At 63.8% G+C, this 55,945-nt stretch carries 53 protein-coding genes and 2 tRNA genes (1 of these 55 cut by a window edge); 33 read left to right on the top strand and 22 right to left on the bottom strand.

Features of this window, described 5'->3' with window-relative positions; translation table 11 throughout:
* Positions 1–456: 456 nt before the first annotated feature.
* From ACE3TY_RS19690 to ACE3TY_RS19705, 4 genes are all read right to left on the bottom strand, one after another.
* Positions 457–1,056 (bottom strand): thiamine phosphate synthase, encoded by a 600-nt coding sequence (locus tag ACE3TY_RS19690; protein WP_374656302.1) that lies wholly within the window; start codon positions 1,054–1,056, stop codon positions 457–459.
* A gap of 4 nt (positions 1,057–1,060) precedes the next feature.
* A complete protein-coding gene (locus ACE3TY_RS19695; protein WP_374656187.1) occupies positions 1,061–1,981 on the bottom strand; it encodes a class I fructose-bisphosphate aldolase in 921 nt (306 codons plus the stop codon).
* Between the two features lie 140 nt (positions 1,982–2,121).
* Positions 2,122–2,448, bottom strand: a complete 327-nt coding sequence (locus tag ACE3TY_RS19700) for a hypothetical protein (protein WP_374656189.1) — start codon at positions 2,446–2,448, stop codon at positions 2,122–2,124.
* Positions 2,445–2,885 (bottom strand): group III truncated hemoglobin, encoded by a 441-nt coding sequence (locus ACE3TY_RS19705; protein WP_374656191.1) that lies wholly within the window; start codon positions 2,883–2,885, stop codon positions 2,445–2,447. Before ACE3TY_RS19705 ends, ACE3TY_RS19700 begins: the two co-directional genes overlap by 4 nt.
* Before the next feature lie 283 nt (positions 2,886–3,168).
* Between ACE3TY_RS19705 and ACE3TY_RS19710 the strand changes: the two genes are divergently transcribed.
* The 9 genes from ACE3TY_RS19710 to ACE3TY_RS19750 all read left to right on the top strand — a co-directional run bounded on the left by ACE3TY_RS19710 (position 3,169) and on the right by ACE3TY_RS19750 (position 11,764).
* Entirely contained in the window at positions 3,169–4,893 is a 1,725-nt protein-coding gene (locus ACE3TY_RS19710) for an ABC transporter permease (RefSeq protein WP_374656193.1), read from the top strand.
* Positions 4,893–5,969 (top strand): ABC transporter ATP-binding protein, encoded by a 1,077-nt coding sequence (locus ACE3TY_RS19715; RefSeq protein ID WP_374656195.1) that lies wholly within the window; start codon positions 4,893–4,895, stop codon positions 5,967–5,969. The genes ACE3TY_RS19710 and ACE3TY_RS19715 overlap by 1 nt, the downstream gene beginning before the upstream one ends.
* A 175-nt stretch (positions 5,970–6,144) precedes the next feature.
* The gene (gene tatA, locus ACE3TY_RS19720; protein ID WP_374656197.1) at positions 6,145–6,357 is read left to right on the top strand and encodes a twin-arginine translocase TatA/TatE family subunit; all 213 of its coding nucleotides are present in this window, start codon (positions 6,145–6,147) and stop codon (positions 6,355–6,357) included.
* Between the two features lie 68 nt (positions 6,358–6,425).
* Positions 6,426–6,923, top strand: coding sequence for a Sec-independent protein translocase protein TatB (gene tatB, locus ACE3TY_RS19725; protein ID WP_374656199.1), 498 nt, complete (start codon positions 6,426–6,428; stop codon positions 6,921–6,923).
* Positions 6,920–7,726 (top strand): twin-arginine translocase subunit TatC, encoded by an 807-nt coding sequence (tatC, locus tag ACE3TY_RS19730; protein ID WP_374656201.1) that lies wholly within the window; start codon positions 6,920–6,922, stop codon positions 7,724–7,726. Before tatB ends, tatC begins: the two co-directional genes overlap by 4 nt.
* Positions 7,727–7,820: 94 nt before the next feature.
* Positions 7,821–9,098 (top strand): serine--tRNA ligase, encoded by a 1,278-nt coding sequence (gene serS / locus ACE3TY_RS19735; protein WP_374656203.1) that lies wholly within the window; start codon positions 7,821–7,823, stop codon positions 9,096–9,098.
* A complete protein-coding gene (gene surE / locus ACE3TY_RS19740; RefSeq protein ID WP_374656304.1) occupies positions 9,091–9,927 on the top strand; it encodes a 5'/3'-nucleotidase SurE in 837 nt (278 codons plus the stop codon). The genes serS and surE overlap by 8 nt, the downstream gene beginning before the upstream one ends.
* Complete coding sequence (locus tag ACE3TY_RS19745; RefSeq protein WP_374656205.1) at positions 9,924–10,601, top strand: protein-L-isoaspartate(D-aspartate) O-methyltransferase; 678 nt, start codon at positions 9,924–9,926, stop codon at positions 10,599–10,601. The genes surE and ACE3TY_RS19745 overlap by 4 nt, the downstream gene beginning before the upstream one ends.
* A 2-nt stretch (positions 10,602–10,603) precedes the next feature.
* Complete coding sequence (locus ACE3TY_RS19750) at positions 10,604–11,764, top strand: peptidoglycan DD-metalloendopeptidase family protein (protein WP_374656207.1); 1,161 nt, start codon at positions 10,604–10,606, stop codon at positions 11,762–11,764.
* On the opposite strand, the gene ACE3TY_RS19755 is transcribed toward ACE3TY_RS19750, so the two are convergent.
* The 3 genes from ACE3TY_RS19755 to choX are packed head-to-tail and all read right to left on the bottom strand — an operon-like array spanning position 11,765 to position 14,528.
* Entirely contained in the window at positions 11,765–12,622 is an 858-nt protein-coding gene (locus tag ACE3TY_RS19755; protein WP_374656209.1) for an ATP-binding protein, read from the bottom strand.
* A gap of 58 nt (positions 12,623–12,680) precedes the next feature.
* Positions 12,681–13,574 (bottom strand): alpha/beta fold hydrolase, encoded by an 894-nt coding sequence (locus tag ACE3TY_RS19760; RefSeq protein WP_374656211.1) that lies wholly within the window; start codon positions 13,572–13,574, stop codon positions 12,681–12,683.
* Between the two features lie 18 nt (positions 13,575–13,592).
* Positions 13,593–14,528: a choline ABC transporter substrate-binding protein gene (gene choX, locus ACE3TY_RS19765; RefSeq protein WP_374656213.1), complete on the bottom strand. Its 936-nt coding sequence runs from the start codon at positions 14,526–14,528 to the stop codon at positions 13,593–13,595.
* A gap of 143 nt (positions 14,529–14,671) precedes the next feature.
* Between choX and betI the strand changes: the two genes are divergently transcribed.
* Entirely contained in the window at positions 14,672–15,280 is a 609-nt protein-coding gene (gene betI, locus ACE3TY_RS19770; protein ID WP_374656215.1) for a transcriptional regulator BetI, read from the top strand.
* Between the two features lie 4 nt (positions 15,281–15,284).
* The gene (locus ACE3TY_RS19775; protein WP_374656217.1) at positions 15,285–15,956 is read left to right on the top strand and encodes a hypothetical protein; all 672 of its coding nucleotides are present in this window, start codon (positions 15,285–15,287) and stop codon (positions 15,954–15,956) included.
* A gap of 181 nt (positions 15,957–16,137) precedes the next feature.
* Here the strand turns inward: ACE3TY_RS19775 and ACE3TY_RS19780 are convergent, their stop codons facing one another.
* Both ACE3TY_RS19780 and ACE3TY_RS19785 read right to left on the bottom strand, forming a co-directional pair.
* On the bottom strand, positions 16,138–16,581 hold the full coding sequence (locus ACE3TY_RS19780) for a helix-turn-helix domain-containing protein (RefSeq protein WP_374656219.1): 444 nt from the start codon (positions 16,579–16,581) through the stop codon (positions 16,138–16,140).
* Positions 16,582–16,838: 257 nt separating this feature from the next.
* Positions 16,839–16,913, bottom strand: a tRNA-Thr gene (locus tag ACE3TY_RS19785).
* A 207-nt stretch (positions 16,914–17,120) separates the two neighbouring features.
* Between ACE3TY_RS19785 and ACE3TY_RS19790 the strand changes: the two genes are divergently transcribed.
* From ACE3TY_RS19790 to ACE3TY_RS19840, 11 genes are all read left to right on the top strand, one after another.
* On the top strand, positions 17,121–17,297 hold the full coding sequence (locus ACE3TY_RS19790; protein WP_374656221.1) for a hypothetical protein: 177 nt from the start codon (positions 17,121–17,123) through the stop codon (positions 17,295–17,297).
* A 131-nt stretch (positions 17,298–17,428) separates the two neighbouring features.
* Positions 17,429–17,983, top strand: a complete 555-nt coding sequence (gene dcd, locus ACE3TY_RS19795; protein WP_374656223.1) for a dCTP deaminase — start codon at positions 17,429–17,431, stop codon at positions 17,981–17,983.
* Positions 17,984–18,005: 22 nt separating this feature from the next.
* The gene (murA, locus tag ACE3TY_RS19800; protein WP_374656225.1) at positions 18,006–19,289 is read left to right on the top strand and encodes a UDP-N-acetylglucosamine 1-carboxyvinyltransferase; all 1,284 of its coding nucleotides are present in this window, start codon (positions 18,006–18,008) and stop codon (positions 19,287–19,289) included.
* Positions 19,290–19,293: 4 nt separating this feature from the next.
* Entirely contained in the window at positions 19,294–19,815 is a 522-nt protein-coding gene (locus tag ACE3TY_RS19805; RefSeq protein ID WP_374656227.1) for a DUF2948 family protein, read from the top strand.
* Positions 19,812–20,462, top strand: coding sequence for an ATP phosphoribosyltransferase (gene hisG, locus ACE3TY_RS19810; protein WP_374656229.1), 651 nt, complete (start codon positions 19,812–19,814; stop codon positions 20,460–20,462). The genes ACE3TY_RS19805 and hisG overlap by 4 nt, the downstream gene beginning before the upstream one ends.
* 11 nt (positions 20,463–20,473) lie before the next feature.
* Positions 20,474–20,944 carry a UPF0262 family protein gene (locus ACE3TY_RS19815; protein ID WP_374656231.1) on the top strand — a complete coding sequence of 157 codons (471 nt, stop codon included), beginning with the start codon at positions 20,474–20,476 and terminating at the stop codon, positions 20,942–20,944.
* A 6-nt stretch (positions 20,945–20,950) separates the two neighbouring features.
* Entirely contained in the window at positions 20,951–21,397 is a 447-nt protein-coding gene (locus ACE3TY_RS19820) for an arsenate reductase ArsC (protein ID WP_374656233.1), read from the top strand.
* Positions 21,398–21,455: 58 nt separating this feature from the next.
* Positions 21,456–22,025, top strand: a complete 570-nt coding sequence (locus ACE3TY_RS19825; RefSeq protein WP_374656236.1) for a nucleoside triphosphate pyrophosphatase — start codon at positions 21,456–21,458, stop codon at positions 22,023–22,025.
* Positions 22,026–22,027: 2 nt separating this feature from the next.
* Positions 22,028–22,966, top strand: coding sequence for a ribonuclease E/G (locus ACE3TY_RS19830; protein WP_374656238.1), 939 nt, complete (start codon positions 22,028–22,030; stop codon positions 22,964–22,966).
* Positions 22,959–23,120 (top strand): DNA gyrase inhibitor YacG, encoded by a 162-nt coding sequence (gene yacG / locus ACE3TY_RS19835; RefSeq protein ID WP_374656240.1) that lies wholly within the window; start codon positions 22,959–22,961, stop codon positions 23,118–23,120. The genes ACE3TY_RS19830 and yacG overlap by 8 nt, the downstream gene beginning before the upstream one ends.
* 79 nt (positions 23,121–23,199) lie before the next feature.
* Positions 23,200–23,275 (top strand) — tRNA-Phe (locus ACE3TY_RS19840).
* 38 nt (positions 23,276–23,313) lie between these two features.
* Here ACE3TY_RS19840 and ACE3TY_RS19845 read toward each other — a convergent pair.
* From ACE3TY_RS19845 to ACE3TY_RS19865, 5 genes are all read right to left on the bottom strand, one after another.
* The gene (locus ACE3TY_RS19845; RefSeq protein WP_374656242.1) at positions 23,314–24,468 is read right to left on the bottom strand and encodes an NAD(P)/FAD-dependent oxidoreductase; all 1,155 of its coding nucleotides are present in this window, start codon (positions 24,466–24,468) and stop codon (positions 23,314–23,316) included.
* Positions 24,469–24,684: 216 nt separating this feature from the next.
* Complete coding sequence (locus ACE3TY_RS19850) at positions 24,685–25,029, bottom strand: hypothetical protein (RefSeq protein WP_374656244.1); 345 nt, start codon at positions 25,027–25,029, stop codon at positions 24,685–24,687.
* A 133-nt stretch (positions 25,030–25,162) separates the two neighbouring features.
* Positions 25,163–27,640 carry a mechanosensitive ion channel domain-containing protein gene (locus ACE3TY_RS19855; protein ID WP_374656246.1) on the bottom strand — a complete coding sequence of 826 codons (2,478 nt, stop codon included), beginning with the start codon at positions 27,638–27,640 and terminating at the stop codon, positions 25,163–25,165.
* A gap of 139 nt (positions 27,641–27,779) precedes the next feature.
* Positions 27,780–28,475, bottom strand: coding sequence for a ChrR family anti-sigma-E factor (locus tag ACE3TY_RS19860; RefSeq protein WP_374656248.1), 696 nt, complete (start codon positions 28,473–28,475; stop codon positions 27,780–27,782).
* On the bottom strand, positions 28,472–29,215 hold the full coding sequence (locus ACE3TY_RS19865) for a sigma-70 family RNA polymerase sigma factor (protein WP_374656250.1): 744 nt from the start codon (positions 29,213–29,215) through the stop codon (positions 28,472–28,474). The genes ACE3TY_RS19860 and ACE3TY_RS19865 overlap by 4 nt, the downstream gene beginning before the upstream one ends.
* Before the next feature lie 161 nt (positions 29,216–29,376).
* Between ACE3TY_RS19865 and ACE3TY_RS19870 the strand changes: the two genes are divergently transcribed.
* Complete coding sequence (locus ACE3TY_RS19870) at positions 29,377–30,612, top strand: class I SAM-dependent methyltransferase (protein WP_374656252.1); 1,236 nt, start codon at positions 29,377–29,379, stop codon at positions 30,610–30,612.
* A 17-nt stretch (positions 30,613–30,629) separates the two neighbouring features.
* On the opposite strand, the gene ACE3TY_RS19875 is transcribed toward ACE3TY_RS19870, so the two are convergent.
* A complete protein-coding gene (locus ACE3TY_RS19875; protein WP_374656254.1) occupies positions 30,630–32,681 on the bottom strand; it encodes an ATP-binding protein in 2,052 nt (683 codons plus the stop codon).
* A 238-nt stretch (positions 32,682–32,919) separates the two neighbouring features.
* On the opposite strand from ACE3TY_RS19875, the gene shc reads away from it, so the two are divergent.
* Entirely contained in the window at positions 32,920–34,875 is a 1,956-nt protein-coding gene (gene shc / locus ACE3TY_RS19880) for a squalene--hopene cyclase (RefSeq protein WP_374656256.1), read from the top strand.
* Complete coding sequence (locus ACE3TY_RS19885; protein WP_374656258.1) at positions 34,875–35,516, top strand: nucleoside phosphorylase; 642 nt, start codon at positions 34,875–34,877, stop codon at positions 35,514–35,516. Before shc ends, ACE3TY_RS19885 begins: the two co-directional genes overlap by 1 nt.
* Here ACE3TY_RS19885 and hpnH read toward each other — a convergent pair.
* Entirely contained in the window at positions 35,487–36,641 is a 1,155-nt protein-coding gene (gene hpnH, locus ACE3TY_RS19890) for an adenosyl-hopene transferase HpnH (RefSeq protein ID WP_374656260.1), read from the bottom strand. The two genes, ACE3TY_RS19885 and hpnH, sit on opposite strands and share 30 nt — an antisense overlap.
* A 24-nt stretch (positions 36,642–36,665) precedes the next feature.
* On the bottom strand, positions 36,666–37,622 hold the full coding sequence (gene ispH / locus ACE3TY_RS19895) for a 4-hydroxy-3-methylbut-2-enyl diphosphate reductase (protein ID WP_374656262.1): 957 nt from the start codon (positions 37,620–37,622) through the stop codon (positions 36,666–36,668).
* 417 nt (positions 37,623–38,039) lie between these two features.
* Here ispH and dxs point away from each other — a divergent pair, with 417 nt between their 5' ends.
* Together dxs and ACE3TY_RS19905 are read left to right on the top strand one after the other, a co-directional pair.
* Positions 38,040–39,953: a 1-deoxy-D-xylulose-5-phosphate synthase gene (gene dxs, locus ACE3TY_RS19900; protein WP_374656264.1), complete on the top strand. Its 1,914-nt coding sequence runs from the start codon at positions 38,040–38,042 to the stop codon at positions 39,951–39,953.
* Positions 39,950–40,579, top strand: a complete 630-nt coding sequence (locus tag ACE3TY_RS19905) for an ABC transporter substrate-binding protein (RefSeq protein ID WP_374656266.1) — start codon at positions 39,950–39,952, stop codon at positions 40,577–40,579. The genes dxs and ACE3TY_RS19905 overlap by 4 nt, the downstream gene beginning before the upstream one ends.
* 75 nt (positions 40,580–40,654) lie before the next feature.
* On the opposite strand, the gene ACE3TY_RS19910 is transcribed toward ACE3TY_RS19905, so the two are convergent.
* The 4 genes from ACE3TY_RS19910 to ACE3TY_RS19925 all read right to left on the bottom strand — a co-directional run bounded on the left by ACE3TY_RS19910 (position 40,655) and on the right by ACE3TY_RS19925 (position 45,971).
* Positions 40,655–43,228, bottom strand: coding sequence for an MMPL family transporter (locus ACE3TY_RS19910; RefSeq protein WP_374656268.1), 2,574 nt, complete (start codon positions 43,226–43,228; stop codon positions 40,655–40,657).
* A 4-nt stretch (positions 43,229–43,232) separates the two neighbouring features.
* Entirely contained in the window at positions 43,233–44,873 is a 1,641-nt protein-coding gene (locus ACE3TY_RS19915; protein WP_374656270.1) for a copper resistance D family protein, read from the bottom strand.
* A gap of 34 nt (positions 44,874–44,907) precedes the next feature.
* The gene (locus ACE3TY_RS19920; RefSeq protein WP_374656272.1) at positions 44,908–45,291 is read right to left on the bottom strand and encodes a copper resistance CopC family protein; all 384 of its coding nucleotides are present in this window, start codon (positions 45,289–45,291) and stop codon (positions 44,908–44,910) included.
* Positions 45,292–45,359: 68 nt separating this feature from the next.
* A complete protein-coding gene (locus ACE3TY_RS19925) occupies positions 45,360–45,971 on the bottom strand; it encodes an ABC transporter substrate-binding protein (RefSeq protein WP_374656274.1) in 612 nt (203 codons plus the stop codon).
* Positions 45,972–45,986: 15 nt separating this feature from the next.
* Here ACE3TY_RS19925 and ACE3TY_RS19930 point away from each other — a divergent pair, with 15 nt between their 5' ends.
* Positions 45,987–47,045: an NAD-dependent epimerase/dehydratase family protein gene (locus ACE3TY_RS19930; RefSeq protein ID WP_374656276.1), complete on the top strand. Its 1,059-nt coding sequence runs from the start codon at positions 45,987–45,989 to the stop codon at positions 47,043–47,045.
* Here ACE3TY_RS19930 and ACE3TY_RS19935 read toward each other — a convergent pair.
* Positions 47,010–47,570 (bottom strand): CHAP domain-containing protein, encoded by a 561-nt coding sequence (locus ACE3TY_RS19935; protein ID WP_374656278.1) that lies wholly within the window; start codon positions 47,568–47,570, stop codon positions 47,010–47,012. The genes ACE3TY_RS19930 and ACE3TY_RS19935 overlap by 36 nt on opposite strands.
* Positions 47,571–47,947: 377 nt before the next feature.
* Here ACE3TY_RS19935 and sucC point away from each other — a divergent pair, with 377 nt between their 5' ends.
* The 5 genes from sucC to ACE3TY_RS19960 form a co-directional block, all read left to right on the top strand.
* Complete coding sequence (gene sucC, locus ACE3TY_RS19940; RefSeq protein WP_374656280.1) at positions 47,948–49,135, top strand: ADP-forming succinate--CoA ligase subunit beta; 1,188 nt, start codon at positions 47,948–47,950, stop codon at positions 49,133–49,135.
* A 3-nt stretch (positions 49,136–49,138) separates the two neighbouring features.
* The gene (sucD, locus tag ACE3TY_RS19945; RefSeq protein WP_374656282.1) at positions 49,139–50,014 is read left to right on the top strand and encodes a succinate--CoA ligase subunit alpha; all 876 of its coding nucleotides are present in this window, start codon (positions 49,139–49,141) and stop codon (positions 50,012–50,014) included.
* A 97-nt stretch (positions 50,015–50,111) separates the two neighbouring features.
* Positions 50,112–53,210 (top strand): phosphoenolpyruvate carboxylase, encoded by a 3,099-nt coding sequence (locus ACE3TY_RS19950; RefSeq protein ID WP_374656284.1) that lies wholly within the window; start codon positions 50,112–50,114, stop codon positions 53,208–53,210.
* Between the two features lie 123 nt (positions 53,211–53,333).
* A complete protein-coding gene (locus tag ACE3TY_RS19955; RefSeq protein ID WP_374656286.1) occupies positions 53,334–54,839 on the top strand; it encodes a leucyl aminopeptidase in 1,506 nt (501 codons plus the stop codon).
* Positions 54,840–55,029: 190 nt separating this feature from the next.
* Positions 55,030–55,945: the 5' portion of a putative 2-aminoethylphosphonate ABC transporter substrate-binding protein gene (locus ACE3TY_RS19960; protein ID WP_374656288.1), read on the top strand. The gene runs 146 nt beyond the window's last position; only the first 916 of its 1,062 coding nucleotides appear in the window; it begins with the start codon at positions 55,030–55,032; its stop codon lies beyond the right edge, outside the window.

Genomic DNA, 55,945 nt, shown 5'->3' on the forward strand with positions numbered 1-55,945 from the left:
GCGCAGGCCGACCCCATCGCTCCTTGATTCGGAGCAACCCCGGGCCGGGGGTCAAACCGGCCTCCCGGATCGGATGGATGAGCGATCCCCCGCGAGTCCCGGGTCACAGGACGCTCCCTTCGGGCCCCATTGGATAACGGGCTCCCGCCGGACCCGACGCGGTGACCGGGTTCCCCTTCGGTGCTGCAGGCAGCAGCACCCGTCACGGCCGAAACGAACGGCCGGCACGACTGCCCGAGCGGTTCCGGATGGGGAGAAGAGAGGGAAGAGATTGAAGAAGATAGAGTTTTCAGTCGCAGCCCCCCTCCCGCCGGCGCATGTCGGCATTCGCCGACGGCCCTCCCCCCTGAAGGTGGGAGGAGGAGAGAGAAAGCCCTCCCACCTTCAGGGGGGAGGGTTGGGAGGGGGGCCGCCAAGTGACGGGTGTGGGGCCGCCAACTGACGAAAGACGACGTATTAATCGAGCAAAGCCGCGATCGCGGCGACGGGGTCCGTCTCCGCCCAGATCGTCGGTGCTGGCGCCAGGAAATCGGCGCCGGCGCCGATGAAGGCTTTGGCGCTTTCCGGCGTGAACCTGCCGGCGACGACGCTGGGGACCGTCATCATTTCGGTCCACCAGGCAATCAGTTCGATGTCTTCCGGCGCGCTGCTGGGTTGGAACTGGATGTAATCGGCGCCAGCCTCGCCGACTTCCATCGCCGTATGCCGTTCCAAGGGACAGGCAACGCCGACAATGCCGTCCGTGCCGATGGCGCGGCGTGCCCTGGCATAAAGCGCCGGATCGGTGAGATGAACACCATCGCCGCGCAGCTTCTGGGCAAGGTCCGCGTCATCGAAGAGGACAGCGACGCCCAGATCTTGCGCGAGCGGCAGCAGCGGCTCTGCAATCGTCGCCATGCGTGCCGCGTCACTGCCGGTGATGCGCAGGCAGGCGATATCGGTGGCAGCGATTGCCTTGGCCAGCAGGTCGGCAAAGGCACCGACGGCAACGCCGCCCGAGACAAGCTCGGGCGGCGTGGTGAGATAGAGCCGGGAGGTTGGGGCTTCGGCGGAGATCGCCTTATTCCTTGCCCTGGTAGATCTTGATGATGGTGTCGAGCATCTTCAGCGCTTCCTCGCGCGGGCGCTGGAAGGTGTTGCGGCCGATGATCGAACCGTTGCCGCCGCCGTCGCGGATGCCGCGGACTTCGTCGTAGAGCCCGTCGAGGCCCTTTGAAGCGCCGCCCGAGAAGACGACGATGCGCTTGCCGTTGAAGCAGGCCTGCGTCACGTGGCGGATGCGTGCCGCCATGGTACCGATGTCGATCTTTTCTTTCTCGTAGACCTTTTTGGCTTCGCCCTGTTCGAGGAACGCGGTCGGCGGCTTCACCTTGATGATGTGGGCGCCGAGGAGAGCTGCCATATGCGCGGCATAGGCGCAGATGTCCATCGCTGTCTCGCCGTCCTTGCTGATGGCATCGCCGCGCGGATACGACCAGACCACGACCGCAAGGCCCGCGGCCTTGGCTTCTTCCGCCATCTCGCGGATCTCTTCCATCATCTCGAAGGCATAGTCCGAGCCCGGATAGATGGTGAAGCCGATTGCCGAGCAGCCCAGGCGCAGCGCGTCATTGACCGTGCCGGTGATGGCCTGGTCCTTGAGGGTGGCGAGGCTGTTCGACGAATTGACCTTGAGGATGGTCGGGATCTGGCCGGCAAAGGTGTCGGCGCCCGCTTCGATGAAGCCCAGCGGCGCCGCATAGGCCGAAAGCCCGGCCTCGATCGCGAGGTCGAAATGATAGTGCGGGTCGTAGGCGGCCGGATTGGCGGCGAAGCTGCGCGCTGGGCCATGCTCGAAACCCTGGTCGACCGGCAGGATCACCAGCCGGCCCGAACCGCCCAGGCGGCCGTTCATCAGGATACGGGCCAGATTGCCCTTGGTGCCGGGATTGTCCGATTCGTAATGGGACAGGATCTTGCGAACTTTTTGTGTTGTTTTCATGCATTTAGCTCCCGAATGCGGGTCGCGGTTCGTGCAGCCGCGAGAGAATGAAGGTCGGGGCTGGTTCATAGCCAGATTCCGCCGGCAGTTCAATCCGCCGGCGGCCTGATAACGCTTACGTCACGGAAATATAGGTATGCCTAAAAACGGTCCGTGATGACGCGGCCACCGTTCCGGGCGGCGATATCCGCCACCTTGGCGGTAACCTCGGCCGGTGCCCTGAGGGCGATATTGCGTAAACCCAGGCGGATGGCCTCAATGGCGAGATCGCCGCGCGCGCCGCAATCGAGTACCAGATTGGGTTCGCGGTCGGGACACGCGGCGCGCAGGGCCCGCTGAAGCATGGCGAACCACATGACACCCTGGGTCTCGGCGGCATTCTCCGGCGACCAGAGTTCCAGATCGTCGGTTGGGTGTTTCTGCAGCGCCGCTTGCGCTTGCGGCAGCGTGGCAACCCGCTCGATCAAGACTGCACCAGCGGCGGCATGTTGGGAACCCAAAGGCTCGGATCCTTGGCGTGGAAGGCGAAGGCCAGTTTGAAGCTCTCGGCGATGCGCCGGGCGCGCTCGATGAAAGCGTCTGCCAGCGGTGCCTCGAACAGCTCGTGCGCGGTGGCGGAGAACAAGGCCAGCCAATGCGCGAAGTGCTGCGGCGCGATGTCACCGATCTTGATATGGGCCGGGATCGGCCGGCCCTTGTAGCGGCCGGAAGTCAGCATGACCGAGGACCAGAAATTGCACATGGTCTTCAGATGCGGCGTCCAATCCTCGCCGATGACGCGGGCGAAGATCGGGCCCAGTTCCGGATCCTTGCGGATGCGCGCATAAAAGGTCGCCACCAGATCCTCGATCTGGGCTTCCGTGGGCACGGCCGGGCGACCGGATGAACCTGCGCTGAGCGACATTGGAATGCCTATAAAGATGAATGCAGGGTACATAATTTAAGCCGTCCCACACAACAAGCCGCGTCTCCACCCTGCGACAAGAGGTGCATGACAGGCGGTCTGGGGGAGTTATCCATATATTTAGTGTGGGGATTTGTCGCAGTGATTGTTAATGGCTTTTCTTGCTATTCAGAATAACTCGCAATATCGTTTTCTTTCATATTCATGCGACGCTGCCAGCCTTGTTTCGTGGCCCCATGGGGTCAAGAGGGGCGAGGCGCCGCGCAGTTGCGAGAGTTGGTCCTTGGCTTCCATTGATACCACTGCCGATGCGCCGGGGCGCTTTTCACCGGCCCGTTTCAGCCGGCCGCGGATCTGGAACGTCGTCACTTGGGCCATCGCGCTCGCCGTGGCGTTCCCGATTCTCGCCGTCTTCTCCAGCGTCTTTGCCGCCAAGGGCGAAATCTGGAGCCATCTCGTGGGGACAGTGTTGCCGAGTTATGTCGGCAATTCGCTGCTCCTGGTCCTGGGCGTCGGCATCGGCGTCCTGCTGATAGGGGTGCCCGCGGCCTGGATGGTGACGCTGTGCCGTTTCCCCGGCCGGCGGCTGTTCGACTGGGCACTGCTGCTGCCCATGGCGATGCCGGCCTACGTCATCGCCTACACCTATACGGGCCTCCTGGATTATGCCGGTCCCGCCCAGACCGCGCTGCGCGCGTTGCTCGGGCTGGAGGGGGGCTTGCGCTGGATCCCCGACATCCGCTCATTGCCCGGCGCCATCGTCATGCTGGTGCTGGTGCTTTACCCCTACGTCTATCTGCTGGCGCGCGCGGCTTTTCTCGAACAATCCGCCTGCGTGCTGGAAGTGAGCCGCACGCTCGGCTGTTCGCCCTGGCGCGGTTTCTTCCGCGTGGCGCTTCCCCTGGCGCGGCCGGCGCTGGTGGCTGGCGTTGCGCTGGCCCTGATGGAAGCGCTCAACGATTACGGCACGGTGCAGTATTTCGGCGTCGACACGCTGGCTACCGGAATCTATCGCGTCTGGCGCGGCATGGGCGATGCGACCGCCGGCGCGCAGCTGGCGGCACTTCTGCTGCTCATCGTGTTTCTGCTCCTGGCGCTGGAGCGCTGGTCGCGCGGCCGCCGCTCCTTTGCGCATTCGACCACGCGCTATCGGCCGCTGCCGCGCTACCGGCTGCGCGGCGCCCGGGCGGCGGGGGCGATCATCGGCTGCACCCTGCCGGTCGCGTTCGGCTTCCTGCTGCCGGCCGCCGTGCTGCTGTTCTGGGCGGTCACCAATCTCGACGCCTGGGCCGGCGCCAAGTTTCTGACCCTCATGCGCAACAGCTTCTTCATGGCTGGCTTTGCCGCCATCCTGGCGGTTTGCCTCGCCTCGATCCTGGCATATGCGATGCGCCTCCATCCCACGCGCCTCACGCAATGGGCGGTGCGGGTGGCAAGCCTCGGCTATGCCATTCCCGGCCCGGTGCTGGCCATCGGCATCCTGCTGCCTTTCGCCGCGATCGACCATGCCGTCAACGCCTGGGCCAAGGCGGCCTTCGGTGTCTCGTTCGGCCTCATCCTCAGCGGCACCTTGGTTGCCATCATCTTTGCCTATCTGGTCCGCTTCCTGACCGTCAGCCTCAATGTCGTCGAAGCCAGCCTCGGCAAGGTCACGCGCTCGATGGATTTTGCGGCGCGGTCCCTGGGGCGCACGCCCCTGAGAACGCTCACCGACGTGCATCTGCCGATCATGCGCAGCTCCCTGCTGACCGCGGCGATCGTGGTCTTCGTCGATGTGCTCAAGGAATTGCCGGCGACCCTGGTGTTGCGACCCTTCAATTTCGACACGCTCGCCACCATGACCTACAACCTCGCCAGCGATGAGCGCCTGGCCGAGGCGGCCGGTCCGGCGCTGGCCATTGTTGCGGTCGGTATCGTCCCGGTCTATCTGATGGCCCGCGCCAGCGCCCATTCCCGACCCGGGGCTGGTCCCGGGACCGACGTGCCGGCCGCCAAGAAACGCAACTGATGAAACCTTCCTCCGCCCGCGCCCTCGAATTGCACGATGTCAGCCACCTCTATGGCGAGGTGAGGGCGGTCGATCGCGTCTCGCTCCATGTTGATGAAGGCGAAGTGGTCTGCCTGCTCGGTCCCTCCGGCTGCGGCAAATCGACGATCCTGCGCCTGGCCGCCGGGCTCGAGCAACTGCAGCAGGGCAGGGTGCTGATGCAGGACCGTGCCGTCGCCGACGGCGCTGCGCACCGGAGCGTGCCGCCGGAGCGGCGCGGCGTGGGTCTCGTCTTTCAGGATTTCGCGCTCTTTCCGCATCTTTCCGTCGCGCGCAATGTGGGCTTCGGCCTCACGGAAGCCGCCGCCGACACGCGCGAAAAGCGGATCGCCGAGGTGCTGGGCCAGGTCGACATGACCGGGTTCGCCGGCGCTTTCCCGCACGCTCTGTCCGGCGGCCAGCAGCAGCGCATCGCGCTGGCGCGCGCCTTGGCGCCGCAGCCGGCGATCCTGCTGCTCGACGAACCCTTTTCGGGCTTGGATGCGCGCCTGCGCGAGCAGATCCGCGACGACACGCTGCATGTGCTGAAGCAGAGCCGGACGGCGACACTCATGGTTACGCACGATCCCGAAGAAGCCATGTTCATGGCCGATCGCATCTATCTGATGCAGGCCGGGCGCGTCGTGCAAAGCGGTTCGCCGGACATGCTCTATCACCGGCCCGTGACCCCCTTCGTCGCCCGCTTCTTCAGCAACACCAATGAGTTCGGCGGGACCGTGCGGGCGGGGGGCGTGGCGACGCCGCTGGGTTTCCTGCCGGCACCGGGGCTCGCCGAGGGAACGCGGGTCCAGATTCTCATCCGTCCGGAAAGCCTGCAGGTGGTGGCGCCCGGCGAAAGCGGACAGGCGCCGCAATCCGCGTTGGTCGAGGAAGTGCGGTTCCTGGGCGGCAGCAAACTATTGGTGGTTCGCGTCCCTGCAGGCGACGGCGGCAGCATCTCGCTCCGCGTCCGTCATGCCGGCCGGCACCTGCCTGAACCGGGCAGCCGGATTTTGCTCCAGCTCGAAGAGGCGGATGCGCTGATCTTCCCGGAATAACCCCGCGTCGCTCGCTCCGCCACGCCGGAGCCTGCTGAAATTCGGGTCTTGTCAGGCACTTAGTACCGACTAAATGATAGTGACTGGCTATTGTAGCGAGGCGGCGGATTTGCCATAGTCCGCCCGGGTCCGGCGCCCATCGCCGGAGGGAATAAGATTTTGAGGAGAGGCCCAGATGGGTAGCTTCAGCATTTGGCATCTTCTGATCGTTTTGGTCGTTGTGCTCGTTCTTTTTGGCGGCGGCGGCAAACTGTCGAAGATCATGGGCGACCTTGGGTCCGGCATTAAGGACTTCAAGAAGAACATCAAGGACGGCAGCAAGGACGAGGCGAACATCAACGCCAAGGCCGAGGAAAAGCCGCGCGACACAATCGTCGACCGCAGCTGATCTTGCCGCGCGTCGGCCTGTTCATCGGACCGCGCGCCAACCAATAAGGGCTAAAAGGGTAAGGCTGGATGTTCGACATCGGCTGGAGCGAGATGGCGATCATCGCCGTCGTGATATTGGTTGTGCTCGGGCCGAAAGAACTGCCGCACGCCCTCAAGACCTTCTCACACTGGATGCGCGCCGCACGCAAACTCGGCAGCGAGTTTCAAAGCGGCGTGAATGAGATCGTCCGCGATGCCGAACTCGAAGACGCCAAGCGCGAACTGCAGAAGATCAGCAAGCAGCCCATCAGCGATAAGATCGAAAAGGCGATCGATCCCGCTGGCGACCTGAAGAAGGCCATCAACGAGCCGATCGCCGAAACCAAGGCGGCACTGTCCGAGCCAGCCTCCGACGCAACGGTCACGGCTGATGCCGCGCCGGAAAAGCCAAGCATCGCGGACATGACGGCGACGATGCCGTCCCTGGCCGTGACAACGGAGGCACCGCCGCCTGCCGCGTCGCCCGCTTCCGAACCGGCTCTTGCCGCGACCGAACCCAAGACCGACAAGAGCCTATCCGCATGAGTGGCGCCGAAGAAGACAAGAAGATGCCGTTGCTCGAGCATTTGGTCGAGCTGCGCACGCGCCTGCTTTATGCCGCTCTCGGTTTCTTCATCGCCTTTATTGCCTGCTTCTTCGTGGCACAGCATATCCTCGACTTTCTGCAGAGGCCGCTGGCCGAACTGCTGCCCGAAGGACGGCGCATGATCTTCACGGATCTCACCGAGCCCTTCTTCACCCAGCTTAAGGTAGCGGCTTTCGGCGCCCTGTGCCTGTCCTTCCCCATCATTGCTTCGCAGATCTGGGCGTTCATTGCACCGGGGCTCTACAAGCACGAAAAGAAGGCGTTTCTTCCCTTCCTCGTGGCGACCCCGGTGATGTTCGCCATCGGCATGGCCTTTGTCTATTACGTCCTGATGCCCATGGCCTGGCGCTTCTTTCTAGGCTTCGAGACCCAGGGCGGCGATGGCACTTTGGCGCTGCAGCTCGACGCCAAGATCGGCGAATATGTCAATCTGGTGATGAAGCTGGTTTTCGCCTTCGGCTTCTGCTTCGAACTGCCCGTTCTGCTGACCCTGCTTGCCAAGGTTGGCATCGTCGGCTCGCAGGGCCTAAAGGATAAGCGCCGCTACGCCATTGTCGGCATCGTCATTGTAGCGGCAATCGTGACTCCGCCGGATGCGCTCAGCATGATGTCGCTGGCCCTGCCGATGATCCTCCTCTACGAGGTTTCGATCATCATGGCGCGCCTTGTCGAAAAGAAGCGCGCCGAAGAGGAATCCGAACCCGAGGAGAGCGAATCCCGGACGGACGTCAAGCCGGCCTGAGGCTGCTCGAAACCAACCCCAACCCAGCTTTGACCGCCCGCGGGTTCCGTCTTATAAGTTGAGCCGAATCGAGGATCTGGAGCTCGGCGGCTAAATGTTTGACCCCAAATGGATTCGTGACAACGCGGACGCTTTCGACGCGGGCCGGGCGCGGCGTGGCTTGGCTCCTCTCGCCGCGACTGTGATCGAACTCGACACCAAACGTCGCGCCACGCAGACCGCCTGGCAGGAAATGCAGGCCAAGCGCAACGACCTCTCCAAGCAGGTCGGGCAGTTGAAGGCCAAGGGTGGCGACGCGAGCACCGCGATGGCCGAGGTGGCGAGCCTCAAGGACCGCATGGCGGCGGCCGAGGTTGAGGAGCAGAAGGCTGCGGCCGAACTCGACGCTTTGCTGGCGCAGCAGCCGAACCTCCCCGTGGCGGACGTGCCGGACGGTGCCGACGAAAAATCGAACCGCGTCGAGCGCGAGGTCGGCCATCGCCGCAATTTTGCTTTCGCGCCCAAACAGCATTTCGAACTCGGCGAAGCTTTGGGTCTCATGGACTTCGCGGCGGCCGCCAAGATCTCCGGCGCGCGTTTCGTCGTCCTCAAGGGCGCCCTGGCGCGGCTTGAGCGCGCGCTGGGCCAGTTCATGCTCGACATGCATACTGGCGAACACGGTTATACCGAGGTCAACCCGCCTTTCCTGGTACGCGACGTGGCACTCTATGGCACCGGCAACCTGCCGAAATTCGCCGAGGATCTGTTCAAGACGGAACAGGGGCATTATCTCATTCCGACCTCCGAGGTGCCGCTGACCAATCTGGTGGCCGGCGAGATCGTCGATGAGGCCAGATTGCCTCTGCGCTTCACCGCGCTGACACCTTGCTTCCGCTCGGAAGCGGGCGCCGCCGGGCGCGACACGCGCGGCATGATCCGCCAGCATCAGTTCCTGAAGGTCGAGATGGTATCGATCGCGCATCCAGATGAGTCGGATGCCGAACATCAACGCATGACCAAGTGTGCCGAAAACGTGCTCTCGAAGCTCGGCCTTCCTTATCGCGTCATGACACTCTCGACCGGCGATATGGGCTTCTCCTCGCAGAAGACCCATGACATCGAAGTCTGGCTCCCCGGTCAGGGCATGTACCGCGAGATTTCCAGCTGCTCGAACTGCGGCGAGTTCCAGGCGCGACGCATGAAGGCACGCTGCCGCAGGGCCGGCGAGAAGGGCACGCGTTTCGTGCACACGCTCAACGGCTCCGGCGTCGCCGTGGGCCGCGCGCTCATCGCGGTCGTGGAAAATTATCAGCAGGAAGACGGATCGATCCTGGTTCCCGACGCCCTGCGTCCCTATATGAACGGTATCGAGGTCATTCGTGCAAATGCTTAAGCCGCCCTTCGATCTGAAGAAAGCCCGCATTCTCGTCACCAATGACGACGGCATTCACGCGCCCGGCCTCAAGATCCTCGAAAAGATCGCCAAGAGCCTGTCGCCCGATGTCTGGGTGGTGGCGCCGGAAAGCGAACATAGCGGTGCCTCGCATTCGCTGACCCTGCGCCGGCCGCTGCAGGTCAACCGGATCAGTACCCGGAAGTTCGCCGTCTCCGGCACGCCCAGCGACTGCACGCTCATCGCCGTCAACCACATCATCAACGGCCGCCGCCCCGACATCGTCCTTTCCGGCGTCAATCGCGGCGCCAATCTTGGCGAGGATGTGCTCTATTCCGGGACCGTCGCGGCGGCCATGGAAGGCGCCATGCTCGGCATTCCAGCGATCGCCTTCAGCCAGGTTCGTATCAAGGACAAGCTGCATTGGGAAACCGCCGCCGCTTTCGCGCCGCAGGTGATCAGGAAGCTCGTCTCGCTGCCCTGGCCCAAGGACATGCTGATGAGCGTCAACTTCCCGCCGGTGCCGCCCAAGGATGTGACCGGGATCGAGGTCGGCCGCCAGGGCAGGCGCGTCAACCATGTCGAAGTCGTGCATGCGCGCGACCCGTTCGAACGCGAGGTGATCTGGATCGGTGACTTCCCGACCGACGAGCCGGAACATCCGGAAACCGATCTCGGTATCGTGCTGACGCGCGCCGTCTCGGTGACGCCGCTGCATTTCGACCTCACGCATAACGCGATGCTCAAGCGCATGGAAGGGCTGTTTCCGGCGCCCAGGGCTGGGAAGGCCGGGAAGAAGCCACGCAAGACGGACGGCCTGCCTAAATGAGCCTTCACGCGCGCAAGATCCGCATGATCATGAATCTGCGGCGGGCGGGCTTGACCGATACCAATGTCCTTAACGCGATCGAACGGATTCCGCGCGAACTCTTCGTGCTCGACAGCTTTCACGACCAGGCCTACGAGGACCAGGCCTTGCCCATCAGCCACGGCCAGACCATCAGCCAGCCGCAGATCGTGGCCCAGATGACCGAGGCGCTGGATGTCAAGAAGAGCCATAAGGTGCTGGAGATCGGCACCGGCTCCGGCTACCAGGCCGCCGTCCTCTCCAAGCTGTGCCGCCGCCTCTATACGATCGAACGCTACAAATCCCTCCTGGCCGAGGCCGAGCAGCGCTTTCATCATCTGCGCCTCCATAACATCACCAGCCGCTGCAGCGATGGCTCGCGCGGCTGGCGCGAGCAGGCGCCGTTCGATCGCATCATCGTCACGGCGGCGGCGGCGGAAGTGCCGGAGGCGCTGGTCGAACAGCTGGCCGTCGGCGGCATTCTGGTCATTCCCGTCGGCCCCGAGCGCGGCGATCAGGTCCTGGTCAAGCTCACCAAGGAAGCGGATGGCAGCTTGACGCCCAAGATCATCACCGAAGTGCGCTTCGTGCCTCTGGTCGGGGGCGCCTTGCCGGAAGGCGAGGGGCGGCCCCAGCCGCGGCGAATGGAGAATTGATCATGTTGCGGCCGATTGCAGCCCTTGCGCTCGCTCTTTTCGTTTCTGCTTGCGGCAACATGGTGGCGCCAAGCCTCAGCTCGACCTATTCCTCGGCGCCGAAGAATCCGAACATGGGTCAGGTTGTGAACGGCGCCTACATTGTGGCGCCGGGCGATACGCTGGCGATCGTCTCCAACCGCACCAATACGCCGATCCGCGCCCTCATCGACAATAACGGCCTGCAGCCGCCCTATAACATCCGTCCGGGCCAGGAACTGCGCATTGCCGAGCGGCAGAACTATGTCGTGAAGAGCGGCGATACGCTGAGTGGCCTCGCCAAGCGTTTGCGCGTGCAGCAGAGCGCCCTGGTCGAGCTCAACGATCTGAAACCGCCCTATGCCTTGCGCGTCGGCCAGTCGCTGGTGCTGCCCAGCGCCGTCGAAGCGACGCAGACGGCGGCGACACCCCTGCCGGCCTCGACCCCCACGACACCGCCGGCGCCCAAGGTCGATGTCGTGCCAGCGGCATCCAATGCCGGGACGGTCGCGGCCACGGCCCTGCCGCCGCCGCCCGGTGCCAAGGCAACCGCGACCAGCCCGGCGGCCCTGCCGCCACCGCCGGCCAAGTCGGTGCCAACCTCCGCGCCAGCCGAGCCGGATCTCAGTGCGGCGGAAGAGGCTGCTGAAGCTGCTTACGAGCAGCAGCAAAGGAAGACGGTGGCCCAGCCCGCGGCGCCCAAACCCACCGCCGCGACGCCGGCCGAACCGGTGGAGCAGGCTGCGATATTGCCGCCCAGCGCCTCGGGTTTCTCCTGGCCGGTGCAGGGCAAGGTGATCCTGAAATTCGGCGCGACCTCCGACGGTTTGCGCAATGACGGCATCAATATCGCGGCCCCCGCGGGCGCCCCGGTGATGGCGGCTTCGGACGGCACCGTCGCCTATGCCGGCAACCAGCTGCGGGGCTTCGGCAATCTCGTCCTCATCCGCCATGCGGGTGGCTTGATCACCGCCTACGCCCATAACCAGTCGCTGCTGGTCGCCAAGGGTGACAAGGTCAAGCGCGGCGCTGTCATCGCGCGCGTCGGCGCCACCGGCAATGTGGCCAAGCCCCAGCTCCATTTCGAGATCCGCAAGGGCGAGGATCCGGTCGATCCGATGAAATACCTGGATGGCGGCGCGTAACTAAAGCACGATCTTCTTGCCCAGCCGCCCGGCCAGATCCTGGATGAACTGCCAGGCGACGCGGCCCGAGCGGGCGCCGCGCGTCACCGACCATTCGATCGCCTGCGCATGGACTTCCTCGCGCGGCAGGTCGAGTCCGAAACTGTCGCAATAGCCGTCGATGATGGCGAAGAAGGTTTCCTGGTCGCAATTGTGGAAGCCCAGCCACAGGCCGAAACGGTCGGAGAGCGAGACCTTTTCCTCGACCGCTTCCGAGGGGTTGATCGCCGTCGAGCGCTCGTTCTCGATCATGTCGCGCGGCATCAGGTGCCGCCGGTTCGAGGTGGCATAGAACAGCACGTTGCCCGGCCGCCCCTCGAGCCCGCCTTCCAGCACGGCCTTCAAGGATTTGTAGCTGGCATCGTTCGTGTCGAAGGAAAGATCGTCGCAGAAGATGAGGCTGCGCTCCGGCCGGTCGCGCAGTTGGGCGAGGAGGCGCGGCAGGGTCACCAGATCCTCGCGGTGGATTTCGATGAGCTTCAGCGGCGTCTGCTTGTCGAGATTGACCGCCGCATGCACGGCCTTCACCAGCGAGCTCTTGCCGGTGCCGCGGGCGCCCCAGAGCAGCGCGTTGTTGGCCGGCAGGCCCCGTGCGAAGCGGCGCGTATTGTCGAGCAGGATGTCCTTGTTGCGCTCGATCCCCTGCAGCAGGTTGATATGGACGCGGCTGACGGAAGGCACCGGCTCCAGCCAGCCGGTCTCCGATTGCCAGACGAAGGCGTCGGCCGCGTTGAAATCGAGCGGTCTCGCCGCTGCCGGCGCCAGGCGCTCCAGGGCGTCGGAAATACGCTGCAGGAGGGGAAGAAGGTCGTTGCTCATCTGCTCTGGTTCCTCACGCGGGATCGGCAGATGTCATAGCGAGTTTACCGCGCCCGCGCTAGACCGTGGCGCGCCGCCAGAAATCCCCGATACGGGCCCCGATCTCTCCCGCATTGCCCTCGGTCAGGATGTGTCCGGTCCTTGCCAGCTCGATGAACGCGGCCCCGGGCAGGATGTGCTTGATCTCGGCCGCTTGGGAAAGCGCTATGACCGGATCCTCGGCGCCGTGCAGCAGCAGCGTCGGAGCCGCGATACCAGCCAGCATGCCGCGCCTCTCGCCGGCATCGCGCATGGCGCGCGCCTGGCGCCAGATGCCGGCTGGATGATGCCCGCGCACCAGCGCCTGGCGGATGGCGCCGCGCCGCGTGCCTTCCGCCGGCAGCGGCACCGGTCCCGCATAAACCGCCTCCGCCGCCAGCATGAAATCGATGAGCCGGCCGCGCTTGCCCTCATGCAGGATCGAGCGGCGCATCATTGCATCGGCTTCCGGTGCGCTCTCGATCCAGGGCTGTCCCGCGCTGGTCATCAGCCCCGCAAGGCTCGCCGTGCGTTCCGGCCGCATCGCCGCCATTACTTGCGCGATCATCCCGCCCATGGAGAAGCCCACGAGATGCACCCGCGCCAGGCCCAGCGCATCGGCCAGCCGCCAGGCATCCGCCGCCATGTCGGAAAGACCGTAGGCAACCGGCCCGCAAAGAGGCGCGGCGCCCGGGAAATCCTCCATTGTCAGGGTCTCGACACTGGCCCGGCCGAAGAGCTGCGACAGCCCGCTGTCGCGATTGTCGAACACCAGCACCGGCCTCTCGGCGGCAAGGCCCGCCACCAGCGCCGCCGGCCAGTCGGTCGCCTGCATGCCCAGCCCCTGGATCAGCAGCGCTGGCTCCGCCGCCGGCCGCGCGCCGGGTGTCAGCTGATACCAGAGCGACAGGCTGTCGAGATTGACGATCGGCACGACCCGTCGCCGCGATCTTCAGAGGCCGAGCGACTTCTTCACCGCCGCCAGTCCCTCGCCGCCGTCGATGGTGGTGACGCCGGCCAGCCACGCATCGAGATAGGCGGGATGCGCTTTGAGCGCCTTCGCCGCCGCATCGGTGGCACCGAGGCTTTCGCGGATGAGATAGCCCATGCCCTCATTCTCCAGCGGAATGTCGAAGGTGATGTTCTTGAGCAGCATCGCCACGTTCGGGCATTCCGCCATGTAACCCTTGCGCACCTGTGTGTGCACGGTGGCCGCACCCAGATCGGGTCCGTAATAGGCATCGCCGCCGGTGAGGTAAGCGAGTGGGAAATCATTGTTCATCGGATGCGGCGCCCAGCCCTGGAACAGGATCCAATCCTTGCGCCGCACCGCCTTGTCGACCTGCGTCAGCATGCCTTGCTCGCTCGATTCAACCACTTCCCAGCCGTCGAGCTTGAACTTCGCATCGGCGACGATATCGAACATCAGCTGGTTCGAGCCGGGCTCGATGCCGTACATCTTAGCCTCGAACTTGTCGGCATGGGCGGCGAGGTCGGCGATGTCGTGCACGCCCGCGTCGTAGACATATTGCGGAACGGCGAAGGTGTATTTGGCGCCTTCCAGATTCCGGTGCACCGTCTCGACCGACCCGTCATCCTTATAGGCTTGGTAATAGCTCACCATCGCCGGGTCCCAATAACCCATGAACACGTCGAGATCCTTGTTCTTGAGGCTCTGATAGATGATGTCGAGCCCCAGCAGATTGCTCTCCGCCTTGTAGCCCAGCGCATTGAGGATGGTCGTCGTGACGCCGGTGGTGAAGGTGAGGTCGTTCCAGCCGGGCTCCGCCAGACGCACATTCCGGCAACTCTCCGGCTCGGCTGCCAGAGCGAGGCTCGGAGCAACGATGAGGACGCAGGCACTCAGCAACAGCGGCGACGCACGCATGAAAACCTCCCTGGCGTGAAGCTGGATTTGAAAATTGACCGTTCGGTTTGTTTATTGACCCATGGGTCAATTTATAGACCAGGTGGACAGCCCGCGCAAGGCCGGAGACAATGGACGCCGCTATAGCCCATCGGAGATTCGCCTTGGCCCGACTGAGTATCGAGCAGCTGCGCCGCCAGGAACTGGCCGCCGCCGCCTATGAAATCCTGCAGGAGGAAGGCATCGCCGGCACCACGCTGGCCAAAGTGGCCGAGCGCGCCGGCATGTCCAAGGGCATCGTGCTGCATTACTTCCGGGGCAAGGACGAGCTCCTCGAAGTCGTCATGCGCCATGCCAATTCCCTGCTGCGCGACGAAGTGGTGGCGCTGATGGCCCATGCAAGCACGCCGCGCGAGCGGGTCGAGGCGATTGTGGCCGGCAATTTCTCGCCCAAATTCTTCAAGCCGGAAATCTGCAACGCCTGGCTCTCGCTTTGCGCCGAGGTGCCGCGCAACGCCAACTTCGCCCGGATCCAGCGCGCCATCCACGCACGCATGCGCTCCAACCTCATGTCGGCGCTGCGCCATCTGTTGCCCAAGGCCCGGGCCGAGGCGGCCATCATCGGCATCACCGCCATGATCGACGGGCTCTGGCTGCGTTTCGGCCTCAGCCAGCAGGGCTTGAGCCTCGCCGAGGCCAAGGTGCAGATGGATGCGGTCCTCGATTTCCATCTGGGGCCGAAGGCGAAAATGCCCAAGCGAAAGTCGGCCTGACGTCATGGCCTGGGACCTCATCGACACGGCAGCGGTGGAGGAGGGCGAGCTTGCCCTCTATCGCCAGAATGACATTTTCATGATCCGCGTGAACGGGCTCGAACTCATGAACGGGTTCGGCCACCAATCGGAAACGGTCCTGGGGCGGATGGCGGTGGAAGTGGCCAAGGTGCCGGCCCCGCATATCCTCATCGGCGGCCTCGGCCTTGGCTACACGCTGGCCGCGACCGCCGCGGCACTCAAAGGGGCAGGGCGCATCACGGTCGCGGAACTCTCAGGGAAAGTGATCGACTGGTTCGACCGCCATGTCGCGCCAACCGTCCTTCCCGAACGTCCCGCCAACCTCACCATCGTCCCCGGCGACATCGGCGCCTTCATCCGGCGTCCCGATGTCGGCCCGTTCGACGTCACCGTGCTCGACGTCGATAACGGCCCCGAAGCCCTGGTCTCGCCGCGGAACGCCGATCTCTATTCGTCGGTGGGCCTCCAGGCCTTCGCCAGCAAGCTCACGCCCAATGGCGTGATCCTGTTGTGGTCCGCCTTCGAAGCCCCGGACTTCGTCACGCGCGCGGAAGGCGCCGGCTTCACCGTTACCTGCACCGCACTCGCCGCCGTGCGCCGCCCGGACCTTCTGCACTATGCCTATGTGCTGGAGCCGAACAGACAGCGAGCGTGAAGCGCCCCTCACCCCAACCCCTCTCCCCAAAGGGGCGAGGGGCTTGAAGTTAGTAGTTCGCTGGTCAGAAACCCCCTCGCCCCGCCGTGCGGGGAGAGGGTCGGGGTGAGGGGTATTCGCTCGCTCCATCACTCAACCAACTCCGTCATGGTCCGCGAAGGCGGACCACCCGCGCTTTTCTTCAGCGCGCAGTCTTCGCAGACCCCGGCACTAACTCATCCAGGCTTACTTCGAGTGCCGCGGCGATCTTCACCATGACGGGAAACATCGGTTCCCGCTTGCCGGTTTCGATCTGCGTCAGATAGGGGCGCGAAATGCCGGCCTTGGCCGCCAGTTCCTCTCCGGTCATCCTCCGGAACTTGCGGAACACGCGCACCGGGTTCTCGCCATCAATCAGTTGAGCAACGATCCTCGAAGGGTAGGTAGCAACTTCGCCGCTTCGAATGCCTTGGAGAATGTCCTGGATCTCGCGCGCTTCGCCGGACGTGTCGACCTGCGCAAGCATCCGGTTCGTCGACTTGGCTAGACTGTCGATCTGTCGGGCCAGAGCCTCAATCGCCTCGGACTGCGCCTTGAGCTCCACCGCGAGCCCACCTGCGGCATGCGCTGCCTTTGTCTTTGCCATATCGCGTCGATCCCCTGAAGCTTCTTTACCTGGTTCGCGAGCGCCGCCTGAATGATTGCGAGCAGATCGACATTTGCCCAAATGCGCTTGGCATCGGCGGTCGGCAGCTTGCGCAGTTGCTTCAACGCCGGCGCGGCGTAGCGAACTTCTTTCAGGTCATAATGTAGCTAATGGATACAATATTGCAATGAGCATGGAAATATGTAGCTGACTACTCAGCGTGAAAGCAGCATATAGACTGATCAATTCGGAAAAACTGGTGCCGTCGAGAGGAATCGAACCTCCGACCCCGTCCTTACCAAGGACGTGCTCTACCCCTGAGCTACGACGGCGCCGTTTAGAGCTTCTAGAAGAGGGGCTTGGGTGAGGCCCGGTGAAGCGGCGCGGAACATGCCAGAAGGCGTTTATGATAGCAAGCGCCGTGACGTGGCGCAAAATGAGCTGGCAAAACCCCGCAAACGGCCTTGGCGGGGCCGCATTTTGGCCCTAATTAAATGACATGGATTCAGTAGCTTGAAGCAGAGCGGGGTAGTCGGAGCATGAGCGAGGGGGAGAAGGATCGGCAGGCCGGGGGAAAAGCCGGGCCGGTCACTGATGCCAAGGCGGAGCGTCTGGCGGCGGCCTTGCGCGCGAATCTGAAGCGGCGCAAAGCCCAGGCCCGCGACCGCGCGGCTACCGGTCCGGAGCCCAGAGAAACCGGCCCGAAATCACGCTAAACCTTGAGGCTCACGAGCCCTTCCGATACAAACGGCGCGATTGGGACAACCGCCGCGAGTCATCGGCGGAACCCGCCAAAACCGTAACCCAAGCCCATTCTCAAGACGCCTTGAAAGGGACCCTTCCGCCAATGTCGATCATGCCCGATACCTGGATCCGCGAGATGTCGCAAAAGCACGGCATGATCGAGCCCTTCGTCGAAAGCCAGAAGCGCGACGGCGTCATCTCCTACGGCGTTTCCTCCTACGGCTACGACGCGCGCGTGTCGCCGGAATTCAAGATCTTCACCAATGTCGATTCCGCCGTGGTCGACCCCAAGGAATTCAACCCGAAGAGCTTCGTCGACCGCGAGGCCGAGGTCTGCATCATCCCCCCCAATTCCTTCGCGCTGGCGCGCACGGTCGAATATTTCCGCGTGCCGCGCGACGTGCTGGTCATCTGTCTTGGAAAATCGACCTATGCGCGCTGCGGCATCATCGTCAACGTGACGCCGCTCGAACCGGAATGGGAAGGGCATGTGACGCTGGAATTCTCCAACACCACGCCGCTGCCGGCCAAGATCTACGCCAACGAAGGCGCCTGCCAGTTCCTGTTCCTCAAGGGCGCTTCTGCTTGCGAGACCTCGTACAAGGACCGTGCCGGCAAATATATGGGCCAGCGCGGCGTCACGCTGCCGCGCCTTTAAGAGAGATCGGACAACAAGACCAATGGATCGAATTCGCATTCGCGGCGGCAACCCCTTGAAGGGCGAGATCAGGATCAGCGGCGCCAAGAACGCCGCCTTGCCCTTGATGTGCACCTGCCTGCTGACCGATGACGATGTCCGCCTCGACAATGTGCCGGACCTTGCCGACATCACGACGATGACCAATCTGCTCACGCATCTGGGTGTCGAGGCGACGACGCGCCAGTCCTTGAAGGAGCGCTCGGTCATTTTCTCGGCCAAGGGCCTCGCGGTCACGACGGCGCCCTATGATCTGGTGCGCAAGATGCGCGCTTCCGTGCTGGTGCTGGGGCCGCTGGTGGCGCGCCACGGCCAGGCCAAGGTTTCGCTGCCGGGCGGCTGCGCCATCGGCACGCGCCCCGTCGATCTGCACATCAAGGGCCTGCAGCAATTGGGCGCCGAGATCGAGCTCGATTCCGGCTACATCATCGCCAGGGCGCCGCACGGCCTCAAGGGCGGCGAAGTGACCTTCCCCAAGGTCTCGGTGGGCGCCACCGAAAACCTGCTGATGGCGGCGGCACTGGCCAAGGGCGAGACGCACCTCATCAATGCCGCGCGCGAGCCGGAGATTTCGGACCTCGCCAATTGCCTTAATGCCATGGGCGCCAGGATCCAAGGCATCGGCACCGATCATCTCAAGATCCAGGGTGTCGAACGCTTGCACGGTTGCACCCATGCCGTGGTGGCCGACCGGATCGAGGCCGGCACCTACGCGATGGCGGCGGCGATCACGGGCGGCGAGGTTGAACTGGTCGGCCTCCATCACGAGCTGATAGGCGCCGCCGCCTCGACCTTGGCTCAGGCCGGCGTGTCGCTGGCCGAGACGCCGCGCGGGCTGCTGGTCAAGCGCATGAACGGCGCGCTCAACGGTGTCGACGTGATGACCGAACCCTTCCCGGGCTTTCCGACCGACCTCCAGGCGCAGATGATGGCGCTGATGACGACGGCCGAAGGGGCATCGATGATCACCGAGACGATCTTCGAGAACCGCTTCATGCATGTGCCGGAACTGGCCCGCATGGGCGCCTCGATCAATGTCCACGGTTCCTCCGCCATGGTGCGCGGCGTCAAGAAGCTGACCGGTGCCCCCGTGATGGCGACGGATCTGCGCGCCAGCGTTTCGCTGGTGCTGGCCGGCCTCACCGCCGAGGGCGACACATTCCTCAACCGCGTCTATCATCTCGATCGCGGCTACGAGAAACTGACGGCGAAGCTCTCGGCCTGCGGCGCCGAGATCGAGCGCCTCAGCGACGGCGCGGCGGAGTAGGGGCATGGGAAAGCCGGCCAACGCGAACGACATGCGGCTGATGGCGAAGGATGCCGAGGATTTAGCCATCGTCGCCGCTTGCCTGCAGGACGCGCTGGTGCCGATTTCGGAGGTTCAGTACCTGACCGGCGAGCAGCGTTTCATCATGCTGCTCAACCGCTTCCGCTGGGAGCGCCAGCCGGCGGGGAGGCATGCGCCGACCGTTGCCGCCAAGGGCGATGCCAGCTTCCACGACGCCGACGACTATCACGACACCGAGCAGCGCATCCATTGCGGCCTGTGCATCGACAAGGTGACGGCGGTCCGCAGCCGTGGGGTCGATCTCAAGCAGCGCGGCAAATTCCTGTCGCTTCTGACGCTGCAGCAGGATGGCGACAAGCTCAATCTGCTGTTTTCCGGCGGTGGAATCATTCAGTTGACGGTTTCGGAACTCAGCGTGTTCCTCAAGGACATGGGTGAAGGCTGGCCGACCCAGTGGCGGCCGGATCATGAACGCGAAGGTGCGGGCGCGAAGGGGCGGGAATGAGCGAGATTTTTGTTCTGGCGCTCCCCAAGGGCCGCATCCTCAAGGAAGTCCTGCCCGTCCTGAAGCGGGCCGGCATCGAACCGGAAGCCGAGTTCGCCGACGAGAACTCGCGCGCGTTGCGTTTCCGCACGAACGATCCGAAGCTTGAAATCATCCGTGTGCGCAGCTTCGACGTGGCGACGTTCGTGGCCTTCGGCGCGGCGCAATTGGGTGTTGCCGGCAACGATGTGCTGCTGGAATTCGACTATCCGGAAATCTATGCGCCGGTCGATCTCGGGATCGGCCATTGCCGCCTGTCGGTCGCCGAGCCCAAGGATCTGTCGGAAACGGACGATCCGAGCCGCTGGTCGCATATCCGCGTCGCCACCAAATATCCCAACATCACGCAAAACCACTTCGCCGCACGCGGCGTGCAGGCCGAATGCATCAAGCTTTCCGGCGCCATGGAACTGGCGCCGACGCTCGGCCTCTGCCGCCGCATCGTCGATCTCGTTTCCAGCGGCGCCACCTTGAAGGCCAATAATCTGGTTGAAATCGAGAAGATCGCCGAAGTGACCTCGCGCCTCATCGTCAACCGCACGGCGATGAAGACATTCCCGCGCGAAATCGGCGACCTTGTCGAACGCCTGCGCCGCGCTGTCGGCTGACCGGGCCGACCATGACCACGGGCCGGCTGATCCGCATCGATCTCGACGAGGAATCCACCGCCCGCCGCTCGCCCGAGGTTGAGCGCGAGCGGGCGGTCGCCATCTTCGATCTGCTCGAGGAGAACGAATTCGTCCCGGCGATCGACCATAAGGGGCCATATCGCCTGGCCCTCTCGATCGAGGAGAACCGCCTCGTCTTCGACATCAAGGATGAAGGCGAGGCGCCGCTCTACAAGTTCATCCTCTCTCTCTCGCCCTTCCGCCGCATCGTGAAGGAATATTTCGATATCTGCGAAAGCTACTACCACGCCATCAAGACCGCTTCGCCCTCGCAGATCGAGGCGATCGATATGGGGCGGCGCGGGTTGCACAATGAGGGATCGGAGATCCTGCGCGAGCGGCTTGCAGGCAAGGTCGAGGTCGATTTCAACACCGCGCGTCGGCTCTTCACGCTGATCTGCGCGCTGCACGTCAAGATGTGAGGCCGCATGCCGCAGGGCCTTCCCGGCAGCGTCCTCTTCTGTTGCACCTACAATTCAGTGCGCTCGCCGATGGCGGAGGCGATCATGAAGTATCTTCACGGCAAGCAGGTCTATGTCGATTCCGTGGGTGTCCGTGCCCAGGAGGTCGACGGCTTCGTCATCGCCGTGATGGACGAGATCGGCATCGACGTCACCAGGCATCGCCCCAAGACCTTCGACGATCTGGAGGACGATTCATTCGACCTCATCATCTCCCTCTCGCCGGAGGCGCAGCACAAGGCGGTCGATATGACCCGGACCATGGCCTGTGATGTCGAGTTCTGGAACACGCTCGACCCCACCATCGTGGAAGGATCGCGCGAGGATCGGCTGGAGGCCTATCGCTCGGTCCGCGATGGCCTTATGAAGCGCATTCGGGAGCGTTTTCCGGTCACCGGCGCCCCGCAGATCTGAGTTTTCGGCCGCACGATATTCTGCAATGTAGGACAAACGTCACTTTCGGAAGGTTCGCTTGCCCCTCATCCTCGCCTCCGCCTCCCCTCGGCGTCTCGCCCTCCTGGCGCAGATCGGCATCACGCCGGCCGCAGTCGATGCGCCGCATATCGATGAGACGCCACTGAAAGGCGAACTTCCCGCCGCATATGCGCGGCGCATCGCGTTGGCCAAGCTGGACGCCGTGGCGCCACGCCATAGGGAAGCTTTCGTGCTGGCGGCCGATACGGTGGTTGCGGTGGGGCGGCGCATCCTGCCCAAGGCCGAGGACGCGGTGACGGCGCGTAAGTGCTTGGAATTGCTATCGGGCCGGCGGCATAAGGTGATCGGCGGGATCGCCCTCTCGGCCCCCGACGGACGCCGTGCACTGAGGGTGGTGAGCACTGGCGTCATATTCAAGCGCCTGGATGCGACCGAGATGGAACGCTACATCGACAGCGGCGAATGGCAGGGCAAGGCTGGCGGCTATGCCGTGCAAGGGCTGGCCGCGGCGTTCATTCCGGACATTGCCGGTTCCTACAGCAATATCGTCGGCCTCAGCCTGAGTGACGCCTATGCCATGCTGACAGGCTTGGGTTTTCGAGAATAGACATGCCGGATCAAGTCTTTATCAACATCTCCCTCGACCGCACCGAATTCTTCCGCTGGTCCGGCGACCGCCTGGCGCAGGCATTCACCGAGAAGCCGGGCGAGGGCAGCCAGGTCGGCGGCATCTATCTCGGCCGCGTGCTGCGCGTGGAGCCCAGCCTCAATGCCGCTTTTGTCGAGATCGGGTTGGAGAAGCCAGGCCTGCTGCCCTTGAAGAAGCAGGGGCGGCAGCCGACGGAAGGCGATGCGCTGATCGTGCAGGTGCGCCGCGACGCGCGCGAGGAGAAGGGCGTGCGCCTCACCGCCAGCATCAAGTCGCTGGTCGAGGTCGATGCCACGGGCAAGCAGCCGCCGGCCAAGCTGGTGGCCGCCCCCAATCTGTGGCAGCGTGCATTGGAAGCGCTGGAGGAAGTGGCGAGCATCACCTGCTGCCGGCGCGTCGATGTGCCGATCATCGAGGCGTGGTGCAAGCGATATCGGCCCGCTTTTGCTGATGAAGTAACGTATCAGGCGGAACGCGACTGGGTTCCGTCGCGCGCCGATATCAAGGACGCGATCGCCGAGGCGCTGGAGGAAGAAGTGCTGCTGCCGGGTGGTGGCAGGCTGTTGTTCGAACCGGTGCGCACGCTGACGGCGATCGACGTGAATTCGGCGGCGGCCACGGGCGAGAAGGGCTTCGAGCGCACGGCGCTGTCGGTCAATCTTGAAGCCGCGCGGGAGATTCCGCGCCAGCTCGCCTTGCGCAATCTGGGCGGGACGGTGGTGATCGACTTCATCGATCTTGAAAACCGCAACAAGCGCGATCAGGTGATAGAGACACTGCGCCAGGCTGTCGAGGTCGATCCGGCGATTGAGTGGGTCGGCAATATGTCGCGGCTGGGTCTGGTCGAGCTCTCGCGCCGGCGCAACGGTCCAACCTTGGCGGAGATGTGGCGTGGCTAGATGTCCGATCTGTGGCAAGCCGACGGAACAGCCCTATCGGCCCTTCTGCTCCGAGAGATGCAAGAAAATCGATCTCAATCGCTGGCTGAGCGGGGTCTACAAGATTCCCGCCGCGGCCACGCCGCCGGATGAGGATGAGAAGTCAAGCGATTGATCCAGCTTCGCTTTTTTCGTAAATTTGCGGCTGGACAAGTGCTCATAAAGCCATTAAATATCCGCCCGTTCCGCACGGGGCCCAGATAGCTCAGTTGGTAGAGCATGTGACTGAAAATCACAGTGTCGCTGGTTCGATTCCGGCTCTGGGCACCATCCTCTCTCCTGAAAATCCAAGTTGCCTGGCGTGCCGTTCACTCCGCGTGAAACAGTGCCGCGTCTTCAGCGCCGGGTGCGATGCCGAGGCCTGAGGCGACGCTTTCGGCCAGGGCCAGGCTGGCGGTGAGGCCGGGCGATTCGATGCCGTAGAGATTCACCAAGCCGGGAGCGCCGTGGTCGGCTTCGGTATGGATGAGGAAATCGCTGTCGGCGCGTGGATCGCGCGAGAGCTTGGGACGGATGCCGCAATAGGCCGGCACCAGCGCACCATCGGACAAAGCCGGATAATAGCGGCGGATCGCGGGATAGAATTTGGCGGCGCGGTCGGGATCGACGTCGTAGTCGATCTTGCCGACCCATTCCACATCGGGGCCGAAGCGGACACGGCCGCCGAGATCGAGCGTCACATGCACGCCGAGCCCGCCCGGCTCCGGCATGGGATAGACGAGATGCGAGAAAGGCGGCTTGCCGCCCCGCAGCGTGAAGTAATTGCCTTTGGCGAAATGCGTCGCCGGCACCCGGTCGGGAGCGAGACCCAAGGCCCGCGCCATTCTGCTGGCCTGGAGCCCGGCCGCGTTGATGACATGGCGCACCTCGATATCGTCGGGTTCCTCGCCGCCGAGACCGACCTGCCAACGATCGGGCTTGCGCATGCCGCGGATGACGGGTGTGCGCAAGGAGAGCACGGCGCCGGCATTCTCGGCGTCGCCCAGATAGCTCAGCATCAATTGATGGCTGTCGACGATGCCGGTCGATGGCGAGAGCAGAGCCGCGGTGCAACGCAGCGCGGGTTCCATTGATTGCGCGGCCGCGACGGAGAGAATCTGCAGATCGTCGACGCCGTTGGCCAGGACCTTGTCGGCGAGGGCCTGCAGGGCGCCGTGCTGGCTGTCGTCGGTTGCGACCAGCAGCTTGCCGCATCGGCGATGGGGTACATTGCGGGCCGTGCAGTAGCGATAAAGGGCGCGGCGGCCGCTGACGCAGAGCCGCGCCTTCAGGCTGCCGGTCGGATAGTAGATGCCGGCATGGATGACCTCGCTGTTGCGCGAACTCGTCTCGCTGCCGATGGTGGGTCCGGAGTCGACAATGATAACTTCGCAGCCGGAGCGGGCCAGGCGCCTTGCGATGGCGAGGCCGACCAGCCCGGCGCCGATGATGAGAAAGTCGATCATGCCGCGACAGTAGAGCATTTCATCGTTTGACGGAAATGCCCCTCACCCCGGCCCTCTCCCCGCTGTCGCGGGGCGAGGGAGGTCCGACCGTGCCTCGGCGATAAGCGCCACGCTCCGCGACAGTGGCGAAAGTCGGCCTTCGCGTGCGGGCGGGGACCGGGATGAGGGAGGACCGTCAAACGAAAACAGCGCGGCTCTCTCGAACCGCGCCGCATTGCCGATCGCCGTGGCCGCCTATTCGTCGCCCGCGGGCGTGGGTGCCGTCGAGGGGCCGGTGTCGGTGTCGGTATCGGTATCGGGGTCCGGCTCGGGGTCCGGTTCCTTGCCCGGCTCCTTGTCTCCGTCGTCCTCGCCGCCGCCATCGTTGCCGTCATGCCCTTCGAAGGATTTCTTGGGTTCCGGTACGCCACCGGCGGCCGTCGTCACGTCGATGTCGCAGCGGCCTTCTTCGACGGCCTGCATGAAAGCGTCGGTCGCCAGCGCCGCGCACTCGCTGGACGCCGCCGACTGGCCGCCCTGCGCGCAGCCGGCCGCCAGAGCCGCCAATGCGATGGCGGAGAGAAGTTGTACCTTGCGCATGTCCTTGTCCTCCTGATGGGCATGTGCCGCGCGATGCGGCGAACATGCCCATTGGTGGCCTTAAGCAGGCGGAAGGTTCAAATACGGGATAAATTCAGCGCATCGGTGTGACGGCCGTCACAACCGCATTGTCCTATTCTTCCGTGGCGATCGGGCCGCTGGGTTTGGGCTGCTTGACCGGCTCGGTGGCCGGGGGCGGCGGCACCTCCGGTTTCGGCCGGATCACGCTCGCGGTATGCGCCATTTCCACGCCGTGGGCGCGGAAGGCATTGTCGATGGCGAAGTTGAGGTCCGAGGTCACCTGGTTGACATAGGCGGTGTCGATGACGAAGCAGCGCAGCTCGAATTCGAGGCCGATATCGACGAACCTTTTGAACAGGACCGTTGGCGCCGGCTCGGCGCAGACGCGGCGCTGCTGGCGCGCGCAATCGAGCAGCAGGTCGCGGACCAGCCTGGTGTCGGTGCCGGGTACCACCCGCATCGGAATGACGACACGGATGATGCGGTCGCGGAGCGTCCAGTTGACGACCGAATTGGCGATCAATTCGGAGTTGGGAAAGATCACGCTGGCATTGTCGAAAGTCTCGACCTCGGTCGATCGTACCGAGATGCGCTTGACCGTGCCCTCGGTGCCGCCGACGACGATCCAGTCGCCGACCTTGATCGGGCGTTCGATGAGGATGAGGATGCCGGCGACGAAATTCTCGACGATCGTCTTCAAGCCGAAACCGACACCGACCGAGAGAGCGCCGGCGATGATGGCGATGTTCGAGAGGTCGATGCCGAGCGTCACCACGGCAAGCGTTATGACGACAATGCTGCCGACATAGCCGAAGCCGGCGGTCACGGAATTCTGCAGGCCGATATCGAAGCGCGACTTTGGCAGCAGATGGTCGGACAGCCAGCGCTTGATGCGGCCGACGATGAAAAGGCCGGCGACCAGCACGAACAGCGCCAGCACGATTTCGCTCAAGGACAGCGAAACCTGGCCGACCTGAATGCCGGTCACGGCGCGATTGATGATGAGGTTGAGCAAGGACGGCGACAGGCCGTAGAAGACGAGAAGCAGATAGAAGGCCGGCAGCCACAGAACGGTTTCGACCAGCAGGCGCGCCCAGAAGCTGAGGCGGAAGGCTTGCGTGCGGCCCGGCGCCGCGGCGGCGCCTTCGTCGGTCACTTCCGCACCCAGCACACGAACGAGGCCTTCCAGCATGACCGAGCGCAGCAGCCAGGCGATGCCGACGACGACCAGGGTCGCGGTCACGGCAATCAGGATGTTTTCCGACAGATAGGCGTAGCCGGCCAATGAAAGGAGCGGCGAAACGCAGGCCACGGCAATGAGGAGGCGCCGCACCAGCCCCATGATTCCGGCAAGGCGCGCATCCGGCGCCGCCCAGTAGTCGCGGCGCAGAAGCGAGAGGGCTATGGCACCGATGACGAGGTCGCGCAGGAAGGCATTGCAGGCGGTAAAGGCGTCGGGAGCGACGGGACCCTCCTTGGTGCCCATCAGGTAGACCATGTTGAAAAGCGCCACCATGATCGCCAGCAAGGTGACCTTGTTGGCGATCTGCGGGGCGCCCTGGGGTGTCACCGGTATGACGCGCCAGGTCGGCGCATGGGGCGAAAGCGTGGCGCGCGCGAGGCCGGAGACCAGCAGGAAGACGATCAGATTGAGCGTGGCGCCGGCCACGAGCTTGGAGAAGAAGTCGCTCTTTACAGGTACGATCCAGCCAATGAGGAGGCCGAGCGCGCCCAGGAAAATGCAAGGCAGCAGGATGTCGGACACCGCCATGGCCGTTGCCGCCAGAATACGGCGGGCGTGGCTGGGCTCTTCGATCATCGGATTGGGGCCCCAGCGGCGGCGCAGGAACAAATGCACCTGCCAGGCGATCAGCAGGGATATCGCGATGAGAAAGGCACCGCCGATCAGGACGATGCCTTCCATGCCCTCGGCCGCGATCGCGCGCCACCAGCGTTGCGGCGCCGACAGCGTGTCGTCGACGGCGCCCAGCATCTGCTGCCAGGCTTCGAGCCAGACCGTGGGCTTGAGCGGCGAGGGCAAGCGCTTGAGCATGAAAGCGGTCCGCTGGCTCTGCTCGTGTACGCCGATGGCGGCGAGCAGGTTCTGGGCCCGCACGGTCGTGAGCTGTGCCTGGCTGATATACCCGTCGAGTTCGGCCTGACGCTTGCTGAGCGCGGCACGGGTGTTGGCGACCTTCTCATCTTCCGGCGGTGCGCCCTCTGCCGGTGGCGGACCGAGGCTCTGCAGCTCGGTTGCGACGGATTGCACGGCCGGCTGGCTTGCACCGCGCAGGGCCTGGGCCTCGGCAATGACGGCGGCGAGCTGCTTGGTTGCGGCGTTGATTTCCGGAGGTGCGAGGATCTCCTGCTGCAGGGTGGCTTCGGCGGCCTTGAGGGTCTTGTCCCAGGCAACAAGCCGTTCCGGCACGGCCGCCAGCGGATTGGCGGCTGGTAGATTGGTGGCTGGCGGATTTTGGGCGAAAGCAGCCCCGGCAGAACTCAGCGTCAGGATGATGAGCGCTAGAAATAATGTGGTTAGTGAGCGGCTTGCCCGCATTCTGACGGCCTGCAGTGTGAATTGGCGAAACATGGCGTCAGAGTAGCCCGCCCGATGCCGATGTCCAGGGCTTAGCGTGTCGCAGCGCTTGCGGAGAAAACGTCATGGCCTACAAACCGGATAGCCGTGGCCTGAAGCGGGGATGCCGGCCGATCGCGGCGGCGTTGGCGGGTCAGATGCCGATGAAGGGCTGCATCAGGCGGCCGAGCCAACCGTCGAAGCGCAACGGAGCATCCGTCACGACCAGACAGACACAGACATCTTCGGTCCCGGCGACGGGATGGTGATTGACTGATTCGTCGGCTACTTCGATATCGCCGCGGACGAAGCGCGCGCCCATCGAAGTGAAGCTGCCTCTGAGCACGAGCGTAAGCTCGGTCCCGCCATGGCCGTGGGCAAAGACGGCGCGGCCGGGCGCGATGCGCAGCAGCCGCGCGGTGGCGCCATCGTCCGTCACCAGCGGCATGTGATGGATGCCCCGTCCCAGGGCCAGCCAACGTGCCGCGTCGACATCGCCGCCGACATAGCGGCGCAAGGGGGCCGGCAGCATCGCAACGGATTGCCGTGCCCTAGCCGGCTGTGCTGCGGGGGTCGGCTTTGTCACGGGGGTCGGCTTTGCCGGGGGCGACGATGCCTTGGCACGGGCGAGGGTTGCGGCGAGGGCCCCTTGCCGCAGGACGGCTTCCGGCAGAGCGTCGATCATGGTGCCGCCCAAAGCCTCGTATCCCGCCGCCTGCCGGCGGCAGGCGGGGCAAAGCGTCATGTGCGTCGCGACCGCCAGGGCGCTGGCTTCGTCGAGCGCCCCTGCCGCATAGGCGGCGACCAGGTCTTCGCCGGGGTGATGCGAAATGGCGAGCGGGGCGGTCATGATCGAGGCTCTCCCAGGGCCTTGCGGAAACGCTGAAAGGCAAGGCGCATGCGCGATTTTACGGTGCCGAGCGGGATGCCGAGTTCGGCCGCGATCTCGGCATGGGGCTTGTCTTCGAAGAAGGACAGATGAACGATCGTCGCCTGTTCGCGCGGCAACGCTGCCAGCGCGGCGCGAACGGCCCGTGCCTGCTGGCCGTGATCCAGCATTGCCTCCGGCGAAGCGGGATCGTCCGGAACGAGCGTCGGATCGTCGAACTCGATCTCGGGGCGTTTCCGGCGGCGGAAGGCGTCTATGCGCAGGTTGCGGGCGATCGAGAAAATCCAGGTGCCGGCCCCGGCCTTGTCGGCATCGAAGAGATGCGCCTTGCGCCAGACCGTGGCCATGGCTTCCTGCGCCAATTCCTCGGCCTGATCCTCGGCGGCACCCAGTTTGCGCATATAGGATTTCAGACGCGGCGCATAATAGCGGAAGAGTTCCGCGAAGGCGGATTCGTCCGGCGCCTCCTTGAGCACGGTGAGGAACCCTGTCATGCGCTCGGCGCCGTTGTCCGGCCTGGCCTCACTCAAATTCATCCTGGCAACCGCCGATCCTGTTCCGCCCGCCGCCTTCTTCTTAGGCCGTTTCGCGCCGATCCGCACCCCGTTCTCTGCAGCCTTTGCCGCATCGCCGCCGATCCAGCCGGTCTCGAGAATGCCGAGCGAGGCGGATAGCGACGGGAGGATGGGTGCGTTTTCCATGGTTTCGTTACGAGGCCGGCACGGGGTTGGATCAGCCGGGCCATCGAAGTGCCGCGGTCGGGGCGGCGGCTACTTCACAAACGGCCCGGTTCCGCCGATACTTCCGCCAATCCGTTAATGGATCGCTTGATGACAGTTCGCCGGGCATGAGGGGGACAAGCATGGCGGGATCATTGCAGAGCCGGGACCGGACAGGAGTCGATAAGAGGGGAGCGGCTCATCCGGCGGCGAACATCTGGGAAAACATTTTCAACCGGACGCTCAATCACCTGCGCGTGGGCAGGCTCGCCGTGATGTTTCCCGACGGGCGCAGCCATGCGGTGGAAGGACCGGAGCCGGGACCGGAGGCAGCGCTCGAGATCAAGGATTCGCGCGGCATCCGGCGGCTGGTGCGCGGCGGCGATATCGGTTTCGCCGAGGCCTATATGGCGGGCGAGGTGGACAGCCCGGACCTCACCGACCTTATCGAACTCGCCGCACGCAACGAGCGGGCGATGGCCCAGGCGCTGTCCGGCAAGCCGCTGGTCAAGGCGTGGCATCGCCTGATGCATCTGATGCGGCCGAATTCGAAGGCGGGCGCCAAGCGCAACATCGCCTATCATTACGATCTGGGGAACGAATTCTACCGCCAGTGGCTGGACCCCTCGATGACCTATTCCTCGGCCTATTTCGAGCGCGGTGCCAGCGAGCTGCAGGCAGCGCAGGTCGACAAGTACCGCCGGGTGGCGGAACTGGCCGAACTGGGACCGGGCAAGCGCGTGCTGGAGATCGGCTGCGGCTGGGGCGGTTTCGCCGAAGTGGCGGCGCGCGATTTCGGCTGCAGCGTCACCGGCCTTACTCTGTCGAAGGAACAGCTGGTCTTCGCGCGGGCGCGCATGGAGCGGCAGGGACTGGGCGGTCGGGTGGAGCTGCGCCTGCAGGACTACCGCGATTGTCCGGGTCTGTTCGACAGCATCGTCTCGATCGAAATGTTCGAGGCGGTGGGCGAGGCGCATTGGAAGCGCTATTTCGATGTGCTGCGCGATCGCCTCAACCAGGGCGGCACCGCGGTGCTGCAGATCATCACCATCGCCGAGGAGCGGTTCGACAGCTACCGGCGCAATGCCGATTTCATCCAGCGCTATATCTTCCCGGGCGGCATGCTGCCGACCGCCACGGCGCTGCGCCAGTTGGCGCGGGAGAGCGGCCTGCAGCTGCTGGGGCAGGACGGCTTTGCCAGCTCCTATGCGCGCACGTTGCGCGAATGGCGCGAATCCTTCCTGCTGGCCTGGCCGAAGATCCAGCCGCTGGGCTTCGACGAACGCTTCCGGCGCATGTGGACCTATTACCTGGCCTATTGCGAGGCGGGCTTCAAAGCCGGCTCGATCGACGTCGTGCATCTGAAGCTGCAGCGCTAGGAACGCTTCGCCGCCGTTCAACCGGCCATTTCGGGCTGCAGGGCAGCGGGCGCGACCACGGACTTCACGCGCTTGGCCGGGAAGACCAGGCCCATGCGCGTGCCCTGGCCGACCTTGCTCGACACCGTCACGTCGCCGCCATGCAGGCGGATGAGGCCGCGCGTGATGGAGAGGCCGAGGCCCGTGCCGCCGCGCTTGGTGGGCTCGTTTTCGGCCGTATGGGCGGCGCGGATGCCGAACGGCGAGAAGAGCAGGGGCAGCATGCGCTCGGAGATGCCGCTGCCCGTGTCGCTGACCGTCACGACGAGATCGCCCGCCGGTGTCGGGTCGGCGGAAACCGCGACCGAGCCGCCGGCCGGCGTGTGGCGGATGGCATTGCTGAGCAGGTTGAGCAGCATCTGATTGAAGGCGCGGCGATCGCAATCGAGGGCGATCGGCAGCGTGCCGGTGAGACCTTGCAACTGGACGCCCTGTTCGTCGGCCGCTGGCTTCATCATGGCCAGGCAATTGTCGATGAGCGGGCGGATGTCGTAATCGCCGAACTTCAGCTCCATCTTGTCGGCCTCGATCTTCGAAAGATCGAGGATGTCGTTGATGAGTTCCAGAAGATGCTTGCCGCTATGGTGGATATGGCCGACATATTCGGCGTAGCGCTCGTCGCCGAGCGGGCCGTAGAGCTGCAGGTTGAGCAGTTCGGAAAAACCGATGATGGCGTTGAGCGGCGTGCGGAACTCGTGGCTCATATTGGCGAGCACGTTCGATTTCGTGCGGTTGGCGCGCTGCAGTTCGGCGTTGCGGCTTTCCAGTTCGGCGCGCGCCTTCTCCAGTTTCCGGCGCGACTTGCCGATGCGTTCGGCCATGGCGTTGAAGGCGCTGGCAAGGCGCCCGATCTCGTCATGGCGGCGGATGTCGGCGCGGCTGCTGTTTTCGCCCTGTTCGAAGCGCTGCACGGAATCGGCCAGCAGGCGCAGCGGCTGCACGACACGCTGCTGCAGCAGGCTGTGCGTGATGACGGCGACCAGCAGGAAGGCGATGAGGGTCACGACGACGGAGCCGAGGAAGGCGTCGGATATCCGGCCGGCGACGCTCCGCAGCGGAACGATGTGCAGCAGGGTCCAGTCCGGTCCGGCGATATGCCCCGCCGCAGCGAGGACCGGCTGACCGTCGAATTCCGCAGCGACGATGCGGGGCGCCTCGAACCGGCCGAGGGCGCGCCAGACCGGCGCCAGCGCGGCATCGATGATGGCCTTGTCGGCAGCGGCGAAGGCGACGCTTTCGATATGCTTCTGCCAGGCGCCGGCCAGCATATAGTCGCCCTTGGCGTCGATGAGGAAATCCTGGCTGGCGGCGAAGGTGCGATTGCCGGAAAGGCGGTCGAACAGGCCGGCCAGGAAATAGTCATGGCCGATCGTGCCGATCCATTCGCCATTGAGGTCGAGCGGCTTGACGGCGCTGACCATCCAGGATCGCGCGACGCGGTCGTAGGCCGGTTCGGTCCAGTAGAGCGCGCGGCCGGGATTGATGCCGGGGTCGGCGCCGGTGATCCATTCGGTGACATTGTAATCGACGTTCGGCGTTACATCCCGCACATAAGTCGGCACGCGCGGCATGAGGACGATGGTCGAGTGCCAGCGCGTCAGGAACCAGAGCGTATCGAAGCGCGGCACCGTGCCGGCACCGTAAAGCTCGACGATCGGCTGGACGCGGGCGTGCAGCGCCTTGCTGAAATCCGACAGCGGCGTCTTGGGGTCGATATAGACCCCGGCATGGCGGCGGCCGTCGAACGTCTTGGGGTCGGAGCGCAGCGAACCGTCGGGGAAGGGCACGCCGAGCCTGCCAAAGGCCGCAAGATCCGCTGCCGATATCGGCGCGGCCATCGCGCCGGTAATGAAGTCCCGCAGCCTGTCGAGGCTCGGTTCGGCCTGGGCCAGCGCCGTTTCGATTTCGTGGCGCTTATTTTCCTGGGCACCGAGAATGATGCGTTTGGCATCTTCGACGGCCCAGCGCTCGCTGAAGAAATAGAGCAGCAGGCCGGCCGGCGCGCCGATCAGGAAAACACTGATCGCCAACGCCGCCATCAGCTGCCGAGACAGCCGGGCGCCCAACCACCGTTGCAGTCTTACGAGCATCGCCACCCTTCAGGACCGATGCGTAAAAATGCCGGACGAGCATTAATAAAGCATTGAAATATCAGGAGTTACCGGGACCGGGGGAAATGCACTATAGTAACGGTAAAGGCTTGAAAACAGGGGGAAAATCGCGCATTCTCCGGCCAGTCATCGGAAAATATTAGAGCGATTCAAAAGAATGAGCAGTCGCAACCTCGCTGCCCAGGCGGAGATTGGCGTTGCCGCGTTTGCGGAACGTTTGGAGCTGGGAATCGAAAAAGCCGCCGGCGCCTTGCTGCAGCAGCAGCGGGAAGATGGCCATTGGGCCTTCGAACTGGAAGCCGATGCGACGATTCCGGCCGAGTATGTCCTGCTGAAGCATTTCCTGGGCGAGATCGACACGGCGACGGAAGCCAAGATCGTGCGCTACCTGAAGAATATCCAGGGAGCGCATGGCGGCTGGCCGCTCTATCATGGCGGTGCTTTCAATATCTCGGCTTCCGTGAAGGCCTATTACGCGCTCAAGATCTGCGGCGAGGATATCGATGCGCCGCATATGAAGCGGGCGCGGGACGCGATCCTGGGCTTCGGTGGCGCTGCGAAGAGCAACGTGTTCACGCTGATCCAGCTGGCGCTGTTCGGGCAGATCCCGTGGCGCGGGGTGCCGAAGATGCCGGTCGAGATCATGCATCTGCCCAAATGGTTCCCGTTCCACCTCGACAAGGTGAGCTATTGGTCGCGCACGGTGATCGTGCCGCTGCTGGTGCTGATGTCGAAACAGCCTAAGGCGCGCAATCCGAAGCGGGTCGACGTGCAGGAGCTGTTCCCGGTGCCGCCGGAAGAGGTCGCCAACTGGTACAATATGGACCGGAAGGGCCCCTGGGCGGTCTTCTTCCGCGTCGTCGACCGCATCCTGCAGCGCGTCGATGGATTGTTCCCGAAGGGCCTTCGTCAGAAGGCGGTCGACAAGGCGGTGGCCTGGACGATCGAACGGCTCAACGGCGAAGACGGGCTCGGCGCCATTTATCCGGCCATGGCCAATTCGGTCATGATGTTCGACGTGCTGGGTTTCCCCAAGAACGATCCCAGCCTCGTCATCGCCAAGCAGTCGATCGAGAAGCTGATGGTGATCAAGGACGACGAGGCCTATTGCCAGCCCTGCTTGTCGCCGGTCTGGGATACGGGCCTCACGGCCCACGCCCTGCTCGAAGTGGGTGGGGAAGCGGCGGCGCGCGTGACGGCGGCCACCGACTGGCTGAAGGACCGGCAGATCCTGGACGTCGTGGGCGACTGGGCGGCCAAGGCGCCGGGCGTGCGCCCTGGCGGCTGGGCGTTCCAGTACAACAATGCGCATTATCCGGATGTCGACGACACGGCCGTGGTCGTGATGGCGATGGATCGCCTGGACCATGCCCGCTACAAGGAATCGATCGACCGCGCGGTGGAATGGATATTCGGGCTGCAGAGCAAGAATGGCGGCTGGGGTGCCTTCGACGCCGACAATGAATACTACTACCTCAACCACATTCCCTTCGCCGATCACGGCGCACTGCTGGATCCGCCGACGGCCGATGTGTCGGCGCGCTGCCTTTCGATGCTGGCGCAGCTCGGTTACAAGATCGATCATCCAAAGGTGAAGGCGGCGGTTGACTACCTGCTGCGCGAGCAGGAGCCGGATGGCGCCTGGTTCGGCCGCTGGGGGACCAACTATATCTACGGCACCTGGTCGGTGCTGTGTGCCTTGAACGCCATCGGCCTGGCGCCGGATCATCCGGCGATGCGCAAGGGCGTGGCGTTCTTGACGAGCAAGCAGCGCGCCGACGGCGGCTGGGGCGAAAGCGGCGACAGCTATTGGGCCGACAAGCCGCGGGGCGAGGGGCCGGAATCGACACCGTCGCAGACGGCCTGGGGTGTGCTGGGCCTGATGGCGGCAGGTGAGGTGGACAGCCCGGCGGTAGCGCGCGGCATGGCCTACCTGACCGACATGCAGAAGGCCGACGGCACCTGGGACGAGAAGGAATACACGGCCGTCGGTTTCCCGCGCGTCTTCTACCTGCGCTATCACGGCTATAAGGCGTTCTTCCCGATCTGGGCGATGGCGCGCTATCGCAACCTCAAGCAGGGCAACGCGCAGCACGTCATGTACGGCATGTGATGAAGGTCGGCGTTGTCACCGGCATGCTGGCTGAAGCCAGGCTCCTGGAGGGTCTTGGCTATCGTGTGGTTGCCGGCGGCGGGCACCCGCGAGCGACGCGCGACAAGACCGAGTTGCTGGTGCAAGAGGGCGTGACCGCCCTGCTGAGCTTCGGTATCGCAGGTGCGCTCGATCCGTCATTGAAGCCAGGCGACCTCATCATCGCCGACGCCGTGCAGCTTGCCGATGGGAGGACGATTGCGTGCGATGAGGCTTGGCAGCAACAGGTCCGTGACAGGATCGGTGGGCTGGAAGGATTGATCGCCGGCCGGTCCGTGGCGGCCGCGACGCGGGCGGAGAAGGGCGTTCTCTTCAAGTCGAGCGGTGCGCTCGCCGTCGATATGGAAAGTCATCATGTGGCGGAAGTGGCGAGCCGTCACGGGCTGCCGTTCCTCGTCATCCGCGCCGTTGCCGACACGGCGGAGGATACGCTGCCGCAAGCGGCGCTGGTGGGCCTCAACGAAGAAGGACGGCCCGCGATCGGTGCCGTCCTTCTGTCTTTGCTGAAAAAGCCCTGGCAGCTGCCGGCACTGATCCGCGTAGCGTTGCGCTCGCGGACCGCGATGGCCGCACTACTCCGCGGCCGCGCGGCCTTGCTTTAGGCGCTCTTTCTCTTCGTGGATTTCGTGCATCGCCTTCTCGACATGGCTTGAGAAGACATATTCGGCCGGGCGCTGCTTATCGAGCGAGATGTCGGCCACCATCGGCTTTTCCGTTTCGATGCCCTTCATGACGACCTTCAGGGCTTTGAGCGGGCTGCGGATCGTGTCCTTCACGGCGCTGCCTTCGAAGCCGGAATGGACCATGCAATCGGCACACTTCTCGTAGTTGCCGACACCGTATTTGTCCCAATCCGTCGTTTCCATGAGTTCCGCGAACGTGCGGGCATAGCCTTCGCCCAGCAGGTAGCAGGGACGCTGCCAGCCGAACACGTTGCGGGTCGGGTTGGCCCAGGGCGTGCAGTGATAGGCCTGGTTGCCGGCGAGGAAGTCGAGGAACAGGGTCGACTGGCTGAACTGCCAGCGACGGCCGCCATTGCCTTTGCGGAAGATGGCGCGGAACAGGTCCTTGGTCTTCTTCCTGTTGAGGAAATGCTGCTGGTCGGGCGCGCGCTCATAGGCATAGCCCGGCGAGACGGTGATGCCGTCGACGCCCATCTCCATCACGTCGTCGAAGAAGCTGGCGGCACGGTCGGCATCGGTGCCCTCGAAGAAGGTGCAATTGATGTTGACGTTGAAGCCGGCGGCCTTCGCCTTCTTGATCGCCGCAACGGCCTGATCGTAGACGCCGTCCTGGCAGACCGACTTGTCGTGCTCGGCCTTCGAGCCGTCGAGATGGACCGACCAGGTGAAATAGGGCGAGGGCTTGTAGAGATGCATCTTCTTTTCGAGAAGAAGGGCATTGGTGCAGAGATAGATCGAGCGCTTCTGCTCGTTGATCAGCCGATCGACGATCTCCGGCAGTTCCTTGTGCAGCAGCGGCTCGCCGCCGGCGATGGAAACGACGGGCGCGCCGCATTCGTTGGCGGCATCCAGCGCTTCCCGGACCGAGATGCGCTTGTTCAGAATCTCGGCCGGATAGTCGATCTTGCCGCAGCCCGAGCAGGCGAGATTGCAGCGGAACAAGGGTTCCAGCATGAGCACCAGCGGATAGCGCTTGCGGCCCAGGAGGTGCTGCTTGACCACATATGAGCCGACACGGACGGCTTGGCGCAAAGGTACGGACAAGGGGTGAACTCCTTCTTCTTATTCTTACTGCGCTGCCGCCGGCAGATCGGACAATGCCTGGTCGGCCAGTTCCGGGGGCAAGCGGAAACGAACGTTTTCCTCGACGCCCATCATCAATTCGACCTGGACGTCCTTGAGTTCCTGCAAGCGCGCCACGAGGTCCTGGACGAGAACATCGGGAGCGGAAGCGCCCGCGGTGACCCCGACCGAGCCAACATCGGCCAGCCATTCGGGGCGAAGCTGCGAGGCGTCTTCGATCAGGTAACTCTTAATGCCGAGTTCCTTGGCCAGTTCCTTGAGGCGGTTCGAATTCGACGAATTGGGGGCGCCGATGACCAGGACGAGATCCACCTGCTCAGCCAATTGGCGCACGGCCTGCTGACGGTTCTGCGTGGCGTAGCAGATGTCCTTGGTGTTCGGTCCGACGATTTCGGGAAAGCGGGACTTCAACGCTTCGATGACCGCCTTGGTATCGTCGACGGAAAGCGTGGTCTGCGTGATGTAGGCGAGCTTGCCGGGATCCTTCACTTCAAGCTTCGCCACATCGGCGGTGGTCGAGATAAGGAGGACGCCGCCGGGCACCTGACCCATCGTGCCTTCGACTTCAGGGTGGCCGGCATGGCCGATGAGAATCACTTGGCGTTCCTGGTCGGCATAGCGCGTGCCTTCGGTATGCACCTTGGACACGAGCGGGCAGGTGGCGTCGATGACGTTGAGGCCGCGCTCCTGTGCCGCCTGCACGACGGTCTTCGAAACGCCATGCGCGCTGAAGATCGCGTAGCGGCCTTCCGGTATCTCGTCCAGTTCCTCGACGAAGACGGCGCCCTTGGCGCGCAGGCCTTCGACGACGTGCCGGTTGTGAACGATTTCGTGCCGTACATAGACCGGCGGGCCGAAACGTTCGATCGCGCGCTCGACAATCTCGATCGCGCGTTCGACGCCAGCACAGAAACCGCGCGGCTGAGCCAGAACTACCCGCATGCCAATCGATCCACTCTGTTCAACAGAAATATGACAAATACCCTAGCCAGGCGCTCAGTCTTGACGCCATAACACAATGCTATTCAACCGCGGTGAGTAGCTGGGACTGAAAGCACCGTTTACACAGAATTGCCTTGCTTGACCACTGCAATCACCGCATTTGGGGGCCAACTAAAGGGAAGTCGCCGGTAAACGCGCAATAATGTATCGATTTTGTCAACCATTTCGGAGCTTTTGCTGCTATTTCAGGGTAATGTGCCTGGGAAAGGGGTGGCACTTTGCCAGCGATTTGCCTATAAGCACCCGGATTCGGATACCTTGAACAGTCACATTCCCCGGCATCGGGTTGCTTACTGATTGCCGGCCAGCAGCGCATCAACCTTGGGGCGCATCAACAATGGGTAAAAGGCTTTTCTCTTGACCAGCAAAACACCCTTGCTCGACCGCGTCGTCACGCCGGCGCAATTGCGCCAGCTCGACCCCTCGGACTTGCGCCAATTGGCGGACGAACTGCGCCAGGAGACCATCGATGCCGTCTCGGTAACGGGTGGGCACCTGGGTGCCGGACTCGGCGTTGTCGAGCTGACCGTGGCGATCCACTATGTCTTCGATACGCCTTACGATCGCCTGATCTGGGATGTAGGACATCAGGCCTACCCGCACAAGATTCTGACGGGCCGGCGCGACCGGATCCGCACGCTGCGCCAGGGCGGCGGCCTCTCCGGCTTCGTGAAGCGTTCCGAATCGGAATACGACCCGTTCGGCACCGCGCATTCCTCGACCTCGATCTCGGCGGCACTCGGCATGGCGGTGGCCAGCGAAATGCAGGGCCGCAAACGTGCCTGCATCGCGGTCATCGGCGACGGCTCGATGTCGGCCGGCATGGCCTATGAGGCAATGAACAATGCCGGCTCGCTCGACACCAAGCTGATCGTCATACTCAACGACAACAATATGTCGATTGCGCCGCCTGTCGGCGCGCTCTCGGCCTATCTGTCGCGTTCGCTTTCGTCGACCTCGTTCCGTTCCTTGCGCCATTTCGCCAAGGACGTCTCGCGCATCCTGCCCGACCGCTTGCAGAAGATGGCGGCGCGAGCGGAGGAATATGCGCGCGGCATCATCTCGGGCGGCGGCACGCTGTTCGAGGAGCTGGGTTTCTATTACGTAGGCCCGATCGACGGCCACAATATCGACCATCTGCTTCCCGTGCTGCAGAACCTCGCCAAGTCGGACGAGCCGGGGCCGGTACTGGTTCACGTGGTAACGCAGAAAGGCAAGGGCTATGCCCCGGCGGAGGCCTCGGCCGACCGTTATCATGGCGTGGTCAAGTTCGATGTGGCGACGGGCGTGCAGCAGAAATCTGCCCCCAAGGCGCCGAGCTATACCGGCGTTTACGCCAAGGCGCTGATCGCCGAAGCCAAGGCCGACGAGCGCGTCGTCGCGGTGACGGCGGCGATGCCATCCGGCACCGGCCTCGATGCGTTCGGCAAGGAATTTCCGGACCGCACGTTCGACGTAGCGATCGCCGAGCAGCACGCGGTCACCTTCTGCGCCGGCATGGCGACGGAGGGGCTGAAGCCGTTCTGCACGATCTATTCGACCTTCCTGCAGCGCGGCTACGACCAGGTGGTGCACGATGTCGCCATCCAGAGGCTGCCTGTGCGCTTTGCCATCGATCGCGCCGGTCTGGTCGGCGCCGACGGCCAGACGCATGCCGGCAATTACGACATCGCCTATCTGGGCTGCCTGCCGAACTTCGTGCTGATGGCGCCGTCGGACGAACTGGAACTGATGCATATGGTGGCAACCGCCGCCGCCATCGACGACCGCCCCTGCGCCTTCCGCTATCCGCGCGGCGAGGGCGTCGGCGCCGACCTGCCGGCGCGCGGCGACGTGCTGCCGATCGGCAAGGGCCGCATCGTCCGCGAGGGAAGCAAGATCGCCATTCTCAATTACGGGGCGAGAATGGTGGAGGTGCTGAAGGCCGCCGAAGAACTCGGCGCCAAGGGCCTTTCCTGCACGGTGGCCGATGCGCGCTTCTGCAAGCCGCTCGACGAGGAGCTGATAAAGCGTCTCGCCCGCGAACACGAAGTGTTGATCACGGTCGAGGAAGGCGCCATTGGCGGCTTTGCCGCGCATGTCCTACAGTTCCTGGCAAAGAGTGGTGCCCTGGACAAAGGCTTGAAGATCAGACCCATGAACTTGCCGGATATCTGCATCGATCACGATGCGCCGCAGAAACAATACGACATTGCAGGGCTCAATGCCCGCCATATCGTCAGCGAGGCGCTCGCCGCCCTGGGTGTTGCCGAGGCGAGCGCGCGGGCATGAGCATGCGGATGGTTTCCCGCCGCCAGGCGCTGGCCATGGCTGGCGCGGCGGCGATGCTGCAGCCCGCCTTTGCTTTCGCACAGGCAGCGCCGGATCCGGTGACCCTGGTCAACGGTTTTTATGCCGCCTTGCTGGACTGCATGAAGCGCGGTGCGGAACTGGGTTTCGACGGTCGCTTTCAGGTGATAGAACCGGTGCTCAACGAGACTTTCGACGTAGCGACCATGTGCAAGATCTCGGTCGGGCCGGAATGGACCAAGATGCCGGGCGACCAGAAGGGCGCCGTGCTGGTCACCTTCAACAAATACATGATCACGACCTATGCAGCCCGCTTCAAGGAGTTCAAGGGCCAGGAGTTCAAGGTTGGCGAGGCGAAGGCGGCTGGCGAGGGCCGCACGCTGGTCGAAACCCAATTGATCCGCTCGAACGGCGAACCCGTCGAACTCAATTACCTGTTCCGCTACAACAAGGATGTGTGGCGGGTGATCGATATCTATCTCGCCGGCGCCATCTCGCAGATGGCGCAGCTGCGCTCGGAATTCTCGAAGACTGTCGTCGATGGCGGCGCGGATGCGCTGATTGCCTCGCTGGAGCAGAAGATCGAGGATCTCAAGAAGGAATCCTGATCCGGCAAGGCCGGTCGGGGCGACCGAACTGGAAAAGGCGGGCGGTCATCTGGCGCCCGCCTTTTGTTGTTGCGCCTATTCGGCCGCTTTCGGCGGCTTGCCCATCAGGACGGGCATGAAGGCGAAGATCACCACCAGCAACATGGCAAGCGATATCAGCAGCAGCATGCCCATGCGTGCCGTGCCCGGATGGCTGGAAAGGGCGAGGCTGCCGAAGGACGAGCCGGTCGTGAGGGCGCTGAACAATACGGCGCGGGCCGTGCTGGTAGAGAGGGGCTTGTCGGTGCCGCGGCGCCAGTTCACCACGAAGTAGATATCGAAGGCGACGCCGATGCCGAGCAGCAGCGGTAGCGCGATGATGTTGGCGAAGTCGAGCTTCAGGCCGAAGGCGACGCAAACGACGATCGTGCCGAGCCCCGTCATGAGCAGCGGCAACATGACATAGACGACATCGCGCGGCCGCCGCAGGATAACGAACAACAGGATGGCGATGGCGACGATGGCGGTGAGGCTCGCCATCTGGAAGGCCTTGGTGACGGCGCGGCCCGATTCGTAAATCTGCACGGCAGGCCCGGTGGCCTCGGGCGCCACGCCGCGCACGGCGGTGACGAAATTCGCCAGCACGGCGCTGTCGTTGCTGTCGCCCTTGGGCATCACGGTCAGGCGCATCTCGCCGTCGGCCGCGATCCACTGGGACTTGATTTCGTCCGGCAGAGTTTCGAGCGTCACAGGTTCCGCCTGCAGGGCGGAAGCCAACATCTTCATACGCGGCATGAGGCCATCGACCAGCATGCGCTGCAGTTCCGGATAGAGCGACGGGTCGGCTCCCGCCGCCTGGTCGAGCAGGCGCGCCAATTGCTGTGCCTTATCCGACGAGGGAAGAGCCTCGCGCAGCCTGGCGGCGCAGCGCGAGAGGGAAGCGCGGATTTCCTCGACCGAGGGAACCGGCTTCGTCGCCACCGGCTCCAGCGTGACGCCCATCAGCAATTGCAGATCCTCAAGGATGGGAAGCTTGGCATCCTGGTCCTTGGGCACAAAGCTGGAGGCCGAGATGACGGCATGGACTTCGCGCAGCTTCGAAAGCTTTTCCTTCAGCGCATCGGCGGCCGCGGAGTCCGGCACCACAATCTCGATCGCATAGGGCGAGCGGATCGGATCCTTCATCAGATCGAGGATCGCCGCCATGGATTCAACCTTGGGATCCTTGAGATGGAGCGGATGAAAGTCGAACGCGAGGCGCGGCGACAAAGCGAGGCCCGCAACGGCCAGGATGGCCCAGACGGCCAGCACGATCCTGCGGTTCCCCAGCAGCCATCGATCGGCCGCCTTGCCCCAGGCCAGGCCCATTTCGGCGGCGAGGAAGCGCGGCTTGAAAAGGGCCAGCAAAGCAGGCAGGAGCGTGAGATTGAGCGCCAGCGTGACCGCCATGCCGGCGGTAGCAATGAGGCCCAGTTCGGAGACGCCGCGATAGTCGGTCGGGATGAAGGCGGCAAATCCCACAGCGATGGCGATGGCGGCCAGCGTCAACGGCCGCGCCATGGCGATGCCGGTCCGGGTGAGCGCACCGACGAAGCCGCCCTCGATCTTCTCCTGGCCATAGCGAACGCCGAACTGGATGCCGAAATCGATCGACAGGCCGATGAACATGACGGCAAAGGCCACGGAAATCAGGTTGAGCTTGCCAACGGCCAACGTCGCAAAGGCGAAGGTGAGGACGAGGCCGATCACTAGTGTGATGAAGGTAGCCAGGATGAGCTTGATCGAGCGCAGCGCCATGAAGAGCCACAGCAGGACCAGCACGGTCGAGATGATGAGCGCCCAGCCCATGCCTTCGGCGACGGTGGCGAATTCGTCGTCATTGAGGGCGACGGGACCGGTCAGCCGCACGGTGACGCCGGTATCAGGAGTGAGGCCCAGTTCCTTGACGCTGTCGCGGACGAAGCCGGTTGCGGCCTCGCCCGGCTTCAGCGCGGCGAAATCGCGGTTGGGCTGGGTCAGGATGAGCCGGCGCAGCTCGCGTGCCTCGGTCGGACGATCGAACAGCACCGTCTGCCACGACATGGCCTGCCGCTTGCCAGAGAGCGCATCGCTGAGCGCCGTCGAGATCGACGCGAGCGGCTTCTCCAGGCGGCCGATACTGCCAGGCTGTTCCGCGACATGCTCCGCGAAGAACGATAATGTACCAAAAAGACCGCGCAGCGTCGGATCCTGCATCAGCGACCCGATGAAAGGCTGCGCCTCGATCACGGCGTCGGCGATCTTCCGCACCTGGTCGGTGGGCAGGAAGAGAAGACCGTATTTCTCGAAGAAAGGACCGCCGTCGGCACGTCGGGCGGTCGCAAACAGATCCTTGCGTGCGGCGATCCTGGCAAAGAGGGCGGCGGCAGCGTCCTCGGCAGCATCCGGTGTCTTGCCATCGATCATGACGACGAGCAGCCCGGTATTCTGTGGGAACAGGTCGTTGAAGTGGGCGAGGTCCTTGCGCCAGGGGAGATCCGGCGAGATCATATTGGCGGTGTCGGTGTCCATGCCGAGGTGCCGCGCGGTGAAAAGCCCGGCGGCCCCGGTCAGCAGCAGGGACAGGATGACGAGCAACAGGGCGCGCCGCTCGCTCCAGCCGACGACAGTTCCGACAATTCTCTCAAGCATCAGATCAGATCTCGCGATAAAGGATCAGCACGGCGCCGACCAGACAGAAGAAGCTCGGCCAGAGCCAGCCGCAAATCCGCCGGCCGCGACCGACAAGACGCAATTCCAGCCAGCGCGACCAGGCCGCCCAGATGCCAAGGATGGCGATGGGCATATGTGTCATCTCGATCAACAGCAATTCCTTCACATTGGCGATGGAATGCGAATGGGTGAGCAGCATCATGCCGCCGATGGCGCTGAGCAGGGGGAAGACATACTGCGCCCAGCTGCGCGTCAACGCGCCGGTCCGCACGCTCCATTCAAAGCCGGCAAAACCCGTGATCAGTACCATGAAGAGTTTGTGCTGGACGAATTCCGGATCGAGCAAGCTCTCGGTGAGACTGAGGGCGCCGAAAGGCCAGCCCTCGGCCTCGGACCGGAGGAAGAGAAATCCGGCAAGGCCAACGAACAATAGCGGCCAGTGCCGGGCCCAGGCCGCGCGCCCGGTCCGCTCCAGCAGAGCCAGGATGCCGATGGCCAGCACGAATATGCCGGCCCAGTGGTGGTTGTATTCCGACCAGGCGATGTCTCCGGCATTGCGCGGCAGCGGCATGCCGGCGCCGGGGACATAGACCTGCATGTGACTTGCGTCCTCGGACGTTTCCGCGGCGGCGGCCTGGCGCTGCTCTTCGTAGAAAGCCAGGCTATCCATGTCCGGACTCTTGAGCGCCGGCCATTTCGGTTCAAGCCGTTCGGCAATGTCGGTCAACGTCGCGCGTCCTTCGGTGAGGTCGATCGCCGGTGGCAGCGACGTGATGGAGGCGGCAACGAAGAGGATTGTGATGCCGATGCCGATCTCAACTTCGACAAAGCGCTTCAGCCGCAGGAGCGATGCGCCGGCATCGCCGGACAGGCGGCGGACGGTGCGGGAATTGAAGAGACCAAGGAGCAGCAGAGTGAAAAAGAGGATCGTCTTGGTGCCGAGCATCATGCCGTAAGCGGTGCCGTACATTGCTTCCGACGAGCCGACGTAGAAGATGAGCATGACGCCGCCGGAAAGGGCGATGGCGAAAACGGACAACAGGGAGAGATGGGAATAGCGCAGGCCGATGCGCTGAAGGGCATCGCCGCGCGGCAGGACATTGAGCGCATGGAGGAAGGCGGGCAGGCCGCCGATCCAGATCGCCGCGCCCAGATGATGAAGGGCCGTCGTCGCGATGAGAATGCCTTGATTGTCGAGGCGCGCGACGGCATGGCTGGTGGCGATGCCGGCACCGATATCGATCAATGCAAGGATTGGCAGGAGGAAGTCGATCCGCGCGGACCGGCTGAGCAGGACGATCGCGGCAAGACCGGCGCCCAGCCGCAGCAGCTGGGCCGAGGCGTAGGTCCCGCCCAGCGCAGTCAGATAGCTGTCATTGGTGGTGCCGGCGAGAATGGCCGTATGCGCCCACAGGTTGACGGCCAGGATGGCGACCATGAAAGCGGCACTGTAGAGGGCGATGCGGCGGCTGACCGCGACGATGTGTGAATCGGTCGGGCCGCAGATCGGCAAGGCGCAAAGACAGAGAAACGCGATCGATCCCACATAGAAGCACTGCGCCGAGCGCGCAAGGCCGGACAACAGGACCGTGAGGAAGCCGAAGATATCGAGCAGGAGGGACATAAGCGGCCAGTCCTTCAGATCCGGGGCGCGCCGCTCAAGGCGCCACCGTGAATTTGACGTCGCCGCGGGTGATATGACCGTCCGTCGCCAGGACCTGCCAGCGTACGGAATAGGATCCCGGTGCGAGGGCGCTCAGACGGCTGGCGAGGACGGCCGGGCTGTCATTCGGCAGGATAGGGATATCGCGGACGCCGCCATCGGGGCCGGTAAGGGTCAGCTTCGAGCGCGCCGTGTCGATCCGCACGTTGAAAGTGAAAGCGAGGTCGATTTCCGGCCCGCTGACGGTCGCGCCGGCCGCGGGCACGGCCGAGACGATGATGGCGTGGGCAGCCGCCGGCGCCGTCATGGCCGCGACGATCATTGCCAGGACGACGCCCGGAAGGGCCAGCGTCCTGAGAAAATAAGCTAGCTTGCGCAATATCTTACCTGTGCAGCCGGAAAATCCTGGCGGAGCCCGCTAAATAGCAGACCGGACCGGCGAAGTCATCACTCGGCAGGGCGCCCCGGGAGCGGCGGAAAGGCACGATCCAGGGCTCGCCGCCAGGGCGTCAGAAAATATTCCGCCGTGACCGATTGAGGTGCATGCGGCTGGGCCTGCAATGTCACAAGGCTGCGCAAAAAGATGCCGAGCGAAATGCCGAGAATCTTGAGATCGGCCAGGCGCAGGCCGTTCCCATCCGCAGCAACCAGCCAATTGACACGCCAAGGGGCAAGGCCCGGCCGCGCGATCTGGCTGTCAACCGCGACCATTCCTTGCGCGCCCGGACCGACCTCGCCGAGGTCCAGGCGCAGGCCGGGATAGGCCGCGCGCAGGCGTCCGACGGCGTCCAGCGCCAGGGCGCAGAAACCTTGCGCGAACCGGCTGCGTTCCGGTCCCGGCAGCGCTTGCCAGGCGTGACCGGCGGCAAAGCGGCCGAACGCCGATACCTGCGGGCATAGGCTGGCGGTGTCGAGATCGGGGCCGAGGCTTGTTTCCACGAGGGTGCGAATATAGGTTGCCGCTGCCGCATGCTGTATGTCTGCGCGAAGCGCGCGGGGCGCAGATAGTGCGACACCGAAAGCAAGGATGAGCGCAGCGAGGATGCGGACCGGAAGCATGATGTGGGAGCTTACATGGTAGGAACGGAGTCGCGCGAGGCGGGCCAGGTGCTGGTCACGGGCGGTTGTGGTTTCATGGGCCGGCATCTCGTCTCGCTGCTGAGCGCCCGTGGCGAGCGTGTCCGGGTGCTGGATCTGCGCGACTGGCCGCAATCGCCAGTGCAGCCCCAGCCTGCCAATGTCGAGTTTCGCCAGGGGTCGATCCGTGACCGAGCCGTGCTGAGGCGGGCGATGGCTGGTGTCAGCCGCGTCTTTCACCTGGCCGCCAATCCCAATCTATGGGCGGCGGACCCCAACATGTTTCACGAAGTGAATTACGAGGGCACTTGCCGCGTCCTCGATGCGGCGGCGGAAGCCAACGTGGCACGCTTCGTCTATACCTCGACCGAATCGATCCTGAAGAACATCAACGCACCGCGCAGTTCCCGGAACGCGCTCATCGACGAGAAGGTGCGGCATACGGTAGGTGACGTACCCGGGCCCTATTGCCGTTCGAAGTTCCGCGCAGAAGAAGCGGCGAAAGCCGCCGCAGACACGGGCATGCCGCTGGTCATCGTCAACCCGACCATGCCGATCGGGCCCGGCGATTTCCTGCTGACGCCACCCACCAAGATGATCCTGGGTTTTCTCAACGGGACGACGCCGGCCTATCTCGACTGCGATTTCAACCTGGTCGATGCGCGCGATGCCGCTCTGGGCCATCTGCTGGCGGCCGAGCATGGCCGCATCGGCGAGCGCTACATTCTGGGCCACGAGAATCTCAGTCTCGGCCACCTGCTGTGCGAGTTGGAAAGGCTGACGGGATTGGCGATGCCCAAGCGTAAAGTGCCCTATTGGCTGGCCTATGTGTCGGCCCTGGTCAGCGAAGGTGTCGCCAATCTTACCAAGGAGCCGCCGATGGCGCCCTTGACCGGTGTCAGACTGGCGCGCTCGTCCATGGCGTTCGACTGCAGCAAAGCGCAAAAGGAACTGCACTGGCAGTGCCGGCCACTGGAGCAATCCCTGCGCGACACGGTCCTGGACCTGCGGCAGCGCGGGTTATTGCGGCGGCAACCCAAGCAGCGTGCCGCTTGATGCGACCGGCGCCGGAGCGGTTGTCGCGGCGACATTGTAGATGAACCCGTAGGCAGGATAGACACTGCCATAGACACCAGCCTCGAAATTATAGAAGCGCGGCATGGTCCAATCATTGGCCGGCGAGACGTCATGGACGCTCTGTCCGTTGAGCACCTGTCCCGGAATCCAATTGGCATGATCGACCAGGATTTCGCGGGAACTGATCACCTGCCGCACGACGGCGACATGGCCGCTGCGCAGGCGGCTGGTCCGGGCGAGCACGAGAACGGCGCCGGGCGTCGGCGCCGCGCCGCGCCGGTAGATGCCAGCGGCACCGTCCCACCAAGTATAGGCGTCGCCGCGCAGGTTGATGCCGGAGGCGAGCCGGGCATAAGGCACGCATTGCATGTCGTCATAGGTTGCCGTGAGGCCGCTGCCGGGCGCTGCCCCGCTCGGCGTAAGGCTGGCGCTGCGCGGCGCAACGAATGGCGTGTCGCTATCTGCACAAGCGGTCAACAGCAGCAAGACTGTCAGTGATGTCATCGCCGTCGAACGATGAAGCCGATTCAACAATGCTTTCTGCATGATAACGGGTGCCGGCGACTCGTGACGTTTTCGCTATCATGCTAGTCGAATCTGGGACAGTGAGAAAGACCCACCGCGATAAGATGAAAGCGGGTCGCCAAGAGCGCCCGGACGAATGACCGGACAAGTGCCGCCAGCACTATTCAAGTAGTCGTCATCCGCCCATGCGACCAGAGTGATCGCGTGCCGGATGCGGGGGTCGGAGAAATATCCGACCGCTTGGTCAATCGGCCTGCTGAACGCAGCAATACAGCTCCAAGAAATGCAATCGCGCAAACGGGCGCCACGGCCGCACTTGGCCTGATGCCGGCGCAGGTCGATAGGGAGAGTCGGCGATGAATATTCATGAATACCAGGCAAAGCAGTTACTGCGCCGGTTCGGCGTTCCGGTGCCGCGGGGCGATGTCGCCCACAATCTGGTCGAAGCGGAATCGATTGCGGAAGAACTCGATGGCCCGACCTGGGTCGTCAAGGCGCAGATTCATGCCGGCGGCCGTGGCAAGGCCGGCGGCGTCAAAGTGTGCCGCTCGATCAAGGAAGTTGTGGCCAATGCCGACCAGATGCTTGGCATGAAGCTGGTGACGCACCAGACGGGGCCGGAAGGCCGGCAGGTGCGCAAGGTCTATATCGAGCAGGCCAGCGACATCGCGCGCGAGCTATATGTGGCGCAGCTGATAAACCGCATGACAGGCGGCGTCACCCTCATCGCCTCGACTGAAGGCGGTATGGATATCGAGGAAGTGGCGGCCAAGCATCCGGGCAAGATCATTCGGCTGGACATGCAGCCGGCAACGCCGATGCGGGCATTCCAGGCCCGCCAGGTCGCCTTCGATCTGGGCCTCAAGGAGCGCGAGGTGCACAAATTCGTCCGCCTCGTGATGGCGGTGAACAAGGCGTTCCGCAGCCTCGACGCGGTGATGATCGAAATCAACCCGCTGGTCGTGACCGGCGTCGGCCGCCTGGTGGCGCTCGACTGCAAGATGATCTTCGACGACAATGCCCTGTTCCGGCACAACGATATTCAGGATCTGCGCGACGATAACGAGGTCGATCCGCTGGAACTGGAAGCGGCGCGCCACGACCTCAATTACGTGAAGCTCGACGGCGATATCGGCTGCATGGTCAATGGCGCGGGCCTCGCCATGGCGACCATGGACATCATCCAGCATTTCGGTGGGCAGCCAGCCAATTTCATGGATATCGCCGGGGCGGCGACCAAGGAGCGGGTGGCGCGCGCCTTCAAGCTGATCTTCAACGATCCCGGCGTGAAGGGCATCCTGGTCAATGTCTTTGGCGGCATGATGCGCTGCAATTCGATCGCCGAGGGGATCGTGGGCGCGGCGAAGGAAGTTGGACTCGATCGGCCGCTCGTCGTGCGGCTGGAAGGCACCAATGTGCAGCTGGGTCGCGAGATCCTGGAGCAATCGGGCCTGCCGATCATTACCGCGACGACGCTGGCCGATGCGGCCCAGAAGATCGTCGAAGCGACGCGCGGCAACCTTGCCACCCTGAAGAGGGCTTGAACCATGGCCATTCTCATCGACAGAAACACCAAGGTCATCTGCCAAGGCCTCACCGGCACGCAGGGCACCTTTCACTCGCAGCAGGCAATCGAGTACGGCACCCATATGGTGGGCGGCGTCACGCCGGGCAAAGGCGGCGGCTCGCATCTGGGCCTGCCGGTATTCAACACCGTGCACGAAGCCCGCGCCAAGACCGGCGCCAATGCGACGGCGATCTACGTGCCGCCGATCTACGCCATGGATTCGATCATGGAAGCGATCGATGCCGGGATCGAAACCATCGTGGCTATCACCGACGGTATTCCGGTCCATGACATGGCGCGGGTGCGCAAGGAGCTGAAAGGTACGAAGTCGCGGGTCATCGGGCCGAATTGCCCGGGCGTCATCACGCCAGAACAGTGCAAGATCGGGATCATGCCGGGCTATGTGCACAAATCGGGCAAGGTCGGCATCGTCTCGCGTTCCGGCACACTCTCCTATGAAGCGGCGACGCAGACGACCGCGGTCGGCCTTGGCCAGTCGACCGTGGTCGGTATCGGCGGCGATCCGGTCAATGGATCCAGTTTCGTGGATATCCTGGAACTGTTCCTGGGCGACGACCAGACCGAAGCCATCATCATGATCGGCGAGATCGGCGGGACACCGGAGATCGATGCCGCCGAGTTCCTGAAGCGGGAGAAGCGCAAGAAGCCGGTGGTGGGCTTCATCGCCGGCAAGGCGGCGCCGGCCGGGCGGCGCATGGGCCATGCCGGTGCTATCGTATCGGGTGGCGGGGAAAGTGCCGCTGAGAAGATCGAGGTGCTGCGGACTGCGGGTATCCACATCACGCCAAGCCCGGCCGAACTCGGTAGGACTGCCCTGGAGGTCTTGCGGGGCTAGCTGTCGGTTTTGCGCTGCACAAAAGCTCTTTTGCGACTGCGCCGGGCGGGTTAGTCTTATCCATCCGGCGCAGTGATTATTTGATCTGGAGGGGTGGATGAGCACGTCGAAGCGGGCGACGCCGCGGGGTGGTGACGTGGCTGCTTTGCGCGTGAAGACCGCCGCTCATAAGCCGGCCAAGGGATCTGCAATCGAGGCCGGGCTGAAGCCGCTGGAGCGCATGTTCCCGGTCGAGCGCGGCTTCGAGGCCGCCAGGACCGAGCGGGAGCTGAAGGCCGTCTTTGGCGACCTTGCTGGCCTGCGCGAGCGCAATCCCTTCGGCAATTCGGTGAAACTGCTGGCCCTTGAAGTCGGCAAGCGCCTGGAAAGAGGCAAGCTGAGCCTTGGCGCCATCGAAACCTTGATCCAGGAACTCACCGCCGGTGCTTTCGAGCACCGCGCCGATCGGCTGCATTGCTATCTTGGCGAAAGCGATCCCAAGCGCAATGAACAGCGCCTGCGCGAAGCGTTCCAGGCGCTGGCGGCGGGCTCGCGCCGGCCGGGCGGCGGAAAGGGGAAAGGGACCCGCATCCCGTTCCAGGCCTACAAGGCGGCCGTCGAGCGCGAACTGTTCGGCATCGTCATCACCGGCCACCCGACCTTCAGCCAGTCGCACGAAATGGTGCGGTTGCTGGCCGAACTCGGCGTCGGCCGCACGGCGGATGGCGAGAAACTCACCGCGGGACGGCGGCGCAAGATTCTGGCCGATGCACGGGCAGTCGAACATCGACCGCCGGAGAAGCTGGATCTCGGCTACGAATACGACATGTCTGTGGCCGCGATCGCCAACATTCACAGCGCGTTGCGGCGCGCTTATGAGATCGCGTTGGATGTGGCGGCGGAAAACTACCCCCAGGAATGGGAGAAGCTGTCACCGCGCCTGATGACGGTCGCGAGTTGGGTCGGCTACGACCTGGACGGTCGTTCGGACATCAAATGGAGCGATACGCTTTTCACCCGCCTCAAGATCCAGGTGCTGCAGCTGCAGCGCTATGTGAAGGTGGTCGAAGGACTGCGCGCCGGCATTGAGCAGAAGCGCAGCCATGTCGACCTCGTGCATCTCCTCGAATTGCTGGAAAGCCGGCTGGCTCTGGCGATCAAGGAGGCCGAGGACGAAATCGCCGTCTTCCAAGGCGGCAAGAAGGAAGGCGAGGCACCGCTCGCCTGGGCCGAGGAAGTGCGCCGCATCGCCAAGCGCATGCATGATGGGCGCGAACTGCGTCTTATCGATTCCGCGCAGCTATTGGAACTGATCGAGCGCGCCGTCGGTCTTTCGAAGACGCCGGAGCAGCGGCGCAGGCTCATCGTGTTGCGGGCGGAACTGGCCAATCATGGGCTGGGCCTGGCGCACACGCATGTGCGGCTAAATGCCGTTCAAATCCACAATGCGATACGCAAGCTCATCGACATGGAAGCAGCGCCCGACGATCCGGCACATAAGCGCTCCTATATCGCCAAGATTGCCAAGCTCCTGCTCACCGTGAAGCCGGTGCAGATCAACTTCGCCTCGATCCTGGCCGAGCGCACTTCCGCCAAGCGTCTCTTCATGATCGTAGCGAAGATGCTGAAATATATCGACGCCACCGTGCCGGTGCGCTTTCTCATCGCCGAGACGGAGACGCCGCTTACATTGCTGGCGGCACTCTATTTCGCCAAGCTGTTCGGCGTCGATGGCAAGGTCGATATCTCTCCCTTGTTCGAGACGACCAAGGCGTTCGAGCGCGGCATCCGTGTCATCGACGAATGCCTGCAGAATCCGGCCTTTGCCGCCTACGTCCGACAGCGCGGGCGGCTCTGCATCCAGACGGGTTTTTCGGATGCGGGACGGCATCTGGGGCAGACCGTGGCGGCGATCTCGGTCGAATGGCTGCGCCTGAAATTGGCGGAGCTGCTGCGCCAGCGAGGTTTCGACGATGTCGAACTGGTGATTTTTGACACGCATGGCGAGTCGATCGGCCGTGGCGGCCATCCGGAAGATTTCCGGGCCCGGCTCGAATACGTGGCATCGCCAGTCAGCCGGCAGAATTTCGCGCAAGCCGGCATCAGGGTGAAGGAAGAGGCAAGCTTCCAGGGCGGGGACGGCTATCTCTATTTCATCACGCCGGACGTGGCGCTGGCATCCGTCACGCGTATCCTGGAATACATGCTGCCGATCCCGACCGAGGATGTGGAATCCGACCCCGCCTATCGTCATGACGAGGATTACGTGAAGGAGTTCTTCATCACCATCCGTCGTTTCAACGAGGAGGTCATGAACGATCCGGCCTATGCGGCGCTGCTCGATACGTTCGGAGGCACCCTGCTGTTCACCAGCGGCTCGCGTCCCGTCAAACGCGAGCATGAAGGCCTGGCGCAGCGCGTGAACCTGACGCATCCGAAGGAAATGCGCGCCATTCCGCACAATGGCATCCTGCAGCAGCTCGGCATGCTGGCCAACACCGTGGGAGGTGTGGGGCAGGCGATCGCACGCGATCCCGAGCGGTTCCAGCGGCTCTATCAATCCTCGCCCCGCTGCCGGCGACTCCTCGGCATGGTGGACTGGGCGTTGGCCTTCACCGATCTCGAGGCGCTGAAATGCTATGTCGACCTGTTCGATCCGGGCCAGTGGCTGTCGCGTGCCTATCAGGCCAAGGATCCGGCGGCGGCAGTGGAACTCCGGCATGTGGCCGAGCATCTCGAGGGCGACCGGGTCTATGAGAAGTTGGCCAAGATCTACCGCGTCTTCCAGCGCGATATGCTGGACCTGCGCGAGGGCCTGGCACTGGTTGGCCTGCCGCAGGCCAAGATAAGCGACGAGACGCGGATGAACCTGCGCCTGATGCATGGGCTGCGCATCGCGCTCATCATGCGCATCTTCACGCTGACAGCGCATATCCCGGACTTTTCGGACCAGCATAACATCACCCGGCAGCAGCTGGTCTCGAAGATATTCCATCTTGAGATCGACGATGCGATGCGCAAGCTCAACATGATCTTCCCAAAGGTCGAGCAGCTGAAGTTCGAGGGCGATTTCGGCGAGGCGGCAACTTATGTCGGCGATTGGCACCAGACCTATGAGCGCGAGCATCAGGCCGTTTTCGGGCCGATCGCCGGTCTCTACACACTGGTGCGGCGGCTAAGCTCGGGCATTATCCACACGGTCGGTGCGCTGGGCTGAAAAGAGCTGGGCTGAAAAGAGCCGCGGATCCTCGGGAGATGGGCGGATTGTCGGGCGGGCGTGAGTATGATTATGCTCCCTGGCTTGTTTCACGCTCATTTCGCAGTTCCTTGAGGATTTCCTATGAAGATCGAATTCGTTGCCAAGCCGGCAGCAGATGCTGCCGTTCTCGTGGCGTTGATTGCCGAAGGCGGAAAGCTTGGGCCGCACGGCGATGCCCTGGACAAGTCCCTTTCCGGCGCGCTGCGGCGCAGCCTCGCCTTGCCGCGGTTCAAGGGCAAGAAGGGCGAGGTGACGGAGTTGCTCGTGCCTGTCGGCACCAGGGCCCGGCGCGTCATCCTGCTGGGCCTGGGTGCCGCCAAGGAGATTGGCGCCCTGTCCCTGCGGGAAGCGGGTGGGGCGCTCGCAGCACATCTCCTGGCGGAATATGAGGGCGGGGCCACGATCCTGGTCGATCCGGTCAAAGGCAGCGCGCTCGACGAGGCTGCGATAGCCGCCGAACTGGCGCTGGGTTTCGCCTTGCGCAACTATCGCTTCGATCGCTTCCTTACCAAGCCGAAGCAGGACAAGGCGCCGCCGCTCCGGACTCTCGCGCTCGTTGTGACGAAGCCTGCCGCGGCGCAGAAGCTGATGGTACGCCTGCATGCGGTGGCCGGCGGCGTCAGCCTGGCGCGCGACCTCACCAACGAACCGCCGAACGAACTTTATCCGGAGAGCTTCGTTGCCCGTGCCAAGGCGCTGACCAAGCTGGGGATCAAGGTCGAGGCGCTGGATGAAAAGCAGATGGCCAAGCTTGGCCTCAACGCCCTGCTCTCGGTCGGCAAGGGCTCGGCCAATCCCCCGCGCCTGCTGGTCCTGCAGTATAACGGTGCGCCGACCAGAAAAGGCGAGGGACCGCTGGCCTTCGTCGGCAAGGGTGTCTGCTTCGATTCCGGCGGGCTGTGCATCAAGCGTTCCGGCGCCATGTACGACATGAAGGGTGACATGGCTGGCGGTGCCGCTGTCGTCGGCCTGATGCGCGCGCTGGCCGAAAGGAAGGCCAAGGTGAATGCCGTCGGCGTTGTGGGCCTGGTCGAGAACATGCCGTCCGGCACTGCCTTCAAACCGGGCGATATCGTGAAAACCTTGTCTGGCCGCACGATTGAAATGATCGATACGGATGCGGAAGGGCGCCTTGTTCTAATCGATGCGCTCTATTACGCCGCCTCGCGCTTCAAGCCGGCATCGATCGTCGACCTCGCCACTCTCACCTATTCGATCCAGGCGGCCCTTGGCACCGTCTTTGCCGGCATCTTTGCCAGCAATGAGGAATTGGCCGAACAGTTGACCGCGGCGGGGCAGGCCGTGGGCGAACGACTGTGGCGTATGCCGCTCGACAAGGCCTATGACGAGCACCTCGAATCCCGCATTGCCGACATCAAGCATCATGCCGAGGATTCCGAATCGGGCGACGCGCCGCACGCGGCGGCTCTGCTGAGGCAGTTCGTCGACGATCGTCCCTGGGCGCATCTCGACATTGCGGGCCGCGAATTTGCGAGCAAGGACCGGACCACGTGTCCGGCCGGCGGCACCGGTTATGCCGTTCAGTTGCTGGAGCAATTCGTCGCCAAACGGGAAGGCCTGGTTTGATTTTTTTGCGTGTGGGACAGGCGCCATCCCGTGCCTGTTCCACAACTGCATTCATCGAATTTATCTATGTAGGCCATAGGGAAAGCGGCCGATGACTTATATTTGTAACTAAACCATCATCAAAGGTGCGCGGTTCATCGCCACTTTCCTGGCGCCGCGCTTAGGCGGTCGCACACCAGGGAGTTGGGGAATGAAAAACTGGATCTCGCGCCGGCAAATGGCGCTGATGGGGGCAGCCGTTATCGGAACGGCGGTCACATTGTTTGCTGCACCGACGACGACTTTGGCCGACGACGTCGTTCTCAAAGTCTATACCGCGCTCGAAGAAGAGCAGTTGCCGGTCTACAAGGAGGCCTTCGAGAAGGCCAATCCCGGTATCGTCATCGAATGGCAACGTGATTCTACCGGCGTCATCTCGGCGCGCCTGCTGGCCGAGAAGGACAACCGCCAGGCAGATATCGTCTGGGGCCTCGCGGCGACCAGCATGATGGTGCTGGACAAGGAAGGCATGCTGGAGAGCTATCGTCCGGTCGGCTTCGACCAGATCAAGGACGATTTCAAGGATACGCGCAGCGGCTGGCCGACCTGGGTCGGCATGGACGCCTGGGCATCCGCCATCTGCTACAACACGGTCGAAGCCGAAAAGCTGGGCCTGCCCAAGCCGGCCTCCTGGAAGGATCTTCTCGACCCGGTCTATAAGGACCAGATCGTCATGCCCAACCCGGGTTCCTCGGGGACCGGCTTCCTGACCGTTTCGGCCTGGCTGCAGATCTTTGGCGACAAAGGCGGCTGGGACTATATGGGCAAGCTGCACGAGAATATTAAGACCTATCTGCATTCGGGCTCGAAGCCCTGCAAAGCGGTGGGTGCGGGCGAATATCCGGTCGGCATCTCGTTTGCCTATCCGGGCGTCAAGCTGATCAATGACGGTGCGCCGGTCGAAGTCATCCTGCCCAAGGATGGCATCGGTTGGGACATGGAAGCCACGGCGATCATGAAGGGCACCAAGAACCTTGCCGCCGCGCAGAAGCTTGCCGACTTTGCCGCCAGTGCCGAAGCCAACAAGATTTATAATGAAAGCTATCAGGTCCTGGCGCGCAAGGATG

The organism is Dongia sp. (genome assembly GCF_041918875.1).
GTDB lineage: Bacteria > Pseudomonadota > Alphaproteobacteria > Dongiales > Dongiaceae > Dongia.

Excerpts from the sequence above, each read along its gene's own strand:
- ACE3TY_RS19955 (WP_374656286.1), top strand. The coding sequence starts at position 53,334 with ATGAAGATCGAATTCGTTGCCAAGCCGGCAGCAGATGCTGCCGTTCTC.
- ACE3TY_RS19860 (WP_374656248.1), bottom strand. The coding sequence starts at position 28,475 with ATGACCGCCCCGCTCGCCATTTCGCATCACCCCGGCGAAGACCTGGTC.
- ACE3TY_RS19935 (WP_374656278.1), bottom strand. The coding sequence starts at position 47,570 with ATGACATCACTGACAGTCTTGCTGCTGTTGACCGCTTGTGCAGATAGC.
- choX (WP_374656213.1), bottom strand. The coding sequence starts at position 14,528 with ATGCGTGCGTCGCCGCTGTTGCTGAGTGCCTGCGTCCTCATCGTTGCT.
- tatC (WP_374656201.1), top strand. The coding sequence starts at position 6,920 with ATGAGTGGCGCCGAAGAAGACAAGAAGATGCCGTTGCTCGAGCATTTG.
- ACE3TY_RS19830 (WP_374656238.1), top strand. The coding sequence starts at position 22,028 with ATGCCGGATCAAGTCTTTATCAACATCTCCCTCGACCGCACCGAATTC.
- murA (WP_374656225.1), top strand. The coding sequence starts at position 18,006 with ATGGATCGAATTCGCATTCGCGGCGGCAACCCCTTGAAGGGCGAGATC.
- ACE3TY_RS19750 (WP_374656207.1), top strand. The coding sequence starts at position 10,604 with ATGTTGCGGCCGATTGCAGCCCTTGCGCTCGCTCTTTTCGTTTCTGCT.
- surE (WP_374656304.1), top strand. The coding sequence starts at position 9,091 with ATGCTTAAGCCGCCCTTCGATCTGAAGAAAGCCCGCATTCTCGTCACC.
- tatA (WP_374656197.1), top strand. The coding sequence starts at position 6,145 with ATGGGTAGCTTCAGCATTTGGCATCTTCTGATCGTTTTGGTCGTTGTG.
- ACE3TY_RS19695 (WP_374656187.1), bottom strand. The coding sequence starts at position 1,981 with ATGAAAACAACACAAAAAGTTCGCAAGATCCTGTCCCATTACGAATCG.
- ACE3TY_RS19805 (WP_374656227.1), top strand. The coding sequence starts at position 19,294 with ATGGGAAAGCCGGCCAACGCGAACGACATGCGGCTGATGGCGAAGGAT.
- ACE3TY_RS19845 (WP_374656242.1), bottom strand. The coding sequence starts at position 24,468 with ATGCTCTACTGTCGCGGCATGATCGACTTTCTCATCATCGGCGCCGGG.
- ACE3TY_RS19885 (WP_374656258.1), top strand. The coding sequence starts at position 34,875 with ATGAAGGTCGGCGTTGTCACCGGCATGCTGGCTGAAGCCAGGCTCCTG.
- ACE3TY_RS19925 (WP_374656274.1), bottom strand. The coding sequence starts at position 45,971 with ATGCTTCCGGTCCGCATCCTCGCTGCGCTCATCCTTGCTTTCGGTGTC.
- ACE3TY_RS19820 (WP_374656233.1), top strand. The coding sequence starts at position 20,951 with ATGCCGCAGGGCCTTCCCGGCAGCGTCCTCTTCTGTTGCACCTACAAT.
- ACE3TY_RS19705 (WP_374656191.1), bottom strand. The coding sequence starts at position 2,885 with ATGTCGCTCAGCGCAGGTTCATCCGGTCGCCCGGCCGTGCCCACGGAA.
- ACE3TY_RS19775 (WP_374656217.1), top strand. The coding sequence starts at position 15,285 with ATGGCCTGGGACCTCATCGACACGGCAGCGGTGGAGGAGGGCGAGCTT.
- ACE3TY_RS19715 (WP_374656195.1), top strand. The coding sequence starts at position 4,893 with ATGAAACCTTCCTCCGCCCGCGCCCTCGAATTGCACGATGTCAGCCAC.
- ACE3TY_RS19910 (WP_374656268.1), bottom strand. The coding sequence starts at position 43,228 with ATGCTTGAGAGAATTGTCGGAACTGTCGTCGGCTGGAGCGAGCGGCGC.
- ACE3TY_RS19855 (WP_374656246.1), bottom strand. The coding sequence starts at position 27,640 with ATGTTTCGCCAATTCACACTGCAGGCCGTCAGAATGCGGGCAAGCCGC.
- sucD (WP_374656282.1), top strand. The coding sequence starts at position 49,139 with ATGGCCATTCTCATCGACAGAAACACCAAGGTCATCTGCCAAGGCCTC.
- hisG (WP_374656229.1), top strand. The coding sequence starts at position 19,812 with ATGAGCGAGATTTTTGTTCTGGCGCTCCCCAAGGGCCGCATCCTCAAG.
- ACE3TY_RS19915 (WP_374656270.1), bottom strand. The coding sequence starts at position 44,873 with ATGTCCCTCCTGCTCGATATCTTCGGCTTCCTCACGGTCCTGTTGTCC.
- serS (WP_374656203.1), top strand. The coding sequence starts at position 7,821 with ATGTTTGACCCCAAATGGATTCGTGACAACGCGGACGCTTTCGACGCG.
- ACE3TY_RS19755 (WP_374656209.1), bottom strand. The coding sequence starts at position 12,622 with ATGAGCAACGACCTTCTTCCCCTCCTGCAGCGTATTTCCGACGCCCTG.
- ispH (WP_374656262.1), bottom strand. The coding sequence starts at position 37,622 with ATGCGGGTAGTTCTGGCTCAGCCGCGCGGTTTCTGTGCTGGCGTCGAA.
- ACE3TY_RS19870 (WP_374656252.1), top strand. The coding sequence starts at position 29,377 with ATGGCGGGATCATTGCAGAGCCGGGACCGGACAGGAGTCGATAAGAGG.
- dcd (WP_374656223.1), top strand. The coding sequence starts at position 17,429 with ATGTCGATCATGCCCGATACCTGGATCCGCGAGATGTCGCAAAAGCAC.
- ACE3TY_RS19930 (WP_374656276.1), top strand. The coding sequence starts at position 45,987 with ATGGTAGGAACGGAGTCGCGCGAGGCGGGCCAGGTGCTGGTCACGGGC.
- ACE3TY_RS19850 (WP_374656244.1), bottom strand. The coding sequence starts at position 25,029 with ATGCGCAAGGTACAACTTCTCTCCGCCATCGCATTGGCGGCTCTGGCG.
- shc (WP_374656256.1), top strand. The coding sequence starts at position 32,920 with ATGAGCAGTCGCAACCTCGCTGCCCAGGCGGAGATTGGCGTTGCCGCG.
- ACE3TY_RS19950 (WP_374656284.1), top strand. The coding sequence starts at position 50,112 with ATGAGCACGTCGAAGCGGGCGACGCCGCGGGGTGGTGACGTGGCTGCT.
- ACE3TY_RS19815 (WP_374656231.1), top strand. The coding sequence starts at position 20,474 with ATGACCACGGGCCGGCTGATCCGCATCGATCTCGACGAGGAATCCACC.
- ACE3TY_RS19905 (WP_374656266.1), top strand. The coding sequence starts at position 39,950 with ATGAGCATGCGGATGGTTTCCCGCCGCCAGGCGCTGGCCATGGCTGGC.
- ACE3TY_RS19745 (WP_374656205.1), top strand. The coding sequence starts at position 9,924 with ATGAGCCTTCACGCGCGCAAGATCCGCATGATCATGAATCTGCGGCGG.
- ACE3TY_RS19780 (WP_374656219.1), bottom strand. The coding sequence starts at position 16,581 with ATGGCAAAGACAAAGGCAGCGCATGCCGCAGGTGGGCTCGCGGTGGAG.
- ACE3TY_RS19865 (WP_374656250.1), bottom strand. The coding sequence starts at position 29,215 with ATGGAAAACGCACCCATCCTCCCGTCGCTATCCGCCTCGCTCGGCATT.
- sucC (WP_374656280.1), top strand. The coding sequence starts at position 47,948 with ATGAATATTCATGAATACCAGGCAAAGCAGTTACTGCGCCGGTTCGGC.
- tatB (WP_374656199.1), top strand. The coding sequence starts at position 6,426 with ATGTTCGACATCGGCTGGAGCGAGATGGCGATCATCGCCGTCGTGATA.
- ACE3TY_RS19790 (WP_374656221.1), top strand. The coding sequence starts at position 17,121 with ATGAGCGAGGGGGAGAAGGATCGGCAGGCCGGGGGAAAAGCCGGGCCG.